The sequence below is a fragment of the Amaricoccus sp. genome (genome assembly GCF_047602525.1).
Taxonomy (GTDB): domain Bacteria; phylum Pseudomonadota; class Alphaproteobacteria; order Rhodobacterales; family Rhodobacteraceae; genus Amaricoccus.
Window position 1 is genome coordinate 2,605,147 of the sequence record NZ_JASGHB010000001.1, and the last position, 54,243, is coordinate 2,659,389.

General features: G+C 70.8%; 62 protein-coding genes, 1 tRNA gene and 1 pseudogene (2 of these 64 cut by a window edge). 23 read left to right on the top strand and 41 right to left on the bottom strand.

What is annotated here, in order from left to right; genetic code table 11:
- The 4 genes in view from fliP to fliF are tightly spaced (each overlapping or abutting the next) and all read right to left on the bottom strand, a layout consistent with a single transcriptional unit that may run on beyond the window.
- On the bottom strand, window positions 1–478 hold the 5' portion of the coding sequence (gene fliP / locus QM699_RS13370) for a flagellar type III secretion system pore protein FliP (RefSeq protein WP_415011589.1). 353 nt of this gene lie to the left of the window's left edge; 478 of the gene's 831 nt are visible here — the first part of the coding sequence; it begins with the start codon at window positions 476–478; its stop codon lies beyond the left edge, outside the window.
- Window positions 468–797, bottom strand: coding sequence for a FliM/FliN family flagellar motor switch protein (locus QM699_RS13375; protein ID WP_415011590.1), 330 nt, complete (start codon window positions 795–797; stop codon window positions 468–470). Before QM699_RS13375 ends, fliP begins: the two co-directional genes overlap by 11 nt.
- Window positions 778–1,389 carry a hypothetical protein gene (locus QM699_RS13380; RefSeq protein ID WP_415011591.1) on the bottom strand — a complete coding sequence of 204 codons (612 nt, stop codon included), beginning with the start codon at window positions 1,387–1,389 and terminating at the stop codon, window positions 778–780. The genes QM699_RS13375 and QM699_RS13380 overlap by 20 nt, the downstream gene beginning before the upstream one ends.
- Complete coding sequence (gene fliF, locus QM699_RS13385) at window positions 1,386–2,939, bottom strand: flagellar basal-body MS-ring/collar protein FliF (RefSeq protein ID WP_415011592.1); 1,554 nt, start codon at window positions 2,937–2,939, stop codon at window positions 1,386–1,388. The genes QM699_RS13380 and fliF overlap by 4 nt, the downstream gene beginning before the upstream one ends.
- Window positions 2,940–3,307: 368 nt before the next feature.
- Between fliF and fliL the strand changes: the two genes are divergently transcribed.
- The 5 genes from fliL to QM699_RS13410 all read left to right on the top strand — a co-directional run bounded on the left by fliL (window position 3,308) and on the right by QM699_RS13410 (window position 8,637).
- Window positions 3,308–3,823 carry a flagellar basal body-associated protein FliL gene (gene fliL, locus QM699_RS13390; protein ID WP_415011593.1) on the top strand — a complete coding sequence of 172 codons (516 nt, stop codon included), beginning with the start codon at window positions 3,308–3,310 and terminating at the stop codon, window positions 3,821–3,823.
- 10 nt (window positions 3,824–3,833) lie between these two features.
- Window positions 3,834–4,709, top strand: coding sequence for a DUF6468 domain-containing protein (locus QM699_RS13395; protein WP_415011594.1), 876 nt, complete (start codon window positions 3,834–3,836; stop codon window positions 4,707–4,709).
- 4 nt (window positions 4,710–4,713) lie between these two features.
- Window positions 4,714–5,268 carry a MotE family protein gene (locus QM699_RS13400; protein ID WP_415011595.1) on the top strand — a complete coding sequence of 185 codons (555 nt, stop codon included), beginning with the start codon at window positions 4,714–4,716 and terminating at the stop codon, window positions 5,266–5,268.
- Between the two features lie 121 nt (window positions 5,269–5,389).
- Window positions 5,390–6,262, top strand: a complete 873-nt coding sequence (gene motA, locus QM699_RS13405) for a flagellar motor stator protein MotA (protein ID WP_415011596.1) — start codon at window positions 5,390–5,392, stop codon at window positions 6,260–6,262.
- Between the two features lie 14 nt (window positions 6,263–6,276).
- Window positions 6,277–8,637 (top strand): tetratricopeptide repeat protein, encoded by a 2,361-nt coding sequence (locus QM699_RS13410; RefSeq protein WP_415011597.1) that lies wholly within the window; start codon window positions 6,277–6,279, stop codon window positions 8,635–8,637.
- Between the two features lie 6 nt (window positions 8,638–8,643).
- Here the strand turns inward: QM699_RS13410 and QM699_RS13415 are convergent, their stop codons facing one another.
- From QM699_RS13415 to QM699_RS13430, 4 genes are all read right to left on the bottom strand, one after another.
- Window positions 8,644–9,546 carry a sugar kinase gene (locus QM699_RS13415; protein ID WP_415011598.1) on the bottom strand — a complete coding sequence of 301 codons (903 nt, stop codon included), beginning with the start codon at window positions 9,544–9,546 and terminating at the stop codon, window positions 8,644–8,646.
- Window positions 9,547–9,801: 255 nt separating this feature from the next.
- On the bottom strand, window positions 9,802–11,235 hold the full coding sequence (locus tag QM699_RS13420) for an exopolysaccharide biosynthesis polyprenyl glycosylphosphotransferase (protein ID WP_415011599.1): 1,434 nt from the start codon (window positions 11,233–11,235) through the stop codon (window positions 9,802–9,804).
- Between the two features lie 112 nt (window positions 11,236–11,347).
- Window positions 11,348–11,422, bottom strand: a tRNA-Phe gene (locus tag QM699_RS13425).
- A gap of 92 nt (window positions 11,423–11,514) precedes the next feature.
- Window positions 11,515–12,741 carry an FAD-dependent monooxygenase gene (locus QM699_RS13430; RefSeq protein ID WP_415011600.1) on the bottom strand — a complete coding sequence of 409 codons (1,227 nt, stop codon included), beginning with the start codon at window positions 12,739–12,741 and terminating at the stop codon, window positions 11,515–11,517.
- Window positions 12,742–12,901: 160 nt separating this feature from the next.
- On the opposite strand from QM699_RS13430, the gene QM699_RS13435 reads away from it, so the two are divergent.
- The 17 genes and pseudogenes from QM699_RS13435 (at window position 12,902) to maiA (ending at window position 26,721) form a co-directional block, all read left to right on the top strand.
- On the top strand, window positions 12,902–13,117 hold the full coding sequence (locus tag QM699_RS13435; RefSeq protein WP_415011601.1) for a hypothetical protein: 216 nt from the start codon (window positions 12,902–12,904) through the stop codon (window positions 13,115–13,117).
- A 90-nt stretch (window positions 13,118–13,207) separates the two neighbouring features.
- A pseudogene (locus QM699_RS13440) lies at window positions 13,208–14,540 on the top strand (amidase).
- A gap of 131 nt (window positions 14,541–14,671) precedes the next feature.
- Window positions 14,672–15,697 (top strand): tRNA (adenosine(37)-N6)-threonylcarbamoyltransferase complex transferase subunit TsaD, encoded by a 1,026-nt coding sequence (gene tsaD / locus QM699_RS13445; protein WP_415012757.1) that lies wholly within the window; start codon window positions 14,672–14,674, stop codon window positions 15,695–15,697.
- Window positions 15,694–16,650 (top strand): NAD(P)H-dependent glycerol-3-phosphate dehydrogenase, encoded by a 957-nt coding sequence (locus tag QM699_RS13450; protein WP_415011602.1) that lies wholly within the window; start codon window positions 15,694–15,696, stop codon window positions 16,648–16,650. The genes tsaD and QM699_RS13450 overlap by 4 nt, the downstream gene beginning before the upstream one ends.
- A gap of 14 nt (window positions 16,651–16,664) precedes the next feature.
- Window positions 16,665–17,087, top strand: a complete 423-nt coding sequence (locus tag QM699_RS13455) for an EVE domain-containing protein (RefSeq protein WP_415011603.1) — start codon at window positions 16,665–16,667, stop codon at window positions 17,085–17,087.
- Window positions 17,084–17,935 carry an urease accessory protein UreD gene (locus tag QM699_RS13460; RefSeq protein WP_415011604.1) on the top strand — a complete coding sequence of 284 codons (852 nt, stop codon included), beginning with the start codon at window positions 17,084–17,086 and terminating at the stop codon, window positions 17,933–17,935. The genes QM699_RS13455 and QM699_RS13460 overlap by 4 nt, the downstream gene beginning before the upstream one ends.
- Before the next feature lie 11 nt (window positions 17,936–17,946).
- Entirely contained in the window at window positions 17,947–18,249 is a 303-nt protein-coding gene (locus QM699_RS13465; protein WP_415011605.1) for an urease subunit gamma, read from the top strand.
- A complete protein-coding gene (locus QM699_RS13470; protein ID WP_415011606.1) occupies window positions 18,249–18,536 on the top strand; it encodes a DUF1272 domain-containing protein in 288 nt (95 codons plus the stop codon). Before QM699_RS13465 ends, QM699_RS13470 begins: the two co-directional genes overlap by 1 nt.
- Window positions 18,537–18,540: 4 nt before the next feature.
- Window positions 18,541–19,110, top strand: coding sequence for a HupE/UreJ family protein (locus QM699_RS13475; protein WP_415011607.1), 570 nt, complete (start codon window positions 18,541–18,543; stop codon window positions 19,108–19,110).
- A gap of 2 nt (window positions 19,111–19,112) precedes the next feature.
- A complete protein-coding gene (locus tag QM699_RS13480) occupies window positions 19,113–19,418 on the top strand; it encodes an urease subunit beta (protein ID WP_415011608.1) in 306 nt (101 codons plus the stop codon).
- A 1-nt stretch (window position 19,419) separates the two neighbouring features.
- A complete protein-coding gene (locus QM699_RS13485) occupies window positions 19,420–19,776 on the top strand; it encodes a GFA family protein (protein WP_415011609.1) in 357 nt (118 codons plus the stop codon).
- 177 nt (window positions 19,777–19,953) lie between these two features.
- On the top strand, window positions 19,954–21,666 hold the full coding sequence (gene ureC, locus QM699_RS13490) for an urease subunit alpha (protein WP_415011610.1): 1,713 nt from the start codon (window positions 19,954–19,956) through the stop codon (window positions 21,664–21,666).
- Window positions 21,667–21,719: 53 nt separating this feature from the next.
- Complete coding sequence (locus tag QM699_RS13495) at window positions 21,720–21,998, top strand: type II toxin-antitoxin system ParD family antitoxin (RefSeq protein ID WP_415011611.1); 279 nt, start codon at window positions 21,720–21,722, stop codon at window positions 21,996–21,998.
- 17 nt (window positions 21,999–22,015) lie between these two features.
- Window positions 22,016–22,315, top strand: coding sequence for a type II toxin-antitoxin system RelE/ParE family toxin (locus tag QM699_RS13500; protein WP_415011612.1), 300 nt, complete (start codon window positions 22,016–22,018; stop codon window positions 22,313–22,315).
- On the top strand, window positions 22,312–24,399 hold the full coding sequence (gene recG / locus QM699_RS13505; protein WP_415011613.1) for an ATP-dependent DNA helicase RecG: 2,088 nt from the start codon (window positions 22,312–22,314) through the stop codon (window positions 24,397–24,399). Before QM699_RS13500 ends, recG begins: the two co-directional genes overlap by 4 nt.
- 58 nt (window positions 24,400–24,457) lie before the next feature.
- Window positions 24,458–26,080, top strand: coding sequence for an amidohydrolase (locus tag QM699_RS13510; RefSeq protein WP_415011614.1), 1,623 nt, complete (start codon window positions 24,458–24,460; stop codon window positions 26,078–26,080).
- Window positions 26,077–26,721, top strand: coding sequence for a maleylacetoacetate isomerase (gene maiA, locus QM699_RS13515; RefSeq protein ID WP_415011615.1), 645 nt, complete (start codon window positions 26,077–26,079; stop codon window positions 26,719–26,721). Before QM699_RS13510 ends, maiA begins: the two co-directional genes overlap by 4 nt.
- Window positions 26,722–26,783: 62 nt before the next feature.
- On the opposite strand, the gene QM699_RS13520 is transcribed toward maiA, so the two are convergent.
- The 31 genes from QM699_RS13520 to rpsL form a co-directional block, all read right to left on the bottom strand.
- Entirely contained in the window at window positions 26,784–27,536 is a 753-nt protein-coding gene (locus QM699_RS13520; RefSeq protein ID WP_415011616.1) for an MOSC domain-containing protein, read from the bottom strand.
- A gap of 7 nt (window positions 27,537–27,543) precedes the next feature.
- Window positions 27,544–29,340: a membrane protein insertase YidC gene (gene yidC, locus QM699_RS13525; protein WP_415011617.1), complete on the bottom strand. Its 1,797-nt coding sequence runs from the start codon at window positions 29,338–29,340 to the stop codon at window positions 27,544–27,546.
- Window positions 29,341–29,416: 76 nt separating this feature from the next.
- On the bottom strand, window positions 29,417–30,229 hold the full coding sequence (gene ttcA / locus QM699_RS13530; protein ID WP_415011618.1) for a tRNA 2-thiocytidine(32) synthetase TtcA: 813 nt from the start codon (window positions 30,227–30,229) through the stop codon (window positions 29,417–29,419).
- 181 nt (window positions 30,230–30,410) lie between these two features.
- Window positions 30,411–30,641, bottom strand: coding sequence for a membrane protein insertion efficiency factor YidD (gene yidD, locus QM699_RS13535; RefSeq protein WP_415011619.1), 231 nt, complete (start codon window positions 30,639–30,641; stop codon window positions 30,411–30,413).
- The gene (locus QM699_RS13540; protein WP_415011620.1) at window positions 30,638–31,705 is read right to left on the bottom strand and encodes an RluA family pseudouridine synthase; all 1,068 of its coding nucleotides are present in this window, start codon (window positions 31,703–31,705) and stop codon (window positions 30,638–30,640) included. The genes yidD and QM699_RS13540 overlap by 4 nt, the downstream gene beginning before the upstream one ends.
- 157 nt (window positions 31,706–31,862) lie before the next feature.
- Window positions 31,863–32,306: a BLUF domain-containing protein gene (locus QM699_RS13545; protein WP_415011621.1), complete on the bottom strand. Its 444-nt coding sequence runs from the start codon at window positions 32,304–32,306 to the stop codon at window positions 31,863–31,865.
- A 107-nt stretch (window positions 32,307–32,413) separates the two neighbouring features.
- Window positions 32,414–32,791: a BLUF domain-containing protein gene (locus QM699_RS13550; RefSeq protein WP_415011622.1), complete on the bottom strand. Its 378-nt coding sequence runs from the start codon at window positions 32,789–32,791 to the stop codon at window positions 32,414–32,416.
- Entirely contained in the window at window positions 32,791–34,146 is a 1,356-nt protein-coding gene (locus tag QM699_RS13555) for a replication-associated recombination protein A (protein WP_415011623.1), read from the bottom strand. Before QM699_RS13555 ends, QM699_RS13550 begins: the two co-directional genes overlap by 1 nt.
- A gap of 105 nt (window positions 34,147–34,251) precedes the next feature.
- Window positions 34,252–34,395 carry a hypothetical protein gene (locus tag QM699_RS13560; protein ID WP_415011624.1) on the bottom strand — a complete coding sequence of 48 codons (144 nt, stop codon included), beginning with the start codon at window positions 34,393–34,395 and terminating at the stop codon, window positions 34,252–34,254.
- 182 nt (window positions 34,396–34,577) lie between these two features.
- The gene (gene rplQ / locus QM699_RS13565; RefSeq protein WP_415011625.1) at window positions 34,578–35,003 is read right to left on the bottom strand and encodes a 50S ribosomal protein L17; all 426 of its coding nucleotides are present in this window, start codon (window positions 35,001–35,003) and stop codon (window positions 34,578–34,580) included.
- Window positions 35,004–35,117: 114 nt separating this feature from the next.
- Window positions 35,118–36,134, bottom strand: a complete 1,017-nt coding sequence (locus QM699_RS13570) for a DNA-directed RNA polymerase subunit alpha (RefSeq protein ID WP_415011626.1) — start codon at window positions 36,132–36,134, stop codon at window positions 35,118–35,120.
- Between the two features lie 122 nt (window positions 36,135–36,256).
- Complete coding sequence (gene rpsK, locus QM699_RS13575; RefSeq protein ID WP_184150796.1) at window positions 36,257–36,646, bottom strand: 30S ribosomal protein S11; 390 nt, start codon at window positions 36,644–36,646, stop codon at window positions 36,257–36,259.
- A 12-nt stretch (window positions 36,647–36,658) separates the two neighbouring features.
- Entirely contained in the window at window positions 36,659–37,027 is a 369-nt protein-coding gene (gene rpsM, locus QM699_RS13580) for a 30S ribosomal protein S13 (protein WP_415011627.1), read from the bottom strand.
- A 258-nt stretch (window positions 37,028–37,285) separates the two neighbouring features.
- Window positions 37,286–37,933 carry an adenylate kinase gene (locus tag QM699_RS13585; protein WP_415011628.1) on the bottom strand — a complete coding sequence of 216 codons (648 nt, stop codon included), beginning with the start codon at window positions 37,931–37,933 and terminating at the stop codon, window positions 37,286–37,288.
- On the bottom strand, window positions 37,930–39,285 hold the full coding sequence (gene secY, locus QM699_RS13590; RefSeq protein ID WP_415011629.1) for a preprotein translocase subunit SecY: 1,356 nt from the start codon (window positions 39,283–39,285) through the stop codon (window positions 37,930–37,932). Before secY ends, QM699_RS13585 begins: the two co-directional genes overlap by 4 nt.
- A 168-nt stretch (window positions 39,286–39,453) precedes the next feature.
- Complete coding sequence (gene rplO / locus QM699_RS13595) at window positions 39,454–39,933, bottom strand: 50S ribosomal protein L15 (protein ID WP_415011630.1); 480 nt, start codon at window positions 39,931–39,933, stop codon at window positions 39,454–39,456.
- A gap of 183 nt (window positions 39,934–40,116) precedes the next feature.
- On the bottom strand, window positions 40,117–40,518 hold the full coding sequence (locus QM699_RS13600) for a carboxymuconolactone decarboxylase family protein (protein ID WP_415011631.1): 402 nt from the start codon (window positions 40,516–40,518) through the stop codon (window positions 40,117–40,119).
- On the bottom strand, window positions 40,454–40,882 hold the full coding sequence (locus QM699_RS13605) for a MerR family transcriptional regulator (protein ID WP_415011632.1): 429 nt from the start codon (window positions 40,880–40,882) through the stop codon (window positions 40,454–40,456). The genes QM699_RS13600 and QM699_RS13605 overlap by 65 nt, the downstream gene beginning before the upstream one ends.
- Before the next feature lie 160 nt (window positions 40,883–41,042).
- Window positions 41,043–41,456, bottom strand: coding sequence for a 50S ribosomal protein L16 (gene rplP, locus QM699_RS13610; protein WP_415011633.1), 414 nt, complete (start codon window positions 41,454–41,456; stop codon window positions 41,043–41,045).
- A gap of 13 nt (window positions 41,457–41,469) precedes the next feature.
- On the bottom strand, window positions 41,470–42,210 hold the full coding sequence (gene rpsC, locus QM699_RS13615) for a 30S ribosomal protein S3 (protein ID WP_415011634.1): 741 nt from the start codon (window positions 42,208–42,210) through the stop codon (window positions 41,470–41,472).
- Window positions 42,210–42,593 carry a 50S ribosomal protein L22 gene (rplV, locus tag QM699_RS13620; RefSeq protein WP_415011635.1) on the bottom strand — a complete coding sequence of 128 codons (384 nt, stop codon included), beginning with the start codon at window positions 42,591–42,593 and terminating at the stop codon, window positions 42,210–42,212. The genes rpsC and rplV overlap by 1 nt, the downstream gene beginning before the upstream one ends.
- 3 nt (window positions 42,594–42,596) lie before the next feature.
- The gene (rpsS, locus tag QM699_RS13625) at window positions 42,597–42,875 is read right to left on the bottom strand and encodes a 30S ribosomal protein S19 (RefSeq protein ID WP_415011636.1); all 279 of its coding nucleotides are present in this window, start codon (window positions 42,873–42,875) and stop codon (window positions 42,597–42,599) included.
- Between the two features lie 14 nt (window positions 42,876–42,889).
- Window positions 42,890–43,729, bottom strand: a complete 840-nt coding sequence (rplB, locus tag QM699_RS13630) for a 50S ribosomal protein L2 (RefSeq protein WP_415011637.1) — start codon at window positions 43,727–43,729, stop codon at window positions 42,890–42,892.
- A gap of 132 nt (window positions 43,730–43,861) precedes the next feature.
- On the bottom strand, window positions 43,862–44,158 hold the full coding sequence (locus QM699_RS13635) for a 50S ribosomal protein L23 (RefSeq protein WP_415011638.1): 297 nt from the start codon (window positions 44,156–44,158) through the stop codon (window positions 43,862–43,864).
- Window positions 44,155–44,775 carry a 50S ribosomal protein L4 gene (gene rplD, locus QM699_RS13640; RefSeq protein WP_415011639.1) on the bottom strand — a complete coding sequence of 207 codons (621 nt, stop codon included), beginning with the start codon at window positions 44,773–44,775 and terminating at the stop codon, window positions 44,155–44,157. Before rplD ends, QM699_RS13635 begins: the two co-directional genes overlap by 4 nt.
- On the bottom strand, window positions 44,772–45,623 hold the full coding sequence (rplC, locus tag QM699_RS13645) for a 50S ribosomal protein L3 (protein WP_415011640.1): 852 nt from the start codon (window positions 45,621–45,623) through the stop codon (window positions 44,772–44,774). The genes rplD and rplC overlap by 4 nt, the downstream gene beginning before the upstream one ends.
- A gap of 12 nt (window positions 45,624–45,635) precedes the next feature.
- Window positions 45,636–45,944, bottom strand: a complete 309-nt coding sequence (rpsJ, locus tag QM699_RS13650; RefSeq protein WP_184150753.1) for a 30S ribosomal protein S10 — start codon at window positions 45,942–45,944, stop codon at window positions 45,636–45,638.
- 64 nt (window positions 45,945–46,008) lie between these two features.
- A complete protein-coding gene (gene tuf, locus QM699_RS13655) occupies window positions 46,009–47,184 on the bottom strand; it encodes an elongation factor Tu (RefSeq protein ID WP_415011641.1) in 1,176 nt (391 codons plus the stop codon).
- A gap of 78 nt (window positions 47,185–47,262) precedes the next feature.
- Entirely contained in the window at window positions 47,263–49,380 is a 2,118-nt protein-coding gene (gene fusA / locus QM699_RS13660; RefSeq protein WP_415011642.1) for an elongation factor G, read from the bottom strand.
- 23 nt (window positions 49,381–49,403) lie between these two features.
- Window positions 49,404–49,874 carry a 30S ribosomal protein S7 gene (gene rpsG, locus QM699_RS13665; protein WP_415011643.1) on the bottom strand — a complete coding sequence of 157 codons (471 nt, stop codon included), beginning with the start codon at window positions 49,872–49,874 and terminating at the stop codon, window positions 49,404–49,406.
- A gap of 26 nt (window positions 49,875–49,900) precedes the next feature.
- The gene (gene rpsL, locus QM699_RS13670) at window positions 49,901–50,272 is read right to left on the bottom strand and encodes a 30S ribosomal protein S12 (protein WP_184155704.1); all 372 of its coding nucleotides are present in this window, start codon (window positions 50,270–50,272) and stop codon (window positions 49,901–49,903) included.
- Between the two features lie 463 nt (window positions 50,273–50,735).
- Here rpsL and tuf (QM699_RS13675) point away from each other — a divergent pair, with 463 nt between their 5' ends.
- Entirely contained in the window at window positions 50,736–51,911 is a 1,176-nt protein-coding gene (gene tuf / locus QM699_RS13675) for an elongation factor Tu (RefSeq protein ID WP_415011641.1), read from the top strand.
- Window positions 51,912–52,010: 99 nt separating this feature from the next.
- Here the strand turns inward: tuf (QM699_RS13675) and QM699_RS13680 are convergent, their stop codons facing one another.
- The gene (locus tag QM699_RS13680; protein WP_415011644.1) at window positions 52,011–53,570 is read right to left on the bottom strand and encodes a sulfatase; all 1,560 of its coding nucleotides are present in this window, start codon (window positions 53,568–53,570) and stop codon (window positions 52,011–52,013) included.
- 76 nt (window positions 53,571–53,646) lie between these two features.
- Window positions 53,647–54,243: the 3' portion of an FkbM family methyltransferase gene (locus tag QM699_RS13685; RefSeq protein ID WP_415011645.1), read on the bottom strand. The gene runs 159 nt beyond the window's last position; only the last 597 of its 756 coding nucleotides appear in the window; its start codon lies off the right edge, out of view; it ends in the stop codon at window positions 53,647–53,649.

Below are 54,243 nucleotides of genomic sequence, written 5' to 3' on the forward strand. Positions count from 1 at the left end.
CGAAGGCCGCCTCGGGCGTGATCTCGCCCGCAACCATCGGCTGAATGCCGTCGGTCCAGGCCTGATCGAACACCGGCTCCATGACGAACCAGGTGAGAAACAGCGCGAGGCTGACGATCATCATGTTGGGCGGCGCCTGCTGCACGCCGATCGCCTGCCGCAGGATCGAGAGGACCGTCACCATGAACGGGAAGCAGGTGACCATGATCGCGAGGCCGGGGGCGAGCGAGAGCAGGGTCAGGAGCAGGAAGAGCTGGATGGTACGCAGGCTGAACGACTGGCCGTTGCCCATGTCGATCTGAATCTGCTGCGCCGCGGCGGGGAGCGCGACGAGCAGCAGGACGGCGGCGAGGGCGAGGAGGCCGGGCCGCGCCCGGCGCGCCGCGCGGACGAGCCGGCCGAGCCGGCGCCGGGGTGCCGGCGGCCGACCTATGCCGCCGTCGCGCGCGGCGGACGTGGGGTATGCGTCACAGCTCATTCGAGAAATCGGCCACCTCGGTCAGCCGCACGCCGAGCCGGCCGGAGTCGTCGCCAAGCTCCTGCAGCTCGCCGCGCGCGATCAGCCGGTCGCCGATGTAGAGCTCGACCGGGTCGTCGACGCTCGAATCGAGGGTGAGCACCGAGTCGCGGCGCAGCTCGACCAGCTCGCTCACCAGCGGGCGCGCCTTGCCGACGGAGATCGTCACCTCGATCGGCACGCCAAGGAAGGCGCCGCTCCGGGCCTTCGGGCCAGCCTCGGGGCGCGGTGCCGCCGCGGCGGCCTCGGTCGGGCCGGCATCATCCATGCTGTCGCTCATCTTCATCCCCGTTGGTTGTCTCGGATCGCAGGTGGTCGAGGACGCAGGCGCGCACCTGCGCGGCGCAGGCGTCGAGGTCGATGTGGTCGAAGCCGTGCTCCCAGAAGACCTGCGCCTCGCGGGGCAGCAGCTCGGGGGCCGCCTCGATCACCGCGGCCACGCCGCGGGCCTCGAGCCGGTCGCCGAGCGGGTCGACCATCTCGGGTGCGCAGCGCACGCGCGGCCGGGCCTTTGGCGCCGCGGCGATCGCGCGTTCCACCGCCCGGGCCACCTCGACCGCGAGCCCCGCCTCGGCCAGCGTCGGCGTCAGGGCCGCGACGATCGCCTCGAGCATCGGCGCGAGGCTCGCCGCCACGTGGCGCCGCGCGGCCTCGTTGGTCATGCGCGCGTCCTGCAGCGCCTCGACGAGATCGCTGGTCAGCCGGTCGTCCTCGGCCAGCATCGCCTCGGTCGCGGCCGCCTGCCCGGCGATGTAGCCGTCGGCAAAGCCCGCCTCGCGCGCGGCCGCGAGCCGGCGCTCGGTCGCGTCGATGCGTGGCGTCAGCGCCGCGACGATGCCGGGCGAAAAGGTCTCGAGGCGGTAGGCGCTCATGACTGCACCGGCTCACGGCGATCGCCGCGGCTGTCCGGCGCGTCGATCCAGGCGCGGATCACCGCGGCACTGTCCTCCGAGCGGTTGGAGATCACCTCGCGCAGGCGGTCGATCTTGGTGACGGGATGAGCGGCGAGGTCGAGGATATCGTCCTGCGGCCGCGGCAGCTCGGGCATGCGGCCCGAGAGCTGGGCGATTTCCATCACCGGCTGCCGGCTCAGCATCGGGCGGAACACGAAGAACACCAGCGCCAGCACGATGGCGGCGAGCACGCCGAACTGCGCGAGCCGGCCGCCCCACATCTCGAGGAAGCTCATCCGCTCGGCGAGCGAGCCCTGTTCGGGCACCGCCATGAACTGCAGCGACGAGATCGTCACCGTGTCGCCCCGGCCCTCGTCGTAGCCGACGGCGGACTGGACGAGCTGCTTCAGGGTGTCGAGTTCCTCCTGCGGCCGCGGCGTCCAGGCGTCCTTGCCGTCGGCGCCGGGCGCCGTCAGGCCGTCGACCATCACCGCGACCGAGATGCGCTTCACGGCGCCGGGCTGGATCACCCGCTCCCGCTTGGTCTCGGAGACGTCGTAGTTCTGCCGCTCGCGGCTGGTCGCGGCGTTGTGCTTGTTCTCGCTCGGGTCGCCCTTCACGTTGCCGTCGGGCAAGTTGCTCGCGACGGTCACGGAGGGCGAGCTTCCCGACGAGCTGTCGGTCGTCGACTCGGTCTCGGAGCTGATCGGCACGCGGCTGTCCGGGTCGATGGTGCGCTCGCTGATCGTCTGGGCCTCGGTGTCGGCGTCGACGTTCACCTCGACGATGGCGTGGCCCTGCCCGACCCGCGCCTCGAGCAGCCGCTGGATATTGGTCCTCAGCTTCTCGGCCCGGTCGTTCGGCCCGCCCGGGCCGTTGCCGAGCGGGTCTTCCTTGCCGGCGAGCACGACGCCCTTGGCCGAATCGATCACGGCGACCGCCTCGGGCGCGACGCCGGCCACGGCCGAGGAGACGAGGTAGCGGATCGCCTCGGCCTGGCCGCGGTCCAGTTCACCGCGGGACATCGTGACGGTGACAGAAGCCGAGCCCGCGGGCGTGCGCGAGAACGGCTGGCTGACCGGGTTCGCCAGATGGACCCGCGCGGAGCGGACGTTGGGTGAGCCGGTGATGGTGCGGGCGAGCTCGCCTTCCTTGGCGCGCCAATAGGCGGCGTCGAACATCTGGCTGGTGGTGCCGAATCCCGAGAGGCTGTCGAGGATCTCGTAGCCGGCCGGGCCGCCCGCAGGCAGGCCCTTGGCGGCGAGCGCCATGCGGATGCGGTCGCGCGACGGGGTGTCGACGAGAATCGAGGTGCCGTCGACCTGATAGGCGATGCCCTCGGCCTCGAGTTCGGAGACGACCTCGCCGGCCGCAGCCGCATCGAGGCCGGAATAGAGCATCGAATAGCTCGGCTCGGTAGCGACGCGGGTGATGCCGAAGATCGCCGCCGCGACGGCAAGCGCCGCGAGCCCCGCGATGAGCCGCCGCCGGGTGTCGAGCCCGTCCCAGAACGCCCGGATCTGATTCAAGGTCTCCGACCTCCTCGCCCGGCCCCGTCCTGGCGCCGGCTTCAATTCACGCGGAGTGTCGATTCACGAGGTTTAAGATTTGGTTTCCGCGGCCCAAGGTCAGGCGACCTGCCGCCCTGCCGCCACGCTTTGAGGACGGCGCCGGCCGCCACCCGGAGACGGGCCCGCTCCCTGCCCCGGAGGCATGAGAGCCGTGCGCGCGCGGCCGCATCGGGCGACGCGCGATCCGTCAGGGACCCGCGCGTCGGACCAGAGGTCAAGCATTCCCTTCGATCCGGGTTAATTCCAAGGTTCCGCTTAAGGATTGATTAGGCTTGGGCGGTTTACCTCTGCCCCGAGATTGCATGTTAACCACCCGGGGTTTCCTCATGTCCGAGGCCGTTGTCACCGACGCCGAGCCGGCGGGAAAGCCGAAGGGCAAGCTTGGCCTCATCCTTGGCCTCGTCGGAGCGATCGCGCTCGGCGGCGGCGGATTCTATGCCACCAAGACCGGCCTGATCGACCCCGGCGCGCTGTTCGGCGGCGGGTCGGGCGGCCACGGCGAGTCCGGCGGCGGCGGGCATGGCGAGGCGGCGGCGGGGCCCGCGGCGAACTTCGTGGCGATCGAGCCGATTCTCGTCTCGCTCGGCCCGGACGCCCGGGCGAAGCACCTGCGCTTCAGCGGCCAGCTCGACGTGGTGCCGGAGCACGCGGCGGAGGTCGCGAGCGAGATGCCGCGAGTCGTCGACGCGCTCAACACATACCTGCGCGCCGTCGAGGTGCGCGACCTCGAGGATCCGGCCGCGCTCACCCGGTTGCGGGCGCAGATGCTGCGCCGGGTCCAGACCGTGACGGGCGAGGGCCAGGTGCGCGACCTGCTCGTCACCGAATTCGTGCTGAACTGAGGAGCCGACCATGGATCTGCTGATGAACGGCCTGCTCCTCGCGGCCACCTGCTTCGCCGGAACTTACTGCTGGGTGCTAGCCCGGCGCGTGCGCGACCTGAAGTCGCTCGACAAGGGGCTGGGCGGCGCCATCGTGACGCTGACGCGGCAGGTCGAGCTGGCCCGCACCACCCTCGAGGAGGCCAGGACCTCGTCGCGCGACACCCGGACCGAGCTGTCAAAGATGGTTCAGCAGGCGGATACCGCCGCGAACCAGCTGCGCCTGCTGATCGCGGCCGCCCCGCACGCGGCGCCCGTCCGGCCCGCACCGGCCCCTGCGCCGGCCCCCGCTCCGATGCCCGCCGAGATGTCCGCCCCGGTGCAGGCCCCGATTCAGGCCGCGGCGCCCGCGCCGGCCCCGACGCCCGAGGCGACGCCCGACATGGAGGCCGGCGAGATCTGGAACCGGCGCGAGCCGCTCCTCACCGCGCCGGCGCCGAGTCCGGCCTTCCAGCCGGCAGCGCCCGAACTCGTCGTGCCGCAGCTGCGTCTGGCGCCGCGCCCGAAGGCGGTGGTGCCGCCGTCGATCGTGCCGGATCTGCCGGAGGCCGAGCCCGAGGAAGCGCCGCTGGCGATCCCGACGCTCGACCGGATGGTGGCGGGCCCGCTCGCCCGGCCGCGCACGCCCGAGGTCGAAGCCGTGCGGACGGCCACGCCGCACCTCGCCGAGGTGCCGAAGCCCCGCGCCCTGACGCCGATCGAAAACCCGCTGCGCCGGCTGCGCGCCGCCGCGGCAAGAGCCGCCGCCGCCGATGCGCCCAAGGCCGCCACGCCGACCGGCAACCCCACCGGCAACAGCGAGGACGCGCTGCTCGAGGCGCTGAGCGCGCTGGCCGGAGGCCGCTGACACCATGGCGGGAGGACCGGGACCGGCGCTCGGCGGCATCGGGCTGGTGGTGCTCTGCTTCGGCGCCTCGGCGCTGCTCAGGGTATCGGATGCCGGCTGGGCCTGGGCGCAGGAGGCGGCGCACACGGTGGGCGACACGCCCGCCCCGCCGCCCGACAAGGATACGCTGCTCGCGACGATCCGCGACCGGGAGTCGCAGCTCGACGCCGAGGAAAAGCGCCTCGCCGACCGCAAGCAGACCCTCGGCGTCGCCGAGGCCAAGCTCGCGGAACAGCTCGCGGCCTTCCAGAAGGCGCAGGAGAACCTGACGAAGACCCTCGCACTGGCGGATGGCGCCGCGGAGAAGGATCTCGCGCGGATGACCACCGTCTACGAGAACATGAAGCCGGCCGAGGCCGCGAAGATCTTCGAGAAGATGGACGTGAACTTCGCCGCCGGGCTGCTCGCGCGGATGCGACCGGACACCGCGGCGCAGGTGCTGACGGGCATGAGCCCGGAGGCGGCCTATGCCGTCACGGTCACGATCGCCAGCCGCAACTCGCGCGTGCCCACACAATAGGCACACCGCCCCGCCGCAACCGGCGGACGGGGCGGTTGAAGCCATTTCTTAATCCTCTCCCCGCTAAGACCGAACGCCAGAAGTTGGCTTCGCGCAACGCCCCCGAGACGCAGGTGCAAGCATGTTCGGAATCGTCGGCATCGTCGTGGTCTTTGCCATGGTCTTCGGCGGCTACGTGTTCGCCGGCGGCAAGCTCGAGATCATCATGCACTCGGCGCCGCACGAGATGATCATCATCTTCGGCGCGGCGATCGGCGCGTTCGTCATCGGCAACGACAAGCACGGCATCGTCGCGACGCTGAAGGACATCGCCAAGGTGTTCAAGGGCCCGCACTGGAAGCCGAAGGACTTCCAGGACCTGCTCTGCCTGATGTTCCAGCTCATCCGCATCCAGCGTTCCAACCCGGTGAAGCTCGACCAGCACATCGAGGATCCGAACGCCTCGGCGATCTTCTCGGCGTATCCGAAGATCCTCGCCGACCACGAGGCGGTGGCGCTGATCTGCGACACGCTGCGCTCGGCGTCGATGAACTACGACGACCCGCACCAGGTGGAGGAGGTGCTCTCGAAGCGGATCGAGAAGCACTATGCCGAGGCGCAGCACTCGGCGCACGCGCTGCAGACCATGGCCGACGGCCTCCCGGCGCTCGGCATCGTCGCCGCCGTGCTCGGCGTCATCAAGACCATGGCCTCGATCGACCAGCCGCCGGAGATCCTCGGCAAGATGATCGGCGGCGCGCTGGTCGGCACGTTCATGGGCGTGTTCCTCGCCTACGGCCTCGTAGCGCCGTTCGCGACGCGGGTGAAGGCGGTGATCGACGAGGACCAGAACTTCTACAACCTGATCCAGGAGGTGATGGTCGCGGCGCTGCACAATCACGCCCCGAACGTCTGCGTCGAGGTCGGGCGGCAGAACACGCCGGCGAACCTGCGCCCGTCCTACAATGACCTCGAGGACGCCCTGAAGGCCTCGAAGCAGAGCCTCGCCGCCTGATGCGCGGGGCCCCCATGCGAGCCGGCGCGCTGAGCGTCGCGGCGCTCGCCGCCGCCCTGCCCGCGCTCGGCCTGCCGCTTGCCGCGCGCGCGGAGGGTGGAACGATCCGGGGCGGCGAGCACACCGGCTTCACCCGCATCGTGCTGGAGGTCGAGCCCACGACCGAATGGTCGCTCGAGACCGTCGACGGCCGGGCGACGCTGCACTTTCCCGGCCGCCGCATAAGCTTCTCGACCGCGGGCGTGTTCGACAAGATCCCGCACATCCGCATCACCGACATCGACGCGGAAACCGGCCATGACGGAACGACCGTCGCGCTGTCGATCGGTTGCGACTGCCGGATTTCCACCTCGTTCGTCGGCGCGCGGTTTCTCGCGGTGGACGTCGCCGACCGGACCACGCCGGAGCTGGCGGCGACGGAGCCGGCAGAGGCAGAGGCCGCGCCCGCCGATGCCAGCGCCTCCGACAAGGCACGCGCCCTGCGCGAGTCGCACGTGGTCGCCGATGCCGAGAATGCGCTCGTCCGCCAGATCGCCCGTGCGGCAGACCAGGGCATCGTCCGGTTCACCGACGGCGCCGGTCCGACGCCCGCGCCGGAGATGACCGCCGGGTCCGAGCCGACCCCCACCCGGCCACTGCCACGCCCGTCCGTCGAGATGACCGCCGACGCAGCTTCGGCCGACCAGAAGCTGACCCGGACGGCGCTCCATCCCCCGGCGGCCGACGGCGCGACCACCCTCGCCGATCTGATGGCGCAGGACCAGATTTCCGCCAGCACGGTGTTCGACCGCGACTCGCAGCGGGCGCAGGCCCGGCCGCCGATCAAGCCGCTGCCCGGCGCCTGCCTCGCCGACCGCGCCCTCGACCCGACCGCCTGGTCCGACGGCACGCCGTTCCCCGAAGAGCTTGGCCACCTTCGCAGCCACCTCGTCGGCGAGTTCGACACGCCCGACCCGGCGGTGATCCGCGACACTGCCCGGCTCTACATCCGCCTCGGCCTCGGCGCCGAGGCCGAGGCGACGCTCGGCGCCTTCCCGGACGCCAAGGTGCCCGACCGGGCGGTGCTGCTCGATCTCGCGCGCGTCGTCGACGACCGGCCGGTGACGCCGCGCGGGCCGCTGGCTGTCGATGCGGAGTGTCCCGGCCTGCACGGCGTGTGGCTCGCCGCCGGCGGCGCGGTGCCCGTCTGGCGCAGCGCAGCCGGCTTCGAGGCGGTGCATGCGGCGTTCGCCGAGATGCCCGGCGAGCTGCGCACGATGCTGGCGCCCACCCTGGTGCGCCGGCTGATCGACGCCGGCCGGATCAGCGAGGCGCGCACGATCTACCTGACCGCCGTGCGGCCGGGCGACCCGACCAGCCCGGCGCTGCAGCTCGCCGAGGCGCGCCTGGAGGCCGCCGAGGGCCGCTCTGCCGAGGCGGTCCGCACGATGGCAAAGCTCGCGCGCAGCAATCAGGCGTCGATCTCCATCGACGCGCTGGCCGATCTGGTGCGCGTCGCCCTCGACACGCATCTCGCCATCCCGGAGCCCGTCGCCACCGATCTGGCAACCGCCACCCTGCAATCCCGCGGCTCGGCCTTCGACGGCCGCCTGCGCGGCCTGCTCGCCGAGACGCTGGCGCAGCGCGGCGACCTTCCCGGTGCGCTCGCCGAGCTCAGGCGCGGCATGTCGGACCTGCCGGCGCAGGCCGACACCTTCGCCGAACTGGCCGTCCGGCTGGTGGCCGAGGCCGATCCCGCGATGATCGGCAGCGCGGTCTACGCCGAGGCTGCGCTCGGCACCCAGGATCTGATCGCCGCGACGTCACCCGCCGACCCGGTGCGGGCGCGGATCGCCAGCCGGCTGGTGGACCTTGGCCTGCCCGATCCGGCGCTGGCGATCGCCGCCCCGGCGCTGGCCGCGGGCGATGAAGCGGCGCGCATGGTCTCGGCGCGGGCCGAGATCGCCCGCGGCGACGGCGCGGCCGCGCGCGCGGCGCTCGGGCCGCTCGCAAGCACCGCGGCGATCGAGCTGCGGGCGCAGGCGTTCGCCCGCTCGGGCGACTATGCCGAGGCCGCCGCCACCCTCGACGCGGCCGGGCTCGACGCCACGGCCGACGGCTATGCCTGGGCTTCCGGCGACTGGGCCAAGGCTGGCGAGGCCGCGCCCGACGCCGACCGCGCGGCGATGGCACGCTACATGGCCGCGCGCGCCGGGGACACGCCGCCGCCCCAGCCGGATGCCGCCGGCGCGGATGCCGCGGCACTGGACGCCGACGCCGCGTTCGCCGAGCCGCTGCCATCGCTCGAGCGCCCGAGCCTCGGCGCGGCCCGGCAGCTTCTCGCGACGGGCGGCAAGATCGGCGGCGTCGTCGAAGGCGCGCTCGCCAAGCCCTGACGCCGCCTATCCCCTCGGGATGATCGCGCCCGGGTGGCCGACGACCTCGGACGCCATGGCGTGCCCCGCGGCCAGGCAGGCGGCCCCGTCCTCGCCGTGCAGGAAGGCCGCGAGATATCCGGCATTGAAGCTGTCGCCGGCCGCGGTGGTGTCGACGACCTTCGCGGCGGGTGGAAACGGCGGCAGCGGCCCGGCGGCACCGATCGGGACCGGCCCGGCACTGCCGCGCTTCAACGCGCCGCGGCGCACGCCGCCGCTGGTCAGGCGCGACAGGATCTCGGCCTCGCCCTCCTCGCCGAACAACGCCAGCTCGTCGTCGAGCGAGGGCAGCCCCACGTCGGCCAGCGCCCAGAACGCGCCGATCTCGGCGCGCGCCGTGGCCTGGTCCGGCCACAGGCGGGGGCGGTAGTTGGAATCGAACGCGACCGAGCCGCCATTGGCCCGGACCCGGCGCAGCGCATCCTTCAGCGCGTCGCGGGCGTCCGCCGCGAGGATCGCGACGGTGATCCCCGACAGATACACGAGGTCGAAGTCGAGCAGCGCCCGCGGCGTCACCTCGGCCGGCGCGTGGAACAGGGTGCGCGCCGCCGACTGGTCGCGCCAGTAGGTGAAGCTGCGCTCGCCGCGCGCGTCGAGCGTGATGGCATAGAGCCCGGGCGCACGTCCCTCGCGCCGCTCGATGAGATCGGTCCCGAGGCCCTCGGCGGCAAAGGCGGCGGCCATGCGGTCGCTCACCGGATCGGTGCCGAGGGCGGTGACATAGGCGACCTCGGCCGACGGCGCGAGGCGCTTGAGGTAGACGGCGGTGTTGAAGGTGTCGCCGGCAAAGTCCACCCGGCCCTGCTCCGCGCCCGGACGCGGCATCGCCACCTCGACCATGCACTCGCCGATGCACGCCACCTTCGTCATGCCAAGCTCTCCCCTCGCGCCGCCTTTCGGCTTCCTACCCGCGGCCGGACGCGATCGCCAGTCCGCGCCATGGCGGCATCGCGACATCCGAGAGGATTCGGCCCGAGCGACCATGGCCCAACGCGACGGCGGAGGAGAACTCCGGCGGGCCAAGGCGGTGCCATCCGTCGGCGTCGGACCTCGTTGCCAACGCCCGAAGTCCGCGCGTTGGGGAAAGCGCTCCGATCGTCTCGGGGGTCGGGGTGAGACCGCCCCTCAGTAGGCGTTCCGGCTGTCCACGAGACGGAACGGCGTCAGGGCGAGGATGCGGAGGTCGAGCCAGATCGACCAGTTCTCGATATAGCAGAGATCATGCTCGACGCGGGCGCGAAGCGCGGCGGGGTCGTCGATCTCGCCGCGCAGGCCGTTGATCTGCGCCCAGCCCGTGACGCCGGGGCGCATCTTGTGACGGGCGGCGTAACCTTCGACGATCGCCTCGAACGCCTCCTGCCGGCTCGAGACGGCCGTCACCGGGTGTGGACGCGGCCCGACCAGCGACAGCTCGCCCGTCAGCACGTTGAAGAGCTGCGGCAGCTCGTCGATCGACCAGCGGCGGATGAAGCGGCCGACCCGGGTGACGCGGGGATCGCCCTTGGTGACGACGCGGCGCGCCGCCGGGTCGCAATCGCCGGTGTACATCGAGCGGAACTTCAGCACCTCGACCGGCCGATGGTTGTAGCCATGGCGCGGTTGCCGGAAGAAGATCGGACCCGGGCTGTCGTAGCGGATCGCCGCGGCCGTCGCCAGCAGCACCGGGCTCAGCAGCACCAGCGCGACGCTCGCCCCGACGAAATCGAGCGTCCGCTTCAACGCGCGCTCGCTGGCACGCAGCGGGCGGGCCATCACGTCGATGGGCCCGGCGGCTCCGTGGCGCCGCAGGCCGGCATCGGCGCTGAATCCCACCAGACGCACGTCGACCGGCAGGACCTCGACCGCCTTCAGGATCGAGCGGATGCGCCGCTCGGCGGACAGGGGCAGCGTGATGAGCAGGAGGTCGATCTCGGTTGCCCGCACGAAATCGACGAGCGTGTCCGTGCGCCCGAGCTTCGGCACCCCGTCGATGACCGCGGGCGACCGCTCGTCGTCCCGGTCGTCGAAGATGCCACAAATCTGGATGTCGTTGTCCGGCGTCGCCGCCAGGGCCGCCAGCAGCCGCGCGCCCTCCTGGCCGCCGCCGATGATGACGGCCCGTCGCTCCGTCAGCCCGTAGTCGAGCGCCGCCGCCGCCAGCGCCGCCCCGAGCAGGCGGGCGGGCAGGACGAAGAAGCCGACGAACGAAACGCCCGGCCAGAGCGGCACGCCCCCGGCAAGCAGCAGCGCGATACCGCACGCGGCGACCAGCACGATGCCGCGCGGGCGGTTGCGCAGGGCTGACAGGCGATAGCCGCCAAAGGCGCCGATCAGGCCGACGGCGGCAAGCGCCGCCGTGACCGCGAGCAGGCTGGCTGCTACCGGCGCGAATTCGGGTCGATCTCCGGCGTACGCCGCGAACCAGAGGGCGAGCGCCAGGGCCGCGGCGTCGATGCAGCCTGCGAGCGCGCTCAGCGTCCCGGGCGCAAGCGTGCCGCGCCGCAACCCGCGCGCAACCGACCGCGCGCCTGCGGAAAGCTCGCCTTCCCGCGGTATGTCGATATTGACAGCCTGATTCACGCCCGACCCCCCATACGCGCGTCTCGACAACGGTTTTGCGCGCGAGAGTTTAATGGGGGATTGAGCCGGACCAACCCGACCGGACACGACGCGCCGTCATACAGGAAAGTGATGGTGCCCGGGGGCGGATTTGAACCACCGACACGCGGATTTTCAATCCGCTGCTCTACCCCTGAGCTACCCGGGCACGGGGGCGGTCTTGCCGACCGTGGCGCGCTGACTAGGGGAAGCGCCGGCGGCTGTCCAGTGGAAAATCGGGGCGGAAACCGCCCGCGAAAATCAGATCGCCTGCCCGCGCAGCAGCCGGGGGAGGTCGCCCGTCACCCCCGCCGCCTCGCCGATCAGCCGGCGGCGCAGCGCCGGCAGCCGGTTGACGAGGCCGAGCCCCAGGTCACGGCCCAATCGCAGCAGCGGATTGTCGTTGGAGAACAGCCGGTTCAATCCGTCCGTCGCTGCGGCCATCATCAGCGTGTCGGCCCGCCGCCAGCGCGCATATGCGTCAAGCACATCCTCCGCGCCGAGGTCCTGGCCGCGGCGGCGCGCCGCGGCCAGGACCTCGGCGAGCGCCGCAACGTCGCGCAGCCCGAGGTTCAGCCCCTGCCCGGCCAGCGGGTGGAGCCCGTGCGCCGCATCGCCGACCAGCGCCAGCCGCGGCGCCGTCCAGCGCTCGGCGAGCGACAGGCCGAGCGGATAGCTCCACCGCCCGCCCTCGAGCCGCAGCGCCCCGAGGAAATCGCCGAAGCGCGGGCGCAGCTCGGCGAGATACCCCGCCGGATCGAGCGCGGAGATCGCCGCCGCCCGCTCCGTGCGCTCGGTCCAGACGATCGACGAGCGGTCGCCCGGCAGCGGCAGGATCGCGAGCGGCCCGGCCGGCATGAAGAACTGGTGCGCGACGCCGCCGTGCGGCCGGTCGTGCGCCACCGCCGCCACCAGCGAGGTCTGGCCATAGTCCCAGCCGCGCCGCCGGATGCCCGCGCGCCGTGCCACCGCGCTGTCGCGCCCGTCGCAGCCGGCGAGGAGCGCGCCCGTCAGGCGCGCGCCGTCGGCGAGGATCACCGTCGCGCCGCCCGGGCCGGTCTCCTGCCCGACCACGGCCTGCCCGGCGCGATGGACCACAAGCGGCTCGGCGTCCATCGCGTCGAACAGCGCCGCGCGCAGGTGGCGGTCCTCGAGCACATGGCCCATCGGCCCCTCGTCGATCTCCTGCCCGTCGAAGTGCAGCGCCAGCGGCGAGGCGCCCTCGCCCGGGCGACCGTCGCTGATCGCAATCCGCTCGATCGCCTGCGCCTGAGCCGCCACCGCCCGCCAGAGGCCGAGGGCCGCGAGCATGCGCCGCGAGGCGAGCGACAGCGCGTAGGCGCGGCCGTCGAAGTCCGCCGCCGCCCGCTCCTCGCGGGGTCGTGCGTCGATCACCACGCTGGCGATCCCGCCCTGGGCCAGCGCCAGGGCGAGCAGCGGACCGTTGAGCCCGCCGCCCACGATCAGAACATCCGTATCCCGCGCCATGCGATCCCCTCGGCCTCAGCGGCCTCCAGATGCCCCGTCCCGGAGACGTCGGCTCGGGCGGGAGCATTCGGTCGCGAGTATCCGTCCCCGGCGGGCAATGTCCACCCGCGCGGAACATCGCCTCGCCACCGCCGTTTGATTTGAAAGCGAAGGAAACCGCATGGCCCCGCACGACACCAACCCGCAGAAAGAGGTCCGCCGTCACGCCGGTCCGCTCATCGGCATCAGCGCCGTGCTCCTGTTCGTGCTCGTCGGCCTCGTCTGGTGGCTGTCGAGCGTGTTTTCCGGCCCGGACCCGAACGAGCCGTCGTCCACCGCCGATCCTGCCGCCGTGGCGGCTCCGCGCAACGGACGCTCTATCCTCAGGCGCGCGTGATGCAGCTCAGGGCCGTGATGCGTCGTGCTCCGTAGACACCGCTTTCCCCGCCGCGCTACGCTCATCGCCGGGCGGCGCGGGGAGGTCGGCATGTCGGATGAATGGCTCTGGGCAACCGCTGGAGAACTCGGTCGCGGCATGGCGGCCGGTTCCATCGACCCCCGCGAGCTGACGGAAGTCTATCTCGCCGCCATCGACAGCCACCCGGACGCAACGGCGATCTATGCCCGGACCACGCCCGACCGCGCGCGGGCGGAGGCCGCCGCCGCCGCCGAGCGGGCATCGGCCGGCGTGCGCCGGGGACCGCTCGACGGTGTGCCGGTCAGCTGGAAGGACCTGTTCGATACCGCCGGCACCGGCACGGAGGCGGGCTCGGCCCTGCTGCGGGGCCGGGTGCCGAGCGCCGACGCGGCGGTGTTCGCCACCGCGGCGCGCTTGGGGCTCGTCTGCCTCGGCAAGACCCACATGACGGAGCTGGCGTTCTCCGGCCTGGGCGTGAACCCGGTGACGGCGACCCCGCCCAACATCAACGACCCGGAACTCGCGCCCGGCGGCTCCTCCTCGGGCGCCGCCGCGTCGGTTGCGTTCGGCCTCGCGGCGGCCGCGATCGGCTCGGACACCGGCGGCTCGGTGCGCGTGCCGGCGGCCTGGAACGACCTCGTGGGGCTGAAGACCGCGCCGGGCTGCCTGCCGCTCGATGGCACGGTGCCGCTTGCCAGCAGCTTCGACACGATCGGGCCGCTCTGCCGCAGTGTCGAGGACGCGAGCCTGCTCCTCTCGGCCCTGTCCGGCCGCCCGGCGCCCGACCTCGCCGGCGCGCCGATCGCCGGCCTCCGCCTGCACGTGCTGGCCGACCCGGTGCTCGATCCGACCCGCGTCGCGCCGGCCGAGGCATTCGAGGTCGCGCTGGCACGGATCGCCGCCGCCGGCGCCGTCATCAGCCGCGGCCCGCTGGTGCCGCTCGCGCCCGCCTTCGCGCTGGCCGGCGTGCTGTTCACCGGCGAGGCCTATGCGATCTGGCGCGACGCGATCGAGGCCGAGCCGGATTCTGATGTTCGCCCCGGTGCGCGAGCGGTTCCGCTCCGGCGGCAGCTTCGCGGCCGTCGACTACGTGGCCGCGTGGCGGGCGCTCGACGCGATGCGCGCCGACTGGGCGGCCGTGACCGCCGCCTTCGACGCCGTGCTGCTGCCGACGGCGGCGATCCTGCCGCCGAACGTGGCGGACCTGCTGGCCGACCCGGCGTTCTTTGCGGCGGAGAACCTGCTGGCGCTCCGCAACACCCGCGTCGCGAACCTGATGGGCCTCGCGGCGCTCACCCTGCCCACCGGCACGCCGTCGTGCGGCATCAGCGCGCTCGCTCCCGCGGGCGGCGAAGCGAAGCTGCTGCGCGTCGGTGCCGCCCTGGAGCGGGCGCTCGCCTGAGCGGGCGGCTCGGGCCGCGACGTTGCGGGCGGCGGCGTGCGGTGCTACGCCCCTGCCCCGGAGGCGAGACATGCAGGGCGAGCGCATCATTCTCGGCATCGAGTTCGAGCTGCGACGATACCGCCGTCGCGCTGGTGCGCGCCTGGCCGGGCCGCCCGGTGGGCGAGATCCTCGCGTCAGAGGTCAGCGGACAGGACGGCCTGCACCGCATCTACGGCGGGGTCGTCCCCGAGATCGCCGCGCGCGCCCACGCCGAACGGCTCGACGCGGTGACGGAGGCGGCACTGCGGGGCGCCGGCCTGACCCTCGCCGACGTGGACGCCATCGCCGTCACCGCCGGCCCCGGCCTGATCGGCGGGGTGCTGGCCGGCGTGATGTTCGCCAAGGGCCTCGCCGCCGCGCGCGGCCTGCCGCTCTGGGGGGTGAACCACCTCGCGGGCCACGCGCTGACCCCGCGGCTGACCGACCCGGTGGCGTTTCCATACCTGCTGCTCCTCGTCTCGGGCGGCCACTGCCAGTTCCTCGCGGTCGACGGGCCGGACGCCTTCCGCCGGCTCGGCGGCACCATCGACGACGCCGCGGGCGAAGCGTTCGACAAGGTGGCGAAGCTCCTCGGCCTCGGCCAGCCCGGCGGCCCGGCCGTCGAGGCCGCCGCGGCAACGGGCGATCCCGCCCGCTTCGCCTTCCCGCGGCCGCTCCTCGACCGCGACGGCTGCGACCTGTCGTTTTCCGGGCTCAAGACCGCGGTTCGCCGCGCCCGCGACAAGCTCGTCGAGGCCCGGGGCGGCCTCTCGCGCGCCGACATCGCCGACATCTGCGCCGGCTTCCAGGCCGCGGTCGCCGCAACGCTGGCCGAGAAGTCCCGCCGCGCTCTTGCCGCCTTTCCCGCCGCCACGTTCGCCGTTGCGGGTGGCGTTGCCGCGAACCACGCCATCCGCGCCGCCCTCGCCGACGTGGCGGCCGGCGCGGGCGCCGCGTTCCTCGCGCCACCGCTCCGGCTCTGCACCGACAACGGCGCGATGATCGCCTTCGCCGCCGCCGAGCGCATGGCGCACGGAACACCGGACGGCTTCGGCCTCGAGGCCCGCCCGCGCTGGCCGCTCGACTCGCGCGCCGCACCGATGCTCGGGGCCGGCAAGAAGGGGGCAAAGGCATGATCGGCGTCGCCGGGGCCGGCGCCTTCGGCACGGCGCTCGCCATCGCCGAGGCGATCGGCGGGCGCGAGGTGCGCCTTTGGGGCCGCGACGCCACCGCCATGGCCGCGGCCGAGAGGAGCCGCACGACGCCGCACCTGCCCGGCGCCGAGCTGCCCTCCGGGCTCGCCTGCACCGCCGAACTCGCCGCGCTCTCGGGCGCCGAGGCGCTGCTCCTCGTCGTCCCGGCGCAGGCGACGGCGGGCTTTCTCGCCGAGCACGGCGCGCGGCTGCCCGACGCGCCGCTCGTTCTCTGCGCCAAGGGCATCGACGCGCGCGACTTCCGCCTGCAGAGCGAAATCGCCGCCGCCGCCCTGCCGCAGACCACCGTTGCCGCGCTGACCGGGCCAGGTTTCGCCGGCGAGATCGCCGCGGGCCTGCCCACGGCACTGACGCTCGCCTGCGCCGACGCCGGCACCGGCCGCGCGCTGCAGGCGGCGCTCTCCACCGCGCGCCTGCGACTCTACCTCACCGACGACGTGACCGGCGCCGAACTGGGCGGCGCGCTGAAGAACGTCGTCGCCATCGGCTGCGGCCTGATCGAGGGCGCGCGGCTCGGCGCCTCGGCCCGGGCCGCGCTGATGACCCGCGGTTTCGCCGAGATGACCCGCCTCGCCACCGCGCTCGGCGCCCGGCCCGAGACGCTGGCGGGCCTGTCGGGCCTCGGAGACCTGTCGCTCACCTGTGGCTCGCCGCAGTCGCGCAACTTTCGCCTCGGCCAGGCGCTCGGCGCCGGCGCGGCCCGGCCGGGCGGCACCGTCGAGGGGGTCGCCACCGCGCGCGCCGCCTGCCGCCTCGGCGCCGAGCACGGCGTCGAGCTGCCGATCGCGGCGGCCGTCGCCGACGTTCTCGAGGGCCGCCTGACCGTGGAGGGCGCCATGGCCGCCCTCCTCTCCCGCCCGCTCAAGTCCGAATAAGAGGGATCGCCGCAATGGCACACTGGCTGTTCAAGTCCGAGGCGCACACCTGGAGCTGGGACCAGCAGGTGGCGAAAGGCGACGCCGGCCAGGAGTGGGACGGGGTTCGCAACTACCAGGCCCGCAACTTCATGAAGGAGATGGCCGTGGGCGAGCGCGGCTTCTTCTACCACTCCGGCGACATCAAGGCGGTGGTCGGCGTCGTGGAGGTGATCGCCGAGGCCCATCCGGATTCGAAGGCCGACGATCCGCGCTGGCAGTGCGTCGACCTGCGCGCCATCGGCCCGTTTCCCGAGCCGGTGACGCTGGAGCGCATCAAGGCCGATGGCCGCCTGACGGAGATGGTGCTGGTGAAGAACTCCCGCCTCTCGGTCCAGCCGGTGAGTGAGGCGGAGTGGCAGATCGTCTGCGCGCTCGGCGGAGACGAGGAGCGGTGATTTCCCGCCCGTCCCCCGACGGCCCACCCGCCGATCCTGCCCCGCGCCTGCAGCGCGCCCGGGGCCGCGCCGAGGTCGCCGTCCGGCACGACGGCACCGCCGTCCGGCTCGAGCGGCTGTTCCAGCAGGGATCGGCCAAGGCGATCCTGCCGCGCGTCCACGGCCCGGTGCCGGAGGTCGTGCTGGTCAACACCGCTGGCGGTGTCACCGGCGGCGACGCCTTCGCCTGGAGCCTTGCCGCCGGCGACGGCGCCGCGCTGGTCGCCACGACCCAGGCGGCCGAGCGGGTCTATCGCTCGACGGGCGGGCCGGCGGAGATCCGCACCCGCCTCGCGCTCGGCACCGGCGCGGCGCTCGACTGGCTGCCCCAGGAGACGATCGTGTTCGACGGCGGCCGGCTGGACCGGCGCATCGACATCGACCTTGCCGCCGACTCCCGCCTGCTCGCGGTCGAGACGCTGGTCCTCGGCCGCACCGCCATGGGCGAGACCGTGGCGACGGGCGCCCTCTCCGACCAGTGGCGCCTCCGCCGCGCGGGGCGCCTGATCCACGCCGAGGCGCTTCGCGCCGAGGGCGACATCGCCCGCGCCACCGCCGGACCCGCGACGCTTGCGGGCGGACGCGCCGTCTCGACCGTCGTGCTCGCCGCCCCGGGCGCCGCGGATCGCCGCGACGAGATCCGCGATCTGCTCAAGGATGAGGCACATGTGGCCCACGGAGTCAGCAAAAAGCCGGATCTGCTCATCGTTCGCCTGATGGGACCCGATGCGCGGGCCTTGCGCACGACGCTGATCCGGCTTCTGATGCGACTCCGCGGCACGGCGCTGCCGCGAGTCTGGTCTACCTGAGAGGAACGCCGGTGAACCTCACGCCCCGCGAGAAGGACAAGCTCCTCGTCTCGCTCGCCGCCATGGTGGCGCGCGGCCGCCTTGCCCGCGGCGTCAAGCTGAACCACCCGGAGGCGATCGCGCTCATCACCGACTATGTGGTCGAGGGCGCCCGCGACGGCCGCAGCGTCGCCGACCTGATGGAGGCCGGCGCGCATGTCGTCGGCCGCGCGCAGTGCATGGAGGGCATCGCCGAGATGATCCACGACGTTCAGGTCGAGGCCACCTTCCCCGACGGCACCAAGCTCGTCACCGTGCATTCGCCGATCCGCTGATGCTCGACCTCCGCCCGAACTGCGAGTGCTGCGACCGGGATCTGCCGCCGGAGACGGACGCGCACATCTGCAGCTTCGAGTGCACGTTCTGCCGGCATTGCGCCGAGGCGGTGCTCGGCGGCGTCTGCCCCAACTGCGGCGGCGAGCTGGTCCGCCGCCCGATCCGCCCGCCGAACGAGCTTGCCCACCATCCGGCCTCGACCCACCGCGTGCGGCCGTCCGGCGGCTGCCGCCCCCCGTACGGCGCGGCGACGGCCCTTCCCGCTTTCCCTCCAGAGGACGATTGAACAAATGCGGCGCATCCTCCCTGCCCTGCTGATCCTCGCCCCCACCGCCGCGCTGGCCCATACCGGCATCGGCGCGCACGGCTCGCCCTTCGAATCGGGCCTGCTGCACCCGTTCCTCGGGGCCGACCACCTGCTCGCCATGATCGCCGTCGGCTTCTTCGCCGCGATGACCGGGGGCCGCGCCCGCTGGGCCTATCCGGCGAGCTTCGTCACCGCGATGATCGCCGGTGGCGTCCTCGGCTTCGAGGGCGCCGCGCTGCCGGTGGTCGAGCCGACGATCCTCGCCTCGATCGTGGTGCTCGGGGCCGCGATCGCCTTCGCGCTCCGCCCGCCGCTGGCGCTCGCCTGTGCGGTGATCGCCGCCTTCGGCATGGCGCACGGCTATGCCCACGGTCTCGAAGGCCCCGGGCTCGGCGGCCTGCCCTACGCCCTCGGCTTCGTCCTCGCGACGGCCACGCTGCACGCCATCGGCCTCGGCCTCGGCCTTGCCGCCGCGAGCCTGCAGCGGCCGCTGGTCGCCCGGACGCTCGGCGGGCTGACGGCGCTCGCGGGCGTCTGGCTGGCGGTGGCCTGACCATGATCCCCGGGGAGGTCTTTCCGGCCGACGACGCCATCACGCTCAACGCGGGCGCGACGGCGATCACGCTCGCGGTGGCGAATACCGGCGACCGGCCCGTGCAGGTCGGCAGCCACTACCACTTCGCCGAAACCAACGCCGCACTTTCGTTCGACCGGGACGCGGCCCACGGCTTCCGGCTCGATATTCCGGCCGGCACGGCCGTCCGCTTCGAACCCGGGCAGGTCCGCGACGTTACCCTGGTGCCGATCGGCGGCGAACGCCGCATCTTCGGCTTCCGCGGCCTGACCATGGGAGATCTCTGACATGGCAACCGAACATCACAGCGGATCCTGCCAGTGTGGCGCCGTCGCCTTCGAGGCCGACGTCGATATTTCGAAGCCGTTCACCTGCAACTGCTCGCGCTGCCGCCGTCTCGGCGCGCGGCTCGCCTTCACGCCGGAAAGCGCGTTCACCCTGCTCAAGGGAGCGGACTCGCTCGCCGAATACACCTTCAACAAGCACGTGATCCGGCACCAGTTCTGCAAGGTCTGCGGCATCGAGCCGTTCGCCTTCGCCCCGGGGCGGGACGGCACGCCGATGGCGGCGATCAACGTGAACTGCCTCGACGGCGTAGACGCCGCGGCGCTTCCGGTGCAGCACTTCGACGGCGCCGCGGCCTGAACGCCGTGGGGCGGGTGCATCCCGGACGGCCGTCCGCCGCTCCCCGCCGGCTGGGGCCGCTCGGATACACACCCGACTGTCCGGCGGCGCACGCCGCCGCACGGTTTCCCGACCGCGACCAGCATCTCTCCAACCGTCCTGCCGCGTGACATCCCCCTCCGAAGCCGAGAGCCCCCGATGCCGCACCTGATCTCCCGCGCCGCCTATGCCGACATGTACGGCCCCACCACCGGGGACCGCGTGCGCCTCGCCGACACCGAGCTGGTGATCGAGGTCGAACGCGACCTCACCACCTACGGCGAGGAGGTGAAGTTCGGCGGCGGCAAGGTGATCCGCGACGGCATGGGCCAGTCGCAGGCCAGCCGGGCCGAGGGCGCGGTCGATACCGTCATCACCAACGCGCTGATCCTCGACTGGTCCGGCATCTACAAGGCCGACGTCGGCCTCAAGGACGGCCGCATCGCCCTGATCGGCAAGGCCGGCAACCCGGACACGCAGAGCGGCGTCTCCATCGTCATCGGCCCGGGCACCGAGATCATCGCCGGCGAGGGCAAGATCCTCACGGCCGGCGGCTTCGACGCCCACATCCACTTCATCTGCCCGCAGCAGATCGACGACGCGCTGCACTCCGGCGTCACCACGCTGCTCGGCGGCGGCACCGGCCCCGCGCACGGCACGCTCGCCACCACCTGCACCCCGGGCCCGTGGCACATCGCCCGGATGCTGCAGGCCGCCGACGGCCTGCCCGTCAACATCGGCATCTCGGGCAAGGGCAACGCCTCGAAGCCCGCGGCGCTCGAGGAGATGGTCAGGGCCGGCGCCTGCGCGCTGAAGCTGCACGAGGACTGGGGCACGACGCCCGCCGCCATCGACTGCTGCCTGACCGTCGCCGACGCGATGGACGTGCAGGTGATGATCCACACCGACACCCTGAACGAGTCGGGCTTCGTCGAGGACACGGTGGCGGCCATCGCCGGCCGCACCATCCACGCCTTCCACACCGAGGGCGCCGGCGGCGGCCACGCGCCCGACATCATCAAGGTCGCGGGCCTGCCGAACGTCATCCCGTCGTCGACCAACCCGACGCGGCCCTACACGCGCAACACGCTGGAGGAACACCTCGACATGCTGATGGTCTGCCATCACCTGTCGAAGTCGATCCCCGAGGACGTGGCCTTTGCCGAGAGCCGCATCCGCCGCGAGACCATCGCCGCGGAGGATATCCTGCACGACCTCGGCGCGTTCTCGATCATCTCGTCGGACAGCCAGGCGATGGGCCGCATCGGCGAGGTCATCATCCGCACGTGGCAGACCGCCCACAAGATGAAGGTCCAGCGCGGCGCCCTGCCCGAGGAAACCGGCGACAACGACAACGCGCGCGTGAAGCGCTACGTCGCGAAGTACACGATCAACCCGGCGATCGCGCACGGCGTCTCGAAGCACATCGGCTCCATCGAGCCCGGCAAGCGCGCCGACCTCGTGCTGTGGAACCCGGCGTTCTTCGGGGTGAAGCCCGAGATGGTGCTGCTCGGCGGGTCGATCGTCGTGGCCCAGATGGGCGACCCCAACGCCTCGATCCCGACGCCGCAGCCGGTCTACACCCGGCCGATGTTCGGCGCGCTCGGCGGCGCGCTCGCCGCCTCGGCCGTCACCTTCGTCTCGGCCGCCGCCGAGGCCGAGGGCATCCGGGCGCGCCTCGGCCTCGCGAAGCAGACGCTGGCGGTGGAGAACACCCGCGGTGGCATCGGCAAGGCGGCGATGAAGCTCAACAACGCCACGCCGGAGATCGAGGTCGACCCCGAGACCTACGAGGTCCGCGCCGACGGCGAGCTGCTGACATGCGAGCCGGCGGAGGTGTTGCCCATGGCGCAGCGGTACTTCATGTATTGATGCAGCCGGCGTCGGCCGTGTAGTATGACTATGTCATACACACGGGCTTTCGCATGACGATCCGGACGACGCTGAGCTTCACCGACCGGCACCATGGCTTCCTGCAACGGAAGGTCAGCGAAGGCGTGTTTGCCAGCGCCAGCGCCGCAGTGGCCTCGGCCATCGAGAGGATGATGGAGGACGAAATCGCCCGCGAAGCGGCGCTCGACGCGATGACGGACGAGATCCGCGCCCGCCTCGCCACACCGTCCGACGACTATCTCGACCTCGACGCCGCTCTCGCCCCGATCCGCGAGATGATCGCCGCCGGTGAACGCGGCGAGCCGACCTGATCCCCTATCGGACCCGCATGCACCCCGGCGCGCGACGTGACCTGTCGCATATCGCCGCGGGGATCGCGGCGCATGTGGGCTGGTCCGCGGCGCGACGAAAGATCGAGGAGATCGCGGCCGTCATCGCCTCGCTCGGCAACGTCCCGCACCGGGGAACGATCCGGGACGACACGGGGCTTCGCGCCGTTCCGGCCGGCAGGCGCGGGGTCGTGGTGTTCCGTGTCGGCGAGCCCTCGCGGACGGTCGAGGTGATCGCGGTCAGCTATGGCGGATCCGACTGGACAAAGGCTGCGGGCCGGCGCAACCGCCACCCATGACCCGCCCCGAAGTCCTCTTCCCGCTGTTCTCCGAGCTGACCGGCCTCGACGGCATCGGGCCGAAGACCGTGCGGCTCTACGAGCGCATGGAGATCGCCAACCCGGCGCAGCTCGTCCTTACCCTGCCCGTCGGCGGCATCGACCGGCACCTGCGCGCGTCGATCCGCGAGGTACGGCCGCCGGAGGTCGTCACCGTCGAGGTGGAAATCGGCCTGCACCAGCCCTCGGTCGCCCGCAACCGCCCGTACCGCATCCACGTCCGCGATGCGCTGACCGAGTTCCTGCTCGTGTTCTTCCACCCCCGCGCCGACTGGCTGCAACGGACCTATCCCGCCGGCCAGCGCCGCATCGTCTCGGGCAAGCTGGAGCTCTTCGACGGCATCGCCCAGATGGTGAACCCCGACCACGTGCTGCGCCCGGGCGAGGACGACCAGCTTCCCGCCTTCGAGCCGGTCTATCCGCTGACCGAGGGCCTCAGCCTCAAGAGCATGGGCCGTGCCGTCCGCTCCGCCCTCGACCGTGTCCCGCGCCTGCCCGAGTGGATCGAGCCCTCGGTGAAGCGCGCCCGCGGCTGGCCGGACTGGCACGCCGCCCTCGCGGCCGCCCACGCGCCGCAAGGGGCCGCGGACCTCGCGCCGACCACGCCCGCCCGCGAGCGGCTCGCCTATGACGAGCTTCTCGCCCATCAGGTGACGCTCGCCCTCGTCCGCGCCCGCCAGCGCCGGCCCAAGGGCTTTGCCACGCGCGGCGACGGCCGGCTGCGGGCGCGGGTGCTGGCGGCGCTGCCCTACGCACCGACCGGCGCCCAGACGCGGGCGGTGGCCGAGATCACCGGCGACATGGCCTCGGCGCTGCGGATGAACCGCCTGCTGCAGGGCGACGTCGGCGCGGGCAAGACGCTGGTCGCCTTCCTCGCCATGCTCGCCGCCGTCGAGGCCGGCGGACAGGCGGCGATGATGGCGCCGACGGAAATCCTCGCGCGCCAGCACCTGCTCTCGCTCCAGCCGCTCGCCGACGCCGCGGGCGTCCGCCTCGAGCTGCTGACCGGCCGCGACAAGGGCGCCGAGCGCCGGGGAAAGCTGGCCGACCTCGCCTCCGGGGCGATCCCGATCGTCGTCGGCACCCACGCGCTGTTCCAGAAGGACGTGGCCTTCGCCGACCTGCGCCTCGCCATCGTCGACGAGCAGCACCGCTTCGGGGTGCGGCAGCGCATGGACCTCGGCGCGAAGGGCGAGGCGGTCGACACGCTGGTGATGACCGCCACCCCGATCCCGCGCAGCCTGACGCTGGCGCAGTTCGGCGACATGGACCTGTCGATCCTCGACGAGAAGCCGCCGGGCCGGACGCCGGTCGCCACCGCCGCGATTCCCGCGACGCGCACCAGCGAGGTGGTCGCGCACCTGCGACGGGCACTCGAGGCCGGACGGCAGGCCTACTGGGTCTGCCCGCTGGTCGGCGAGAGCGAGACCACCGAGATGACCGCCGCGGAGGAGCGATTCGCGAGCCTGCGCGCCAGCTTCGGCGCCGGGGTGGTCGGGCTGGTCCACGGGCAGATGCCGCCGGCGCAGAAGGACGCCGCCATGGCCGACTTCGTTGCCGGGCGCAGCCGGCTGCTGGTCGCCACCACGGTGATCGAGGTGGGGGTGAATGTGCCGAACGCCTCGATCATGGTGATCGAGGGCGCGCAGTCCTTCGGTCTTGCGCAGCTGCACCAGCTGCGCGGCCGGGTCGGGCGGGGCGCCGAGCAGTCGACCTGCCTGCTGCTCTACGATCCGCCGCTCGGCACCACCGCGCAGGCCCGGCTCGAGATCATGCGCGCGACCGACGACGGCTTTCGCATCGCCGAGGAGGATCTGGCGCTGCGCGGTGCCGGCGACGTGCTCGGGGTGGCGCAGTCGGGCCTGCCCCGTTTCCGCATCGCCGACCTCGAGACGCAGGGGGCGCTGATGGCCGTCGCCCGCGACGACGCACGGCTGCTGCTCGACCAGGACCCGGGCCTCACCTCGCCGCGCGGCGAGGCGATCCGGACCCTGCTCTATCTCATGGAGCGCGAGAAGGCGTTCCGGCTCCTCGGCGTCGGCTGAGCGACCAGTGGACGTTGCCCGTCGTTGGAGTAGGGTCGAGCGACTCAGGGAGCCAGCCATGACCGACCGTCCAACGACCGGGCTCGACCGCCGCAGCGTGCTCGGCGGTCTCGGGCTCGGCGGCGCCGCTACCTTCGCCGTGCCTGGCCTCGCCGCGCCCACCCTCGCGCTCGCGCAGGCGGACACCCCGCCCCTGCCGCGCGAGGACGACGCGACGGCGCCGAAGCCGCGGGCGGAGGATCTGCCACCGGCGTCCGCCGGCGCCGCCGCGGAGGCGGTCGAGGCGGTGCGGGAGGCGATCCTGCGCATCTCCCGCGAGGTCTGGGCAACGCCGGAGCTGTCGCTTGCCGGGGAGAAGTCCCACCGCATCCATCTGCGCGAGCTGGAGGCGGCGGGCTTTGCCACCAGGAGCCGGGGCACCGCCGGCGTCCCGTCGGCCTTCATCTCGGAATGGAGCCAGGGGTCGGGCGGGCCGGTCATCGGCTACCTGCCCGAGTACGACGCGCTGCCCGGGCTCGGCAACGCCGCCGAGCCGCGCCAGACGCCGGGACCGACCGGCGCGGAGGTCGGCCACGGCTGCGGCCACAACATGCTCGGCGCCGGCTGTACCGGGGCGGCGCTGGCGCTGAAGCGGATGATGCAGGCCACCGGCACTCCCGGCACCGTCCGCGTCTATGGCTGCGCGGCGGAGGAGGTCGAAGGGGCGAAGGTCTGCATGGCCCGCGACGGCCTGTTCGATGACCTCGACGCGGCCCTCGCCTGGCATTCGGCCCCGTTCGCCGGCGCCGGCAACGTCCGGCTCGCGGCGCTCGACAAGGTGAAGGTCCGGTTCCACGGCCGCACCGCCCACGCCGGCAACGCGCCGTGGGAGGGCCGGAGCGCGCTCAAGGCGGCCGAGATGTTCGGCGTCGGCGTGCAGATGATGCGCGAGCACCTGCGCGCCACGTCGCGCATCCACTACATCTACGAGGCGGCCGGCGTGGCGCCGAACGTCATCCCGGAGTTCGCCCAGGTCTGGCTCGTCGCCCGGGACATCGACCGGACGGCGCTCGGCGCGCTGACCGGCTGGCTCGAACAGGTCGCCGAGGCGGCCGCCCTCGCCACCCAGACCACGCACGAGTTCGAGCGATTCTTCGGCGCCCACGATCTGCTGCCGAACGACCCGCTGGCCCGGCATCTCTACCGCCACATCCTCGCGGTCCCGATCGAGTTCACCGACGAGGAACAGGCCTTTGCCCGCGGCTGCCAGCGCGAGATGGGCGTGCCCGAGGCCGGCATGTCGACCCGGCCGCTGCCGTTCCTCGAGGACGTGTCCGCCGGTGCCTCGACCGACGTCGGCGATGTGAGCCAGCAGGTGCCGACCGGCGTCTTCGCCTGGCCGACGCTGCCGGTCGGGATCGGGCTGCACACCTGGCCGGTGACGGCCTGTGGCGGCATGTCGATCGGCGACAAGGGCTCGCTCGCCACGGCGCGGGTGCTTGCCGGCTGCGGCTACGACCTGATGACCGACGCCGGCCTGCGCAAGGCGGCGAAGGACGGCTTCCGGGCGCGCCGCGGCGACGCGCCGTTCGTCTCGGCCCTGCCCAGGGATCGCAAGGCGCCGCTCGGCCTCGCCCCGCGGTTCATCAGGACCGGCGACGAGGAGCTGCTCGCAGACATCACGGTGGGAGCGGGCAAGTGACGCTGCACGGTTTCTTCCTGAGCTCGGCCGCCCACCGTCTGCGGATCGCGCTGAACCTGAAGGGGATCGCCTACGACACCGCCCCGGTCCACCTGCGCCGCGGCGACCAGCGCGGCGCGGCGTATCTCGCGCTGAACCCGCAGGGCCTCGTGCCGGCGCTGGAGGCCGACGGGGCGGTCTTCACCCAGTCGCTCGCGACGATCGAGTGGCTGGACGAGACCCGCCCCGAGCCGCCGCTGCTGCCCGCCGATCCGGCCGAGCGGGCGCACGTGCGGGCCTTCGCGCAGGTGATCGCGTGTGACATCCACCCGCTGCAGAACCTGCGCGTCCTGCGCTATCTGAAGAAGAGCTTCGGACAGGAGCAGCCGGCGCTCGACGCCTGGGCGCGGCACTGGAATGCCGAGGGGCTCGCCACCTGCGAGGCGCTGCTCGCGGGGCGGCCGGAGACTGCGTTCGCTTTCGGCGAGCGCCCCGGACTCGCCGAGGTCTGCCTCGTGCCGCAGATGGGCGCGGCCGAGCGCTTCGGGCTCGACCTTGGGCCCTATCCGCGGCTGGCCCGCATCCGCGCCGCCTGCGAGGCGCTGCCGGCCTTCGCCGCCGCCGCGCCGGCACGCCAGCCGGATGCGCCGCCGCCGGGGTGAAGCTCACGGAGGGGCGCCGGCTGGCCCCTCGCGGCACGGGTCCCGTCGGCCTCGTCTCCGGCTCAATCCAGCAGCGTCACCCCGTCTCCGACAGCGACCCGGCCACCGTCGGTTACAGTGACATAGACGCCGAAATCCTGATGGCCCCAGCCGGCACGCAGCGCGCCGAGGGTGTCGGCGTCGGCAAGACCAGTCTCCGGGTCCACCATCGTCGCCTTGCAGCGGGTGATGCGCTCGGTCACGCGCACCCTCGCCGCGCCGACACGAAGATCGCGGCCGACAAGGTCGAACTCCGCGAACGGCGCCAGCCCCTCGAGCCACAGGTTGCCGCGAAACCGCGCCTCGGCCAGCGGCTTGCCGACCTGATCGCCCAGGGCGGCGAGGCTGGCGCGGTTGAGAAGCGAGAGCGTCGGATAGTTGCTGTCGGTCATCCCCTGGCCCGCGCGGACGACGAACGCCGGCGCGGGGCGCTCGGGTGCCGCGAGCGCCGCCGCCCAGGCGACGAGAGCGCGGGCATCGTCCGGGTCGTCCGGATTCACGTCGAGGTCGGGGACGTCGGGCTGCGAGAGATGCACCCGGCCGCGCGCCTCGTCGACCCGCGCCCGGATCGCCATCAGCCGCGGCGACTTCGCCCCGCGGCTGAAGTTCACGCACGGCGCCCAGTCGGCCGAACCGGGCTCGACCTTGGCCCGGCTGTCCGCGATCGCCCAGACGCGATCCCATGGCATCGTCCGGCCCGTTTGCAGCGTCACGGCCTGGAGCGGCTCGGCGCCGTGCGCCTTGATCGGGTGCCGCCAGATCGACGCGAGCCGCACGCGCGCCTCAGCCGGACTTCTTCGAGCGGCGGAACGGTGCCAGAGCGTTCGCCAGCACGTTCGGCCTGATCCCCTGGCTGCGCATGATGAGGTACTGCTGGCTAAAGGTGATGGTGTTGTTCGCCACCCAGTACAGCACCAGCCCGCTGGCGAAGCGCCCGAGCATGAACATGAAGATCCACGGCATCCAGTTGAACAGCATCGCCTGCGTCTTGTCGGCGGGCGTCGGGTTCAGCCGCTGCTGCAGCCACATGGAGATGCCGAGCAGGATCGGCAGCACGCCGATCGAGATGATGGCGATCGGGCTGGTGTGCGCCGGCGCGGCCCACGGCAGGAGGCCGAAGCCGTTGATCCACGACGTCGGGTCCGGCGCCGAGAGGTCGCGGATCCAGCCGAAGAACGGCGCATGGCGCAGCTCGATGGTGACGAAGATCACCTTGTAGAGCGAGAAGAAGATCGGGATCTGCAGCACGATGGGCAGGCAGCCGGCGGCAGGGTTGACCTTCTCGCGCTTGTAGAGGGCCATCACCTCCTGCTGCATCTTCACGCTGTCGTCGGCGTTGCGCTCCTTGATCTTCTCCATCTCCGGCTGCAGCGCCTTCATCTTCGACATGGAGACGAAGGACTTGTAGGCCAGCGGGAACAGGATGAGCTTGATCAGGAACGTGAGCCCGATGATCGCGAGGCCCATGTTGCCGAGGACGTGGTGCATGGCATGCAGCACGCGGAAGATCGGCTTCGTCAGGAAGAAGAACCAGCCCCAGTCGATCGCGTCGACGAAGCGGTCGATGCCCTTGTTGTCCTGATAGTCGCGCAGCACCGACCAGACCTTGGCGCCGGCAAAGAGCATGGTCGAGGCTTCGACCTTGGCGCCGGGCGCGACCGCCATCACGGGCAGGCGCACGTCGGTCTGGAAGGTGTCGGTCGCGGGTGTGTACTTCGCCACCGCGTTGAAGGCCGTGCCCGGGGTCGGGACGAGGGTCGACATCCAGTAGTGATCGGTGAAGCCGATCCAGCCGTCCTTGGCCACGGAAAGGTGCTGGGTCAGCGCGCCGCCCTCGTTCGGGTCGGGCGCGAGATCCTTCAGGGCCTTGTACTTCAGTTCCTCGAGGGTGCCGTCGGTCATCGCGATGACCCCCTCGTGCAGGATGTAGAAGTTCTTCAGGTCGGGCGGCATGCCGTGGCGGGCGATGATGCCGTAGGGCGCGAGGCGGACCTCCGCGCCGGTGGTGTTCTCGACCGACTGGGTGACGGTGAACATGTAGTTCTCGTCGACCGAGAGGGTCTGGCGGAAGATCAGGCCCGCGCCGTTGTCCCAGCGCAGGGTGACGGGCGTGGCGGGCGTGAGCTTGTCGCCCGACTCGACCGTCCACGGCGTGCTCGGCCCCGGCACGGGCGCCGTGGTGCCGGCGGCGGCGGACCAGCCGTAGAGCGCATAGTAGGACTGCGCCGCGCCCGCGGGGTTGAACAGCGTGACGGTGGGCGAGTCGTCGTCGATCGTCTCGTGGTAGTTCAGGAGGCGGATATCGTCGATCCGGCCGCCGGTCAGCGAGAACGAGCCGCCGAGGCTCGGGGTGTCGATCGCCACCCGCTGCGTCTGGGCCAGCGCATCGGCGCGCGGCTTGGCGTCGGGCACGGCGAGGGTCGGGCTCGCCGTGCTGCCCGGGGCGACGGTCTGCGAGGTCTCGGTGGCCGCGGGCACCGGCTGCGGCTGCTCCTTGGGCGGGAACAGCAGGAACCAGACGAGGATGACGGCGAAGCTCAAGGCCGTCGCCAGGATCAGGTTCTTGCTCTGGTCATCCATGGCGCGGTCCCCGATCCGGCGTGCAGGCTCGTGGGGGTTCAACAGCCGCAGGCACGAAAGGTCAAGGGGGCGTCGCTCAGAGGCCCCGGAAGTCGAACAGCGCGGGGTCGAGCAGGTGGCTCGGGTTCACCTGGGTCAGCGCGCGGAAGATGATCTGGCGGCGGCCGGGGGAGCGCGCCTCCCACTCGTCGACCATGCGCTTGATCTGGGCGCGCTGCAGCCCGTCCTGGCTGCCGCAGAGGTCGCAGGGGATGATGGGATAGCCCATGGCCCGGGCGAAGCGGTCGCAGTCGGCCTCGGCGACGTGGGCGAGCGGGCGCATGACATAGACGTCGCCCTCGTCGTTCAGGAGCTTCGGCGGCATGGCGGCGAGCTTGCCGCCATGGAAGAGGTTGAGCAGGAAAGTCTCGATGATGTCGTCGCGGTGGTGGCCGAGGACGATGGCGCGGCAGCCTTCCTCGCGGGCGATCCGGTAGAGGTGGCCCCGGCGCAGGCGCGAGCAGAGCGCGCAGTAGGTCTTGGTCGAGGGCACCTTGTCGGTGACGATGGAATAGGTGTCCTGATACTCGATCCGGTGCGGGATGCCGTTTGCCGCGAGAAAGTCCGGCAGCACGGTGGCCGGGAAGCCGGGCTGGCCCTGGTCGAGGTTGCAGGCGAGCAGCTCGACGGGGAGCAGGCCGCGCCATTGCAGCTCGATCAGGACGGCGAGCAGCGTATAGCTGTCCTTGCCGCCGGAGAGGCAGACGAGCCAGCGATCGCCGGGAGTGACCATGCCGTAGGTCTCGATCGCGTCCCGGGTCTCGCGGACCAGCCGCTTGCGCAGCTTGCGGAACTCGGTCGAGTCCGGGGCGCCGTGGAAGATCGGATGGATTTCGGGCGTGTCGAGCATGGGGCCGGATTACCCCGGAGGAGCGGCAGGGGGCAAGGGGGGCGTCCCGACCCTGGGTGCCGCGCGCGAGAAGGGAGAGCGCGGGACGGGCTCTGGCGGCGGAAGCCTCCGGCGGGAGTATTTTCCGCAAGAGGAAGGCGGGGCGCGCTTGCGGGCAGCGGTGGCGGCGCAGGCGGGCGGGTCAGCGGGGCGGGTCTGGCACAGGATCGTGGCCCGCGGCACCGAAGGGGTGGCAGCGGCAGACGCGGCGGGCGGCGAGCCAGCCGCCGCGGACGGCGCCGTGCCGCTCCAGCGCCTCGAGCGCGTAGGCCGAGCAGGTCGGCTGGAAGCGGCAGCCGTGGCCGACCCAGGGCGAAAGGATCAGGCGATAGGCGCGCACCGGAACCGCGAGCAGGTGCGCCGCGGGCGTCATCGTCCGCCGCGCCGCGGCAGGTCGGCGTCCTCGTCGGCAAAGGGATCGGCCGGGGCGTCTTCCGGGCGCCAGCCGAACAGCGACCACGTGCGGGCCATGTGCTCGGGCAGCGGCGCGGTGAAGCTGATGCCGCGGCCGGTGGTCGGGTGGACGAGGCTGAGCGAGCGGGCGTGCAGGTGCAGCTTGCGGCTCACCTCGCCGCCGAGCTGGGCGCCCCAGCCGTCGCCGAGGTTTTCCTGGCCGCTGCCGCCATACTTGCCGTCGCCGATGATGGGATGGCCGATCGCCGCCATGTGCGCGCGCAACTGGTGGGTCCGGCCGGTGATCGGCGAGAGCGCGACCCAGGCGGTGCGCGAGCCCGCGGCCTCGATCACCGCGTAGTCGGAGGTCGCGCGCTTGGCACCCTCGGTGGAGGCAACCTCGGCGAAGGGCAGGACCAGCATCTTCTCCGCCTCGCCGCCGGCACCGTGGCCCGGCGCCTTGACGAGGCCGGTGCGGATGGTGCCCTGGCGCGGCGACGGCACGCCGGCGACCGCGGCCCAGTAGATCTTGCGGGCCTCGCGCGCCTGGAACGCGCGGGCGAGGCCGGCGGCGGCGCGGGCGCTGCGCGCCATCAGCAGCACCCCGGAGGTGTCGCGGTCGAGGCGGTGGACGAGGCGCGGCTTGTCCTCGCGGCCGAAGCGCAGCGCCTCGGCGAGGCCGTCGACGTGGCGATGCGTGCCGGTCCCGCCCTGCACCGCGAGGCCCGGGGGCTTTGCGAGCGCGATGATGTCGTCGTCCTTCCAGAGGACGCACGCGCGGATCATCTCGGCGTCGGCGTCGGAAATACGCGGCGCCGCCGGGGCGGGAGCGTCGTCGTCGGGGATCGGCGGCAGGCGCACGGTCTGCCCGACCTCGAGCCGGGTCGCGGGCTTCACCCGGCCGCCGTCGACGCGGATCTCGCCCTTGCGGCACATCCGCTCGATGCGGCCCTGCCCGACATTGGGGTGGAGGCGCCGCAACCAGCGGTCGAGGCGCTGGTCGGCGTCGTCGGGCGTGACGGTGATCTGGCGGACGCCGCTCATTGCGGCTCGCGCCGTTCGCGCGCCGTATCGTCGGGCAAGGACACCTGCGTTTCGTCTCCAGCAGCCACGCGGGGAGCGGGCCCGCCCCGCTCTAAGAGCGCGCCGGTCGCCGGCTTGTCAACCCGAGCGGCCCGCGCGGAGCCTCGGCGTTTCCGCGTCAGCCCAGCCCGGCCCCGAAGCCGGCGGAGACGACCGGCCGACGCGCGCGGATCGCCGGACTCTGGAGAAAGGCGATGTTCGCGGGGCTGACCCCGCCTGCCGCCGCCAGGACACCGGGGGCGCGACCGAGGTCGAAGCCCGAGGTGCTCCAGCTCGCATGCCGGCGGCAGTCGAGGCGGCGAAAGGCCGAAATGCGGATTGCACCATGGCGATCATCCGCGAGGATGCGCGCGGCGAGCGGCTGCACCACCTCGCAGGGGCCCTCGATCTCCTCCGAGAACGTATCCCCGATGAGGCGCAGCGTTCCAGTCAACCCCATCCGAAGGTTGAAGCTCCAGCTCTGCCGCGCAAGCCGAAGCAAAGCCGAAGTCGGCACTCCCGATGCGACCTTGGAAATAAAGGAAAACTCCACGAGCTCTGTCGAGCCAAGCACGTCCGTCATTCCCGTCCTCTTTGGGTCAGGCCGACGAGCGGCACCCTGCGTCTGGTATCAAACCAAACGAAACCGGACTGTCAATGACGACGCGCGCATAACGATCGCTTTGTAGGCTATCGCGATCGCCGCGCGAGATGAAGAATGAATGCCTCCGCCGCGTCGGAAGGCGCCTGCATTGGGGGGAGAGCCCCGAAGCTCCAGTTGTCGAAGCGTCGCGAAGCGATCGCCTCTTCTTTCAGCACGCGCACCCGTCCGAGCCTCGGATCCGCAATCATCCGCTCGATCCGTGAGAAAATGCGCCGTTGGGAGCCCTCCAGCACGCCGTAAAACGAATCACCCTGGTGCAGCAGCAGCCCGGTCAGCCCGGCGCGGGCGTTGACGAGCTGCAACTCTTCCGCGAGGCAGTGCAGCTCGCGCGCATCGAGCGGCAGCCCGCCGCCGCTCGTATAGACGAGCTGGATCAGGTCCGCGTCGCGGCGACCTGTGACCACTAGCCGCCCTCCGCGATCCGCGCCCGAAGCTCGGCGAGGCGCCGCAGGCGCTGGCCGAGTTCCCCCTCGCTGCCGCGTTCGCCCGGGGCATAGAAGCTCTCGCGGGGCATCGCGTCGGGGAAATACCCCTGGCCGGAAAAGCCCTCCGCGGTGTCGTGGTCGTACTGATAGCCGGCGCCGTACCCCTCGGCCTTCATCAGCCGGGTCGGCGCGTTCAGGATGTGCTTCGGCGGTGGAAGCGAGCCGGTGCGCTCGGCGGCGGCCATGGCGGCGTTGAAGGCGCGGTAGGCGGAGTTCGACTTGGGCGCCAGCGCCAGATAGATCACCGCCTCGCCGAGCGCCAGTTCGCCCTCGGGCGAGCCGAGCCGTTCGTAGGTCGCCCAGGCATCGAGACACAGGCGCTGCGCGGCCGGATCGGCGAGACCGATGTCCTCGACGGCCATCCGGACGATGCGGCGGGCGAGGAAACGCGGATCCTCGCCGCCCTTCAGCATCCGCGCCAGCCAGTAGAGCGCCGCGTCCGGATCGGAACCCCGGACCGATTTGTGCAGGGCGGAGATCAGGTTGTAGTGGCCGTCACCGGACTTGTCGAACAACGCCGCGCGCTTGGTCAGGCGCCGGTTGAGTGCGGCGGGGTCGAGCGTCTCGCGCGCGTCGGCGACCTGCTCGGCGAGGTTGAGGAGCGCCCGGCCGTCGCCGTCGGCGAGGGTGACGAGCACGGCGCGCGCCTCTGCGTCGAGCGGCAGGGGGTGGCCAAGCTCGGCCTCGGCACGGTCGAGAAGCGCGGCGAGCGCCGCCTCGTCGAGGCGACGCAGGGTGAGCACGCGGGCGCGCGACAGGAGCGCCGCGTTCAGCTCGAACGACGGGTTCTCGGTGGTGGCGCCGACGAGGACGATGGTGCCGTCCTCCATCAGCGGCAGGAAGGCATCCTGCTGCGCCTTGTTGAAGCGATGGATCTCATCGACGAAGAGCAGCGTGCCGCGGCCGTTCGAGCGGCGCAGGCGCGCGGATTCGAAGATCTTCTTCAGATCGGCCACGCCGGAGAAGATCGCGCTGATCTGCACGAAGGCGAGGTCGGTGGCGTCGGCGAGCAGCCGGGCGATCGTGGTCTTGCCGACCCCCGGCGGCCCCCAGAACACGATGGACCCGGGCCGGCCATCGGCCAGCATGTGCCCGAGCGGCCCGTCACGGCCGAGCAGATGCTCCTGCCCCACGACATCGGCGAGCCGCTGCGGGCGCAGCCGGTCGGCGAGCGGCCGCGCCGCGGCGGGCGCCGGCTCCGCGTGCGGCGCGGACGAGGCGGCGGCGGACGGGGCTGCGACAGGCTTGGGATCGAAGTCGAAGAGATCGGCCATGCCTGAGGTATAAGCCGTGACGCAACCGGAGGACAGGTGGTCCGAACGCGAGATGGAACCGGATCTGGTGACGCTCGGCCCGCAGGGCGGAGGCCGGCCCCGGCCTCAGGGGCGCGGCGGGAAGATGTGGACCCGCGCCGGAATGCGGATGGCGCCCGGGCCGGCGTATGGCGCGAAGCCGTCGCGGATTGCAACGACCGCCGCGCCATCGTCGGGGCTGGCGTTCTTCTCGCGCAACATCCGCGACAACGGGCCAACGTCCTCGCAGAGCGCGGCGGCGGCTTCGCGGCCGGGCGTTGGTGATCGGAAGATCGGCCGTCTCGCGCAGGCTGGCCCCGGCGAGGAGACGCACGACGCGGACGAGGCCACCAAAAGGACGAGCCCCGCCGGAGAGACCGACGGGGCCCGGATGTCGTTCGCGGCAATCAGCCTCAGGCGTCGGCGGCAGCGGCCTCTTCGGCAGCGACGCGGGCCTTGTCGGCGGCGCCCTTCGCGGCCGGATCGCGGTCGACCAGCTCGACGATCGCCATCGGCGACGCGTCGCCATAGCGGAAGCCGGCCTTCAGCACGCGGGTGTAGCCGCCGCTGCGCTCCTTGTAGCGCGGCGCGAGGGTGTCGAAGAGCTTCTTCACCGCGGCGTCCTGGCGCAGCTCGGACTGGGCGATGCGGCGCGAGTTGAGGTCGCCGCGCTTGCCAAGGGTGATGATCTTGTCCGCGATCCGCTTCAGCTCCTTCGCCTTCGGCAGGGTCGTCTTGATCTGCTCGTGCTCGATCAGGGACGACACCATGTTGGCGAACATCGCCTTGCGGTGCTCGTGGGTGCGGTTCAGCTTGCGGTAACCGTGACCGTGACGCATTTCATGTCTCCAAACGTCTGGTTTTGCTTTGTCCGGTGGTCCATGCGGTGCGGACCACACTCCTTGGGGCGGGATGCCCGGGGCAGGCCGGGGGCCCGAAGGCCCCCGCGAAACTCAGAACTGGTCCTCGTACTTCTTGGCCAGCTCCTCGATGTTCTCCGGTGGCCAGTCGACGATTTCCATGCCGAGATGAAGGCCCATGCCGGTCAGCACTTCCTTGATCTCGTTCAGCGACTTGCGCCCGAAGTTCGGGGTGCGGAGCATTTCGGCTTCGGTCTTCTGGATCAGGTCGCCGATGTAGACGATGTTGTCGTTCTTCAGGCAGTTCGCGGAGCGAACGCTGAGCTCGAGCTCGTCGACCTTCTTCAGCAGCAGCGGGTTGAATTCGAGATCGTCCGCCTCGTCGGCGCGGATGCCGGCCTGGGGCTCCTCGAAGTTCACGAAAACCGACAGCTGGTCCTGCAGGATGCGCGCGGCATAGGCGATCGCGTCCTCGGGCTTCACCGAGCCGTCCGTCTCGATCTGCAGCGTGAGCTTGTCGTAGTCGAGCACCTGGCCCTCACGGGTCGGCTCGACCTTGTAGCTCACCTTCTTGATCGGCGAGAACAGCGCGTCCACGGTGATGAGCCCGATCGGCGCATCCTCGGGGCGGTTCTTGTCGGCCTGGACGTAACCCTTCCCGGTCTCGACGGTCAGCTCCATGTAGACGCTGGCGCCGTCGTCGAGGTGGCAGACCACGTGGTCGCGGTTCAGGATCTCGATGCCGTTCGACGTCGAGATGTCACCGGCCGTCACCACACCCGGGCCGGTCGCGCGGATCTCGAGGCGCTTCGGCCCCTCGACTTCCATCTTGATCGACACGCCCTTGAGGTTCAGCACGATGTCGGTCACGTCCTCGCGGACGCCCGGCACGGACGAGAATTCGTGGAGCACGCCGTCGATCTGGACGCTGGTGATCGCCGCGCCCTGAAGCGAAGACAGCAGAACGCGCCGCAGCGCGTTGCCGAGGGTGAGGCCGAAACCCCGCTCCAGCGGCTCGGCAACGGCAGTCGCCTGGCGGTGCGGATCGGCGCCCTGCTTGATTTCAAGCGCGGTGGGCCGGATCAGCTCCTGCCAGTTCTTGTGGATCATTTGCATTGGCCCTCCATTCCTGCTCACCGGCTGATCCCGCAGGCCGGTGAGCGCCCGAGGTCACGTCGAAATACGCGCGGCCGCCACGCCGGAGGGCTGGCGACCGCGATAGATTTGTTCGGTCAGACGCGGCGACGCTTCGGCGGCCGGCAGCCGTTGTGCGCGATCGGCGTCACGTCCCGGATGGCCGTGATCTGGAACCCGACGGCGGAGAGGGCGCGCAGCGCGCTCTCGCGGCCGGAGCCCGGGCCCTGCACCTCGACCTCGAGGGTGCGCACACCGTGCTCCTGCGCCTTCTTGCCGGCATCCTCGGCGGCCATCTGCGCCGCATAGGGGGTCGACTTGCGCGAGCCCTTGAAGCCCATGGTGCCGGCGGAGGACCACGCGATGGCGTTGCCCTGCGCGTCGGCGATCAGGATCTTCGTGTTGTTGAAGCTGGCGTTGACGTGGCAGACGCCGGTCGAGATATTCTTGCGTTCCTTGCGCTTTACGCGCGCCTTCTCGCGAGCCATGGTCCGGCCTCCTTACTTCTTCTTGCCGGCGATGGCCTTCGCGGGGCCCTTGCGCGTGCGAGCGTTGGTGTGCGTGCGCTGGCCGCGCACCGGCAGACCGCGGCGGTGACGCAGACCGCGATAGCAGCCGAGGTCCATCAGCCGCTTGATGTTCATCGTGGTCTCGCGCCGCAGGTCGCCCTCGACCGTCAGGTTCGCGTCGATGTATTCACGGATCTTCAGCACTTCCGCGTCAGTCAGTTCGTTGACCCGACGGCTCTCGTCGATGCCGAGGGAGTCCACCAGCTCCTTCGCCTTCGTGCGGCCGATGCCATGGATATAGGTGAGCGCGATCAGCACTCGCTTGTTCGTCGGAATGTTTACGCCCGCTATGCGCGCCAAGGTCTTGCTCCGTTCCGTCCTCGGGCCTGCCCCGAGACCCCTGTCCAAAAGCCACAGCCTGCCGATGCCTTCGGCAGGCTTTCCTCGCCCATGTCCGTGGGCCCAGCATCCCGCGTCCCCGAGGTGAAAAGTAGAGGGAACGACTCTCCCTTCGGAGAGAGCGCGGAGTATATGAACGATCCGGGCAGGGTCAAGGGCAAGGGAGGCAAAAACTCGCAGGCAAAGTCGGCGCCGCGGGCGAGACCGCAGCGCCGGGCATCAGGCGCCGATCTGGGCCTCGATGTCCTTTGCCACCTGGTCGATCTCGCCAAGGCCGTCGACGGTGCGCAGCTTTCCCTTGGCATAGTAGTAGCCGATGAGCGGCGCGGTCTGGCGATTGTAGGCCGACAGCCGCACGCGGACGGACTCCGCGTTGTCGTCGGCGCGGCGCACGAAATCGGTCGAGCCGCAGACGTCGCAGACCCCCGCGGCCTTCGTCGGCTTGGTGGTGTCGTGGTAGACCTCGCCGCACTTGGCGCAGGTGAAGCGGCCGGTGATGCGATCGACGAGCGCGTCCTCGTCCACCTGCATCTCGACGACGGCTTCGAGCGTCTTGCCCTTGTCGGCGAGCAGCTTCTCGAGCGCGTCCGCCTGCTTCAGCGTGCGGGGAAACCCGTCGAAGATCAGGCCGTGCTTGCCGGCCTCGCCGTCGAGCTGCTCGGCGATCAGGCCGATGACGATGTCGTCGGTGACAAGCTCGCCACGGGCCATCACGTCGGCGACCTTCTTGCCCATCTCGGTGCCGGACGTCTTCGCCGCCCGCAGCATGTCGCCCGTCGAGAGCTGCACGAAGCCCTTTTCCTCGACCAGCCGCCGCGCCTGGGTGCCCTTGCCGGCGCCCGGCGGCCCGAGAAGAATAATGTTCATCGCCTAGGTTTTCCCCGTCCCTTGCCGCGCAGCCGCGATTTTTCGATCAGCCCCTCGTATTGATGCGCGAGCATATGGGACTGGATCTGCGTGATCGTATCCATGGTTACCGAGACCACGATCAGGAGGGAAGTGCCACCGAAGTAGAACGGGATCGAAAGTTTCGAGATCAGAATCTCGGGCAGCAGGCAGACCGCGGTGAGGTAGGCCGACCCGACGACGAGAATGCGGGTGACAACGTAGTCGAGGAATTCCACCGTCTTCTGGCCCGGCCGGATACCGGGGATGAAGCCGCCCTGCTTCTTGAGGTTGTCGGCGACGTCGTCCGACTTGAAGGCGACGTTGGCGGTATAGAAGTAGGTGAAGAACACGATCAGCGCGCCGAAGACCACCATGTGCACCGGCTGGCCACGGCCCATGTAGGCGGCGATGGTGTTGACGATGCCCGAGGCGGCGCCGGTCGACGAGCCGGAGAAGGTGGTGATCGTCGCCGGCAGCAGCAGCAGCGACGAGGCGAACACCGCCGGGATGACGCCGGCCGGGTTGACCTTCACCGGCAGATTGGAGCTCTCGCCGCCGTAGATCTTCATCCCGACCTGGCGCTTGGGGTACTGGATGTGGATCTTGCGGAGCGCCCGCTCCATGAACACGACGAAGGCGATCACCGCGACGATCATCACCATGATGCCGAGGATCACCACCGGACTGATGACGCCGGTGCGGCCCTGGGTCAGGAAGAGCGCGAGCGCGTGCGGCATCTGGGCGACGATGCCGACGAAGATGATGAGGCTGATGCCGTTGCCGATACCGCGCGAGGTGATCTGCTCACCGAGCCACATCAGGAACATCGTGCCGCCGACCAGCGTGACGATGACGCCGAGGCGGAAGAACCAGCCCGGATCGTGCGCCATGCCCTCGGCCTCGAGCCCGAGGGCGAGGCCGTAGGCCTGGAAGGTGGCGAGGAAGACGGTGCCGTAGCGGGTGTACTGGTTGATCTTCTTGCGGCCCGCCTCGCCTTCCTTCTTCAGCGTGCCGAGCGACGGCACGAGCGAGGTGAGCAGCTGCACGATGATCGAGGCGGAGATGTAGGGCATGATGCCGAGCGAGAAGATCGCCATCCGCCCGACGGCGCCGCCGGTGAACATGTTGAGCATGCCGCCGAGGCCCGCGCTCTGCTGCGCGAAGAACTCCTGCAGCTTCACGGCATCGACGCCCGGCACCGGGATGTAGGTGCCGAGGCGGTAGACGATCAGCAGGCCGATCGCGAAGAGGATGCGGCTCTGGAGATCCTTGGCCTTGCCGAAGGTCCCCCAGCTCAGGTTGGCCGCCATCTGTTCGGCTGCGGATGCCATCGAGGCCCCTCTCGTCAGGAGAACGCCGCCCCTGCCCGCTGGCAGGCGGCGAAAAAATCTGTGCTGACTTATTCCGGCGCGGGATGCGGGACAAGCCCGATTCCAGCGCCGGAAACGCGTGAGCCGCCAGCGGCTGCCGGCGGCTCGAAGTGCAGGCGCGGGCCAGCCTTACTCGGCGGCAGCTTCCACCGGCGCGGTCACGGTGAGCGTGCCGCCCGCCTTCGCCACGGCCTCGACGGCCGACGCCGAGGCGCCGGTGACGGTGAGCGTCAGCGCGGCGGTCAGCTCGCCCTTGCCGAGCACGCGGATGCCGTCGAGCCGGCGACGGACGATGCCGGTCGAGACCAGCGTCTCCTCGGTGATCACGGCGGTGGCGTCGAGCTTGCCGGCGTCGACGAACTTCTGGATCAGGCCGAGGTTGATGACGGCGAACGCCTTGCGGTTCGGCTTGTTGAAGCCGCGCTTCGGCAGGCGCATGTAGAGCGGCATCTGGCCGCCCTCGTAGGCATTGATCGCCACGCCCGAGCGCGACTTCTGCCCCTTGATACCGCGGCCGGCGGTCTTGCCCTTGCCCGAGCCCGGGCCGCGCGCGACGCGCTTCTTCGACCGGGTGGCGCCGGGATTGTCCCGGAGTTCGTTCAGCTTCATGTCGCTTCTCCTCTGGCCGGACGCGCCCCATGAGCGACGAATGCGGGCGGACACGGCGTTTCCGATGGATCCCTCGCGGGATGCGGGGCCTTACACGGGAACCAGCCGCCGCGCAAGGCCACAGATCTGGCAGAAGAGCGCCACTGGCCGCTCCGGCGCCTGCACGTCCGGCCGGCGCCGGCGTTACCTCTGGTCGAGCCGGGCAAACACCGCCTTTGCCGCAAAGAGCCCGTTCAGCGCCGCCGGGAAGCCGGCATAGACTGCCATCTGCATCAGCACCTCCACGATCTCCTCGCAGGTGAGCCCCACATTGAGGCCGGCCTCGATGTGCACCTCGAGCTGCGGCGCGGCGTTGCCGAGCGCGGTGAGCGCAGCGATGGTCGCGATCTCGCGCTCGCGCAGGGCGAGCCCGGGGCGGGCGTAGACGTCGCCGAACGGAAACTCGAAGAGATAGGTGGCGAAGTCCGGCGCGATGTCGGCCAGCGATGCGGTGACCCGCTCGCCGGCGTCGCCGTCGATCTCAGCGAGCAGCCGACGTCCGCGGTCGAGCCGGCTTTCGCCGGCGCTGGGGCAAGGGTGCGTCATAGTCCTCGATCCTCGTGTCAGGGCCGGCATAGCCGGCGATCTTGGTGTCGAGGACGAGAAGGCAATCGGTGAGTTCGGCGATCCGCGCGCGGACCCGGGCGCGATGCTGGTCCAGCAGATCCCGGCGCTCCGCTTCGGTCTCCGCCCCGCGCTCCCGCAAGGCGGCGTACCGCAGCATGTCGCGGATCGGCATCCCGGCGGTCTTCATCCGCCCGAGAAATCCGATCCACACCAGAATCGAGTCGTCATAGCTGCGCTGGCCGCCCGCATCCCGCGGCGCATAGGGCAGAAGCCCGATCCGCTCATAGTAGCGGAGGGTGTGGACCGAAACGCCGGCGCGCCGCGCGATCTCGCCTATCCTCATGACCGCCTCTCTCGTCACGACGCATCCGACGCTAGGGGTTCGAGCGCACTCCAGGTCAAGCACGATCGCGGGCGGAAAATGCAAAACGGCCCCGCCGCGTGCGACAGGGCCGTCTGAAGAGTCGTCCGGTTGGGCGCGCGGTGGCGCGCCCGCGGACCGCTTACCAGTCTTCGCGCTCGATGAACCGGCACTTGATCGGCAGCTTCATCGCCGCGAGGCGCAGGGCCTCCTTGGCGGTTTCGCCGTCGACGCCGTCGATCTCGAACATGATCCGGCCCGGCTTCACCTTGGCGGCCCAGAACTCGACGGAGCCCTTGCCCTTGCCCATGCGGACCTCGGTCGGCTTCTTCGACACCGGCACGTCCGGGAAGATGCGGATCCAGACCCGGCCCTGACGCTTCATGTGGCGGGTGAGCGCCCGGCGCGCGGCCTCGATCTGGCGCGCGGTGATGCGCTCCGGCTCGGTGGCCTTCAGGCCGTAGTGGCCGAAGTTCAGGTCCGAGCCGCCCTTGGCCTCACCGTGGATGCGGCCCTTGAACTGCTTGCGGAACTTCGTTCGCTTCGGTTGCAGCATGTCTCTCTACTCCTCAGCGCGCGCGCTCGCGGTCGCGGTCGCCACGCTCGCCGCGCTCACGCGACGGACGCATGCCGCCACCTTCCTGCAGCTCGGCCTGGCGCCGGTCCCGGGCCTGGGGATCGTGCTCCATGATCTCGCCCTTGAAGATCCAGACCTTGATCCCGATGATGCCATAGGCGGTCTTCGCCTCGGCCAGCGCATAGTCGATGTCCGCGCGCAGCGTGTGCAGCGGCACCCGCCCCTCGCGATACCACTCGGTCCGGGCGATCTCGGCGCCGCCGAGGCGGCCGCCGACGTTGATCCGGATGCCGAGCGCGCCCATGCGCATGGCGTTCTGCACCGCGCGCTTCATCGCGCGACGGAACGACACGCGACGCTCGAGCTGCTGGGCGATGTTCTCGGCCACCAGCGCTGCGTCGATCTCGGGCTTGCGCACCTCGACGATGTTGAGGTGCAGCTCGGACTTCGTGAACTGCGACAGCGCCTTGCGGAGCGTCTCGATGTCCGCGCCCTTCTTGCCGATGATGACACCGGGGCGGGCGGCGTGGATCGTCACCCGGCACTTCTTGTGCGGGCGCTCGATCACCACCCGGCTGATGCCGGCCTGGGCGACCTTGGTCTTGATGTACTCGCGGATCGCGAGGTCTTCGTGCAGCAGCTTGCCGTACTCGGCGCCGTCGGCGAACCAGCGGCTGTCCCAGGTGCGGTTGACCTGCAGGCGCAGGCCGATCGGATTGATCTTCTGACCCATTACGCGGTCTCCTCGCTGACCTGCCGCACCTTGATCGTGACCTGGCTGAACGGCTTCAGGATCTTGCCGAAGCGGCCACGGGCGCGCGGACGACCGCGCTTCAGGACCATGTTCTTGCCGACGAACGCCTCGGCGACGACCAGCTCGTCGACGTCCAGGCCATGGTTGTTCTCGGCATTGGCGATCGCCGACTGCAGCGTCTTCTTGACGTCCTCGGAAACCCGCTTCTTCGAGAAGGTGAGGTCGGCGAGCGCCTTCTCCACCGGCTTGTTGCGGATCATCTGGGCGACGAGGTTCAGCTTCTGCGGGCTGGTGCGAAGCATCCGGCTGACCGCCATCGCTTCATTCTCCGCCACGCGGCGAGGGTTCTTTTCCTTGCTCATGGCTTACTTCCGCTTCGCTTTCTTGTCGGCCGCATGACCGTAGTAGGTCCGGGTCGGCGAGTACTCGCCGAACTTCTGGCCGATCATCTCCTCGGTCACCGACACGGGGATGTGCTTCTTGCCGTTGTAGACGCCGAACGTGAGTCCGACGAACTGCGGCAGGATGGTCGACCGGCGCGACCAGATCTTGATGACTTCGTTGCGGGTCGATTCGCGCGCCTTCTCCGCCTTCTTCAGGACGTGAGCGTCGACGAAGGGGCCCTTCCAGACAGAACGAGACATATTGCGGGGCTCCCTTACCGCTTCGCCTTCTTGAGGTGACGCGAGCGCAGGATGAACTTGCTCGTCGCCTTGTTCGACCGGGTGCGGGCACCCTTGGTCGGCTTGCCCCACGGGGTGACCGGGTGGCGGCCGCCGGAGGTGCGGCCTTCACCGCCGCCGTGCGGGTGGTCGATCGGGTTCATCACGACGCCGCGGACCTTCGGACGGTAGCCCTTGAGCCGCATGCGGCCGGCCTTGCCGAAGTTCTGGTTCGAGTTGTCGGGATTGGACACCGCGCCGACCGTCGCCATGCACTCCTGCCGCACGAGCCGGAGCTCGCCCGAGGAGAGGCGGATCTGCGCGTAGCCGCCATCGCGACCGACGAACTGCGCGTAGGTGCCGGCCGAACGGGCGATCTGGCCGCCCTTGCCCGGCTTCATCTCGACGTTGTGCACGATCGTTCCGATCGGCATCGCCGAGAACGGCATCGCGTTGCCCGGCTTGATGTCGGCCTTGGCCGCCGAGATCACCGTGTCGCCGATGGCGAGACGCTGCGGCGCCAGGATGTAGCTCTGCTCGCCGTCGGCGTAGCCGATCAGCGCGATGAACGCGGTGCGGTTCGGGTCGTACTCGATGCGGATGACCTTCGCCGGCACGTCGAACTTGGTCCGACGGAAGTCGACGATGCGGTACAGCCGCTTCACCCCGCCGCCACGGCGGCGCATGGTGATCCGTCCGGTGTTGTTGCGCCCGCCCTTGCTGGTCAGACCCTCGGTGAGGGACTTGACCGGACGGCCCTTCCACAGCTCGGAACGGTCGATCAGAACCAGCCCGCGCTGGCCCGGCGTCGTCGGGTTGTAAGTTTTCAACGCCATGAGTTGCTGTCTTCCGTTGCTAGGGAACCCCGGAGCCCGGGGCTTATTGAAACTCGCTCGCCGCCCGTTGCGGGGCGGCGGGTGTCGCGACTCGGCATGTCCGAGAGTGGCGCCCTATAGCAGGGCGCCGGCTCAGAGACCAGTGCTGACGTCGATGGTGCTGCCCTCGACGAGCGTCACATAGGCTTTCTTCACGTCGCGCCGGCGACCGGGCTTGCCGCGGAACTTCTTCACCTTGCCCTTGGTGACGGTGGTGTTGACCGCCTTCACCTTGACATTGAAAAGTCCCTCGATCGCCTTCTTGATCTCCGGCTTGGTGGCGTCCATCGCCACCTCGAAGACCACGGCGCCGCTCTCGGACGCGAGCGTCGCCTTTTCCGTGATGATCGGACGACGGATCAGGTCGTACTGTTCGGGCGTCACGCTCATTTCAGTCGCGCCTCCAGCGCCTCGACGCCGGCCTTGGTCAGCACGAGCTTGTCCCGACGCAGGATGTCGTAGACGTTCGCGCCGACGCTCGGCAGAACGTCGATCCCCTCGATGTTGCGGGCGGCCTGGGCGAAGTTCTGGTTCACCTCGGCACCGTCGATGACGAGCACCTTGGTCCAGCCGAGCCCCTTCAGCGCCTGGGCGAGCAGCTTGGTCTTGCCCTCGGCAAGCTTCGCTTCGTCCACGACGATGAGATCGCCCGCCACGGCCTTGGCCGACAGCGCATGACGCAGGCCGAGCGCCCTGAACTTCTTGGTCAGGTCGTGGGCATGGCTGCGCGGCGTCGGACCCTTGTAGGTGCCGCCGTGCCGGAAGGTCGGGGCCTTGCGCGAGCCATGCCGCGCGCCGCCGGTGCCCTTCTGGCGATAGATCTTCTTGGTCGAATAGCTCACGTCCGACTTGCCGAGCACCGAGTGGGTGCCGGCCTGGCGCTTCGCCAGCTGCCAGCGCACCACGCGGTGCAGGATGTCGGCGCGCGGCTCGAGGCCGAAGATCGCGTCGTCGAGCTCGATCGACCCCGCGGGCGAGGCCTCGAGCGTGATCACGTCGAGTTTCATTCCTTCTCGCTCCCCTCGGCGGTGCCGCCGTCGGCCTTGATCTCGGCTTCGGCCTGGGCGAGCGCAGCCTCCTCGGCGGCCGCCTGCTCGGCGAGGCGCTCGGCCTCGGCCGCAGCTTCCGCCGCCGCAGCTTCCTCGGCGGCCTTCAGGGCCGCCTCGTGCGCCGCCTTCGCCGCCGAGCGCAGAGCCGCCGGCAGGATGACGTTGTCGGGCGTGGCCTTCTTGACCGCGTCCTTGATGGTGACCCAGCCACCCTTCGAGCCCGGCACCGCGCCCTTCACCATGATGAGCCCGCGCTCGCTGTCCGTGCGGACAACCTGCAGGTTCTGGGTGGTGACGCGCACGGCACCCATGTGGCCGGCCATCTTCTTGCCCTTGAACACCTTGCCCGGGTCCTGGCACTGGCCGGTCGAGCCGTGGCTGCGGTGGCTGATCGACACGCCGTGCGACGCCCGGAGGCCGCCGAAGTTGTGCCGCTTCATGCCGCCGGCAAAGCCCTTGCCGATGCTGGTGCCCGCGATGTCGACGAACTGGCCCGCGAAGTAGTGGTCCGCGGTGATCTCCTCGCCAACCTCGATGAGGTTTTCGGGGGAGACACGGAACTCCGCCAGCTTCCGCTTCGGCTCGACCTTCGCCGCGGCGAAGTGGCCGCGCATGGGCTCGGTCACGTTCTTCGGCTTCGCCGCGCCGGCGCCGAGCTGGACGGCGGAATAGCCGTCACGGTCGGCGGTGCGCTGCGCGACCACCTGGACGTTTTCCATCTGGAGAACGGTCACGGGAACCTGCTTCCCGTCCTCCAGGAACAGCCGGGTCATGCCCAGCTTCTTTGCAATCACTCCGGAACGCATCTCGCCCGATCCTCAGAGCTTGATTTCGACGTCGACACCGGCGGCGAGGTCGAGCTTCATCAGCGCGTCCACGGTCTGCGGGGTCGGGTCAACGATGTCGAGCAGCCGCTTGTGAGTGCGGATCTCGAACTGCTCGCGCGACTTCTTGTCGATGTGCGGGCCGCGAAGCACGGTGAATTTCTCGATCTTGTTCGGCAGCGGGATCGGGCCGCGCACCCGCGCGCCAGTCCGCTTGGCCGTGTTCACGATCTCGGCCGTGCTGGTGTCAAGCACACGATAGTCAAAGGCCTTGAGCCGGATACGGATTGTCTGACCTTGCATTTCTCTGGCGCCTCTCGGGTGTGTCGTCTGCGGCCGGGCGATCCCGGCCGCGACTTTGGCGTTGTTACTCGATGATCTTGGAGACGACGCCGGCGCCGACGGTGCGGCCGCCTTCACGGATTGCGAAGCGGAGCTTCTCCTCCATGGCGATCGGCGAGATCAGGGTGACCTCGAACTTCAGGTTGTCGCCGGGCATGACCATCTCGGTGCCCGAGGGCAGGGCGACGGTGCCGGTGACGTCCGTGGTGCGGAAGTAGAACTGCGGGCGGTAGTTGGCGAAGAACGGCGTGTGCCGGCCGCCCTCTTCCTTGGTCAGGATGTAGGCTTCCGCCTCGAACTTGGTGTGCGGCTTGACGCTGCCCGGCTTGCAGAGCACCTGGCCGCGCTCGATGCCCTCGCGGTCGATGCCGCGCAGCAGCAGGCCGACGTTGTCGCCCGCCTGGCCCTGGTCGAGCAGCTTGCGGAACATCTCGACGCCGGTGCAGGTGGTCTTCTTCGACGGGCGGATGCCGACGATCTCCAGCTCCTCGCCGACCTTCACGACGCCGCGCTCGATGCGCCCCGTCGCCACGGTGCCGCGGCCGGAGATCGAGAACACGTCCTCGACCGGCATCAGGAACGGCTGGTCGATCGGGCGCTCCGGGGTCGGGATGTACTCGTCGACCGCCGCCATCAGCTTGCGCACCGCCTGCTCGCCGATCTCCGGGTCGCGGTCCTCGAGCGCCGCCAGCGCCGAGCCGGTCACGATCGGGATGTCGTCGCCGGGGAAGTCGTAGGAGCTGAGCAGCTCGCGCACCTCCATCTCCACCAGCTCGAGCAGCTCGGGGTCGTCCACCTGGTCGACCTTGTTCAGGAACACCACCAGCGCCGGCACGCCGACCTGGCGCGCCAGCAGGATGTGCTCGCGGGTCTGCGGCATCGGGCCGTCGGCCGCCGACACCACCAGGATGCCGCCGTCCATCTGCGCCGCGCCGGTGATCATGTTCTTCACGTAGTCGGCGTGCCCGGGGCAGTCGACGTGCGCGTAGTGACGGTTCGCCGTCTCGTACTCCACGTGCGCCGTCGAGATCGTGATCCCGCGCGCCTTCTCCTCCGGCGCCGCGTCGATCTGGTCGTACGCCTTGTACTCGCCGAAGTACTTCGTGATCGCCGCCGTCAGCGACGTCTTGCCGTGGTCAACGTGACCGATCGTGCCGATGTTCACATGCGGCTTCGTCCGCTCAAACTTTGCCTTCGCCATAGTGGCCTCCTTGGGTCCGGGCGCACCGGCCCGCATGTTCAGGATGGCCAGGCGCCCTCGCCTGACCCTTGTTCAGGATCAGGCGAACTTCGCCTGGATCTCGTCCGAGATGTTCTGCGGAACCGCGTCGTAGTGATCGAACTGCATGGTGAAGACAGCCCGGCCCGACGACATCGAGCGCAGCGTGTTGATGTAGCCGAACATGTTCGCGAGCGGGACCATCGCCGAGATGGCGATGGCGTTGCCGCGGGTGTCCTGGCCGCCGATCTGGCCGCGCCGGCTGGTCAGGTCGCCGATGACGCCGCCGGTGTAGTCCTCGGGCGTCACCACCTCGACCTTCATGATCGGCTCGAGCAGCTTCGCGCCCGCCTTCTTGAGGCCGTCGCGCATCGCCTGCCGCGCCGCGATCTCGAAGGCGAGGACCGACGAGTCGACGTCATGGTACGCGCCGTCGACCAGCTGCACCTTGAAGTCGATGACCGGGAAGCCCGCGAGCGGACCGGAGTCCATCACCGACTGGATGCCCTTCTCGACGCCCGGCACGTATTCCTTGGGGACCACGCCGCCGACGATCTTGTTCTCGAACGAGTAGCCCTCGCCCGGCTCGGTCGGCTCGATGATGAGCTTGATCCGCGCGAACTGGCCCGAGCCGCCGGTCTGCTTCTTGTGGGTATAGTCGATCTCGGCCTTCTTCGAGATCGTCTCGCGATAGGCCACCTGCGGCGCGCCGATGTTGGCCTCGACCTTGAACTCGCGCTTCAGGCGATCGACGAGGATGTCGAGGTGAAGCTCGCCCATCCCCTTCATGATCGTCTGGCCGCTCTCGATGTCGGTCTCGACGCGGAACGACGGATCCTCGGCCGCGAGCCGCTGCAGGCCCTGGCTCATCTTCTCCTGGTCGTTCTTGGTCTTCGGCTCGATGGCGATCTCGATCACCGGCTCCGGGAAGGTCATCGTCTCGAGGACGACGGGCTTCGTCGGGTCGCACAGCGTGTCGCCGGTCGTGGTGTCCTTCAGGCCCGCGAGCGCGATGATGTCGCCGGCAAACGCCTCTTCGATCTCCTCGCGGTTGATCGCGTGCATCATCATCATGCGGCCGACGCGCTCACGCTTCTCCTTGGTGGAGTTCATGAGCTGGTCGCCCTTCTTGATCGACCCGGAGTAGATCCGGGTGAAGGTGAGCGAGCCGACGAACGGGTCGTTCATGATCTTGAAGGCGAGGCCGGCGAAGGGCTGGGCATCGTCCGCCGAGCGGGCGATGTCGCGGGTTTCGGTCTCGTCACCCGGCTTGAAGCCCATGTAGGCCGGCACGTCGAGCGGCGACGGCAGGTAGTCGATCACGGCGTTCAGCATCGGCTGCACGCCCTTGTTCTTGAAGGCCGAGCCGCAGATCACCGGCACGAACTTCATCGCGAGCGTGCCCTTGCGGATCAGCTTGCGCAGGGTCTCGACGTCCGGCTCCTCGCCCTCGAGGTAGGCCTCCATCGCGGCGTCGTCCATCTCGACGGCGAGCTCGACCATGGTCGCGCGCATCTCGGCGGCCTGATCGGCAAGCTCGGCGCGGATCGGCTGACGGGTCCAGGTCGCGCCCAGATCCTCGCCCTTCCAGGTCCACTCTTCCATCGTCACGAGGTCGACGTGGCCCTCGAGGGCCGTCTCGGACCCGATCGGCAGCTGCACCGGGCACGGGGTCGCGCCGGTCCGGTCCTTGATCATGCGGACGCAGTTGAAGAAATCGGCGCCGATCTTGTCCATCTTGTTGACGAACACGATGCGCGGAACCTTGTAGCGGTCAGCCTGACGCCACACGGTCTCGGTCTGCGGCTCCACACCGGCGTTCGCGTCGAGCACGCACACCGCGCCGTCGAGCACCGCGAGCGAGCGCTCCACCTCGATGGTGAAGTCCACGTGGCCGGGGGTGTCGATGATGTTGAAGCGGTACTTCTGGCTGTTGGTCGAGACACCGTCCTCGGTGCGCTCCCAGAACGTGGTGGTCGCAGCCGAGGTAATGGTGATGCCCCGCTCCTGCTCCTGCTCCATCCAGTCCATCGTCGCGGCCCCGTCGTGGACCTCGCCGATCTTGTGGTTCTTGCCGGTGTAATACAGGATGCGCTCGGTCGTGGTCGTCTTGCCGGCATCAATGTGCGCCATGATGCCGAAATTACGATAATGATCGAGAGTGTACTCGCGGGCCATCTGCCTGTTCCTGTCTTCCGCCGTTACCAGCGGTAATGGCTGAACGCCTTGTTCGCGTCGGCCATCTTGTGGGTGTCTTCACGCTTCTTCACGGCGGCGCCGCGCATGTTCGCGGCATCGAGCAGCTCGCCGGCGAGGCGCTCTTCCATCGTGTGCTCGTTGCGGGCGCGGCTCGCCTTGATGAGCCAGCGGATCGCCAGCGCCTCGCGGCGCTCCGGGCGGACCTCGACGGGCACCTGGTAGGTCGCACCACCGACGCGGCGCGAGCGGACCTCGACCGACGGCTTCACGTTGTCGAGCGCCTCGTGGAACACTTCCACCGGCGGCTTCTTGAGCTTCGACTCGACCCGCTCCAGCGCGCCGTAGACGATGCCTTCGGCGGCCGACTTCTTGCCGTCGTACATGAGGTTGTTCATGAACTTCGTGACGACCTTGTCGCCGAACTTCGCGTCCGGCAGGATCTCACGCTTCTCGGCCTGGCGACGTCGCGACATGCCCTATCTCCTCGTTTCGCCAGAAATCACTTCGGCCGCTTCGCGCCGTACTTCGAGCGGCGCTGCTTGCGGTTCTTCACGCCCTGGGTGTCGAGCACACCGCGCAGGATGTGATAACGCACGCCCGGAAGGTCCTTCACGCGACCGCCGCGGATCAGGACCACCGAGTGCTCCTGAAGATTGTGGCTCTCGCCCGGAATGTAGCTGATGACCTCGAAGCCGTTGGTCAGGCGGACCTTCGCCACCTTGCGCATGGCCGAGTTCGGCTTCTTCGGCGTGGTGGTATAGACGCGCGTGCAGACGCCCCGCTTCTGCGGGCTGCCCTGCAGATGCATCGACTTCGACCTGTTCACGCGCGGCTGCCGCGGCTTGCGGATCAGCTGTTGGATCGTTGGCATTCGAGTCCTGACCTCGTCTCCACCGTTTCGTCCCGGCCCCGGCCGGAAAACTTCCGACCCCCGGGACCAATCGGAGCATCCGCTTGCGCGAATGCCAAAGCGGCCACGGCGGAACCACCTATCGGTCCGCCGCGGCGAAATTCCAGAGGACTGGGGCATGCGCCCGAGTCGTGACCGCCAGTTCAAGGCTGGTTGCGAGAGGCCGACGGCCCCTCCCAGAGCGCGCGGTAACTAGGGGAATCGCTACGCCTTGTCAACACATGGCGACGGGGGTCGCCCGGAATTCGGCTCGGGCCCCCCGGGCGGGCCCCCGCCGCCCGGGGGGCGACACCTATATATAGCGTGGCGGCGCAGCCCTCGGAGCCCGCGCCACTCGCCGCTTGCGCTGGCGCAGGATTGACACTATCTCCGCGCCCATTCGCGTAGGGGCCGGACGCAGGTCTCGTAGAAGGGAAAGCCGAAGATGGCGAAGGCAAAGTTTGAGCGGACGAAGCCGCATGTGAACATCGGCACGATCGGTCACGTTGACCACGGCAAGACGTCGCTGACGGCGGCGATCACGAAGTACTTCGGCGAGTACAAGGCGTACGACCAGATCGACGCGGCGCCGGAGGAGAAGGCGCGCGGGATCACGATCTCGACGGCGCACGTGGAGTACGAGACGGCGAACCGTCACTACGCGCACGTCGACTGCCCCGGGCACGCCGACTACGTGAAGAACATGATCACCGGCGCGGCGCAGATGGACGGCGGCATCCTGGTGGTGTCGGCGGCCGACGGCCCGATGCCGCAGACCCGCGAGCACATCCTGCTGGCGCGCCAGGTCGGCGTGCCGGCGCTGGTGGTGTTCCTGAACAAGGTCGACCAGGTGGACGACCCCGAGCTGCTCGAGCTGGTGGAGATGGAGGTGCGCGAGCTGCTCAGCTCCTACGACTTCCCCGGCGACGACATCCCGATCGTGACCGGCTCGGCGCTGGCGGCGCTCGAGGACCGCGACCCGGAGATCGGCGAGCAGGCGGTGCGCAAGCTGATGGCGGCGGTCGACGAGTACATCCCGACCCCGGAGCGCCCGATCGACCAGCCGTTCCTGATGCCGGTCGAGGACGTGTTCTCGATCTCCGGCCGCGGCACCGTGGCGACGGGGCGCATCGAGCGCGGCGTCGTGAAGGTCGGCGAGGAGCTGGAGATCGTCGGCATCCGCCCGTCGAAGAAGACCACCTGCACCGGCGTCGAGATGTTCCGCAAGCTGCTCGACCAGGGCCAGGCGGGCGACAACGTCGGCCTGCTGCTGCGCGGCATCGACCGCGAGGGCATCGAGCGCGGCCAGGTGCTCTGCAAGCCGGGCAGCGTCAAGCCGCACACCAAGTTCGAGGCGGAAGCCTACATCCTGACCAAGGAAGAGGGCGGCCGGCACACGCCGTTCTTCGCCAACTACCGCCCGCAGTTCTACTTCCGCACCACGGACGTCACCGGCACCGTCGCCCTGCCCTCGGGCACCGAGATGGTCATGCCCGGCGACAACCTGAAGTTCGAGGTCACCCTGATCTCGCCGATCGCCATGGAGGAGAAGCTCCGCTTCGCAATCCGTGAAGGCGGCCGCACCGTCGGCGCCGGCGTCGTCTCCAAGATCATCGAGTAACAACGCCAAAGTCGCGGCCGGGATCGCCCGGCCGCAGACGACACACCCGAGAGGCCGGCACCCGCCAGGGCGCCGGCCTCTCGTTCTTTGGGCGTGGCCTCAGCGCCCGGTGCCGAAGGCCGCGAGAAAGCGGTCGCGGAACGCGGCCATGGGCCAGGACGGCGCGTCCGGCGCGGGGACCATGCCGGGGGTCCAGCGCCAGCCGTCGAGCCGGGCGAGCAGCGCAGGCGGGCCGATCACATGGACCGGCACGTCGTGATCGTCCGGCGCCCCGGAGACGAAGCCGGCCGGCTGGTGGTCGCCCAAAACGACGAGAAGCCGCGGCCGGGTGGAGGGGCGGGCCGCGAAGCCGCCCACGACCCGCAGGCTGTAGTCGATCGCCCGGCGGTACTGCTCGCGGATGCGGTCCTCGTCGCGCCAGACCACCTCCGGCGCCTCTCCCATGCGCAGGGCCGTGGTGTAGACGCTGCCGTCCCCGACCTTCTCCCATGGCACGAGCGGCGGCAGCGGCGTCCAGGGAGCGTGCGACGACACGAGCGCGATCTCGGCCATCACCGGCGGGCGATCCGCGTCGGCGAGGAGATCGCGCTCGGCCGCCGCCAGCGTGTACTGGTCGGGCATCGTCACCCAGCCGAACGGCGCGCCGCGATAGCCGAGATCGCGCGCGGCCAGCACCCGGTCGTAGCCGAACCACTCCGCCTCCGGCCAGGCGAGGGTGATCGCCGGCATCACCGCGGCACTGCGCCACCCCGCCTGCCGGGCGAGGTGCAGGAGCGTCCGGCGCGGACTGCCGAGCAACGCGCGATACTTGCCCTCGCTGTCGATGGTGAGGCCCGAGAGCAGCGTGGCATGGGCGAGCCAGCTCTGCCCGCCCGTGACCGGCGAGGCAAGAAACCCCGAGCGCGCCGCGAGCCCCTGCCCCGCCAGCGCGGCGTCGGTGTCGTGCAGCGCGGCCAGGACGGTCGGGGCATAGAGCGGCGCCTCGATGGCCGACCGGCCGTAGGACTCGACGAAGACAACCAGCACGTCGACGCCCGCGAGCCCGGGCAACAGCGCCTCGGGGGCGGCGTGCGCCCACGGATCCCGGGCGGCCTCGGCACGGAACGCCGCCAGCTCGGCCCGCGCCGACACCGCCGCCGCCACATGCTCCGCCGCCCATCGGCCGGTCGACGCCGTGCCGGGCAGGTCGGTCCCGCGGCTCGCACCGACGGCAACGAGCCCGAGACCGGCGGCGGCGAGCGCGGCCACCGGCAGCCGCGTCCGCCCCCGGGCGCGATCCGTCAGGCGGCCGGTCGCCCACCAGAGCAGCCACGCGACGAGCGCGAGGGCGATGAGCAGGCCGAGCACGCCGGCCAGCGCCATCAGCCAGCCGAGCGCCCCGCTGGCGAGGCGCCAGGCGGCCGGGACGAGCGGCGCATCGAGGACCGGGTTGAACGGCCGCCGGAACGCCGCGCCGGTGCCGAGGTCGGCGAGCTTCAGCACGATGCTCGCCACCAGAACCGCGGTCACGCCGACCCGCACCGGGAGGGCCAGCCGGGGCGGACAGGCCGCGAGGCCGAGCACCAGCAGCGGCAGTTCGAGCGGGACGCGCCAGAGTGCCGCCAGCGTCGCCGCGCCCGGCTCCGCCGGCAGCAGCAGCGCCAGCCAGACGACGGCCACGGCCGCGAGCCACCCGGGCAGGCCGCCGGGCCCGGAGGTCCGCCGCCCGGAGGGATGCCCCGGAGGCCCGCGCCGCTCAGGCATCGGTCTGGCGGGCATAGACGTCGCCCGGCCGGCCGGCCGCGAGCTGCGCGTCGAGAGCCGGCAGGAAGTCGTCCGCCGCGCACCAGTCGGCCAGCGCGAAGACCGGCCGCTCGCCCCGGACGAAGTTGAAGCGGTAGGACCCGAGGGCGCGGAGGCGGGCGACGCAGGCATGGGCCGCGGCCGGCTGGGCGGGCAGCGCCTCGAAGGCGAGCCATGGCACCGGACGGGACAGGCCCGCGAGCACCTCGGCCTCGAAGCCCTCCACGTCGATCTTGACGAAGCGCGGCGCACCGTGGGTCGCCACCAGCATGTCGAGGGTGACGACCGGAACCTCCTCCGCCGCATCCCAGCGCACGGCGGCAAAGCCCGGCGCCGCCGCCATGCGCGCGGCAAAGCCCGGCGCGAGCGAGGACACCGTGGGGTGCAGCCGCGACACCGCGAGCCGCCCGGTGCCCGGCACAGCGCCCACCGCTGCCTCGACGAGCGCCACGCCCGGCGGCAGGTCGCGGCGCAGGAAGGCACGGAACAGCGCCTGCGGCTCCACGGCGACCACACGGGCCCCGGCGGCGACCAGCGCGCGGCTGCGGTT

Excerpts from the sequence above, each read along its gene's own strand:
- QM699_RS13375 (WP_415011590.1), bottom strand. The coding sequence starts at position 797 with ATGAGCGACAGCATGGATGATGCCGGCCCGACCGAGGCCGCCGCGGCG.
- QM699_RS13380 (WP_415011591.1), bottom strand. The coding sequence starts at position 1,389 with ATGAGCGCCTACCGCCTCGAGACCTTTTCGCCCGGCATCGTCGCGGCG.
- fliL (WP_415011593.1), top strand. The coding sequence starts at position 3,308 with ATGTCCGAGGCCGTTGTCACCGACGCCGAGCCGGCGGGAAAGCCGAAG.
- QM699_RS13395 (WP_415011594.1), top strand. The coding sequence starts at position 3,834 with ATGGATCTGCTGATGAACGGCCTGCTCCTCGCGGCCACCTGCTTCGCC.
- QM699_RS13400 (WP_415011595.1), top strand. The coding sequence starts at position 4,714 with ATGGCGGGAGGACCGGGACCGGCGCTCGGCGGCATCGGGCTGGTGGTG.
- motA (WP_415011596.1), top strand. The coding sequence starts at position 5,390 with ATGTTCGGAATCGTCGGCATCGTCGTGGTCTTTGCCATGGTCTTCGGC.
- QM699_RS13410 (WP_415011597.1), top strand. The coding sequence starts at position 6,277 with ATGCGAGCCGGCGCGCTGAGCGTCGCGGCGCTCGCCGCCGCCCTGCCC.
- QM699_RS13415 (WP_415011598.1), bottom strand. The coding sequence starts at position 9,546 with ATGACGAAGGTGGCGTGCATCGGCGAGTGCATGGTCGAGGTGGCGATG.
- QM699_RS13430 (WP_415011600.1), bottom strand. The coding sequence starts at position 12,741 with ATGGCGCGGGATACGGATGTTCTGATCGTGGGCGGCGGGCTCAACGGT.
- QM699_RS13435 (WP_415011601.1), top strand. The coding sequence starts at position 12,902 with ATGGCCCCGCACGACACCAACCCGCAGAAAGAGGTCCGCCGTCACGCC.
- QM699_RS13450 (WP_415011602.1), top strand. The coding sequence starts at position 15,694 with ATGATCGGCGTCGCCGGGGCCGGCGCCTTCGGCACGGCGCTCGCCATC.
- QM699_RS13455 (WP_415011603.1), top strand. The coding sequence starts at position 16,665 with ATGGCACACTGGCTGTTCAAGTCCGAGGCGCACACCTGGAGCTGGGAC.
- QM699_RS13470 (WP_415011606.1), top strand. The coding sequence starts at position 18,249 with ATGCTCGACCTCCGCCCGAACTGCGAGTGCTGCGACCGGGATCTGCCG.
- QM699_RS13475 (WP_415011607.1), top strand. The coding sequence starts at position 18,541 with ATGCGGCGCATCCTCCCTGCCCTGCTGATCCTCGCCCCCACCGCCGCG.
- QM699_RS13480 (WP_415011608.1), top strand. The coding sequence starts at position 19,113 with ATGATCCCCGGGGAGGTCTTTCCGGCCGACGACGCCATCACGCTCAAC.
- QM699_RS13485 (WP_415011609.1), top strand. The coding sequence starts at position 19,420 with ATGGCAACCGAACATCACAGCGGATCCTGCCAGTGTGGCGCCGTCGCC.
- ureC (WP_415011610.1), top strand. The coding sequence starts at position 19,954 with ATGCCGCACCTGATCTCCCGCGCCGCCTATGCCGACATGTACGGCCCC.
- QM699_RS13495 (WP_415011611.1), top strand. The coding sequence starts at position 21,720 with ATGACGATCCGGACGACGCTGAGCTTCACCGACCGGCACCATGGCTTC.
- QM699_RS13500 (WP_415011612.1), top strand. The coding sequence starts at position 22,016 with ATGCACCCCGGCGCGCGACGTGACCTGTCGCATATCGCCGCGGGGATC.
- recG (WP_415011613.1), top strand. The coding sequence starts at position 22,312 with ATGACCCGCCCCGAAGTCCTCTTCCCGCTGTTCTCCGAGCTGACCGGC.
- QM699_RS13510 (WP_415011614.1), top strand. The coding sequence starts at position 24,458 with ATGACCGACCGTCCAACGACCGGGCTCGACCGCCGCAGCGTGCTCGGC.
- yidC (WP_415011617.1), bottom strand. The coding sequence starts at position 29,340 with ATGGATGACCAGAGCAAGAACCTGATCCTGGCGACGGCCTTGAGCTTC.
- ttcA (WP_415011618.1), bottom strand. The coding sequence starts at position 30,229 with ATGCTCGACACGCCCGAAATCCATCCGATCTTCCACGGCGCCCCGGAC.
- yidD (WP_415011619.1), bottom strand. The coding sequence starts at position 30,641 with ATGACGCCCGCGGCGCACCTGCTCGCGGTTCCGGTGCGCGCCTATCGC.
- QM699_RS13540 (WP_415011620.1), bottom strand. The coding sequence starts at position 31,705 with ATGAGCGGCGTCCGCCAGATCACCGTCACGCCCGACGACGCCGACCAG.
- QM699_RS13545 (WP_415011621.1), bottom strand. The coding sequence starts at position 32,306 with ATGACGGACGTGCTTGGCTCGACAGAGCTCGTGGAGTTTTCCTTTATT.
- QM699_RS13555 (WP_415011623.1), bottom strand. The coding sequence starts at position 34,146 with ATGGCCGATCTCTTCGACTTCGATCCCAAGCCTGTCGCAGCCCCGTCC.
- rplQ (WP_415011625.1), bottom strand. The coding sequence starts at position 35,003 with ATGCGTCACGGTCACGGTTACCGCAAGCTGAACCGCACCCACGAGCAC.
- QM699_RS13570 (WP_415011626.1), bottom strand. The coding sequence starts at position 36,134 with ATGATCCACAAGAACTGGCAGGAGCTGATCCGGCCCACCGCGCTTGAA.
- rpsK (WP_184150796.1), bottom strand. The coding sequence starts at position 36,646 with ATGGCTCGCGAGAAGGCGCGCGTAAAGCGCAAGGAACGCAAGAATATC.
- QM699_RS13585 (WP_415011628.1), bottom strand. The coding sequence starts at position 37,933 with ATGAACATTATTCTTCTCGGGCCGCCGGGCGCCGGCAAGGGCACCCAG.
- secY (WP_415011629.1), bottom strand. The coding sequence starts at position 39,285 with ATGGCATCCGCAGCCGAACAGATGGCGGCCAACCTGAGCTGGGGGACC.
- rplO (WP_415011630.1), bottom strand. The coding sequence starts at position 39,933 with ATGAAGCTGAACGAACTCCGGGACAATCCCGGCGCCACCCGGTCGAAG.
- QM699_RS13600 (WP_415011631.1), bottom strand. The coding sequence starts at position 40,518 with ATGACGCACCCTTGCCCCAGCGCCGGCGAAAGCCGGCTCGACCGCGGA.
- QM699_RS13605 (WP_415011632.1), bottom strand. The coding sequence starts at position 40,882 with ATGAGGATAGGCGAGATCGCGCGGCGCGCCGGCGTTTCGGTCCACACC.
- rplP (WP_415011633.1), bottom strand. The coding sequence starts at position 41,456 with ATGCTGCAACCGAAGCGAACGAAGTTCCGCAAGCAGTTCAAGGGCCGC.
- rpsC (WP_415011634.1), bottom strand. The coding sequence starts at position 42,210 with ATGGGTCAGAAGATCAATCCGATCGGCCTGCGCCTGCAGGTCAACCGC.
- rplV (WP_415011635.1), bottom strand. The coding sequence starts at position 42,593 with ATGAGCAAGGAAAAGAACCCTCGCCGCGTGGCGGAGAATGAAGCGATG.
- rpsS (WP_415011636.1), bottom strand. The coding sequence starts at position 42,875 with ATGTCTCGTTCTGTCTGGAAGGGCCCCTTCGTCGACGCTCACGTCCTG.
- rplB (WP_415011637.1), bottom strand. The coding sequence starts at position 43,729 with ATGGCGTTGAAAACTTACAACCCGACGACGCCGGGCCAGCGCGGGCTG.
- QM699_RS13635 (WP_415011638.1), bottom strand. The coding sequence starts at position 44,158 with ATGAGCGTGACGCCCGAACAGTACGACCTGATCCGTCGTCCGATCATC.
- rplD (WP_415011639.1), bottom strand. The coding sequence starts at position 44,775 with ATGAAACTCGACGTGATCACGCTCGAGGCCTCGCCCGCGGGGTCGATC.
- rplC (WP_415011640.1), bottom strand. The coding sequence starts at position 45,623 with ATGCGTTCCGGAGTGATTGCAAAGAAGCTGGGCATGACCCGGCTGTTC.
- rpsJ (WP_184150753.1), bottom strand. The coding sequence starts at position 45,944 with ATGCAAGGTCAGACAATCCGTATCCGGCTCAAGGCCTTTGACTATCGT.
- tuf (WP_415011641.1), bottom strand. The coding sequence starts at position 47,184 with ATGGCGAAGGCAAAGTTTGAGCGGACGAAGCCGCATGTGAACATCGGC.
- fusA (WP_415011642.1), bottom strand. The coding sequence starts at position 49,380 with ATGGCCCGCGAGTACACTCTCGATCATTATCGTAATTTCGGCATCATG.
- rpsG (WP_415011643.1), bottom strand. The coding sequence starts at position 49,874 with ATGTCGCGACGTCGCCAGGCCGAGAAGCGTGAGATCCTGCCGGACGCG.
- rpsL (WP_184155704.1), bottom strand. The coding sequence starts at position 50,272 with ATGCCAACGATCCAACAGCTGATCCGCAAGCCGCGGCAGCCGCGCGTG.
- tuf (WP_415011641.1), top strand. The coding sequence starts at position 50,736 with ATGGCGAAGGCAAAGTTTGAGCGGACGAAGCCGCATGTGAACATCGGC.